The 57,671-nt window shown below is 60.7% G+C and carries 51 protein-coding genes, 2 pseudogenes and 2 riboswitches (1 of these 55 running past the window's edge); of the genes and pseudogenes, 33 read left to right on the forward strand and 20 right to left on the reverse strand.

Translation table 11 applies throughout. The annotated features are described in order from the left end of the window. Positions 1–305: 305 nt before the first annotated feature. From SSPSH_RS13955 to SSPSH_RS13970, 4 genes are all read right to left on the reverse strand, one after another. Positions 306–3,410, reverse strand: coding sequence for an error-prone DNA polymerase (locus tag SSPSH_RS13955; protein WP_006912740.1), 3,105 nt, complete (start codon positions 3,408–3,410; stop codon positions 306–308). Further along, positions 3,407–4,855: a Y-family DNA polymerase gene (locus tag SSPSH_RS13960; protein WP_006912741.1), complete on the reverse strand. Its 1,449-nt coding sequence runs from the start codon at positions 4,853–4,855 to the stop codon at positions 3,407–3,409. The genes SSPSH_RS13955 and SSPSH_RS13960 overlap by 4 nt, the downstream gene beginning before the upstream one ends. After that, the gene (imuA, locus tag SSPSH_RS13965) at positions 4,815–5,609 is read right to left on the reverse strand and encodes a translesion DNA synthesis-associated protein ImuA (RefSeq protein WP_006912742.1); all 795 of its coding nucleotides are present in this window, start codon (positions 5,607–5,609) and stop codon (positions 4,815–4,817) included. Before imuA ends, SSPSH_RS13960 begins: the two co-directional genes overlap by 41 nt. Before the next feature lie 133 nt (positions 5,610–5,742). Next, entirely contained in the window at positions 5,743–6,168 is a 426-nt protein-coding gene (locus SSPSH_RS13970; protein ID WP_006912743.1) for an META domain-containing protein, read from the reverse strand. A 151-nt stretch (positions 6,169–6,319) separates the two neighbouring features. Here SSPSH_RS13970 and SSPSH_RS13975 point away from each other — a divergent pair, with 151 nt between their 5' ends. The 10 genes from SSPSH_RS13975 (at position 6,320) to SSPSH_RS14020 (ending at position 14,069) form a co-directional block, all read left to right on the forward strand. Then, on the forward strand, positions 6,320–7,696 hold the full coding sequence (locus SSPSH_RS13975; protein WP_006912744.1) for an MATE family efflux transporter: 1,377 nt from the start codon (positions 6,320–6,322) through the stop codon (positions 7,694–7,696). 185 nt (positions 7,697–7,881) lie between these two features. Beyond that, the gene (locus tag SSPSH_RS13980) at positions 7,882–8,166 is read left to right on the forward strand and encodes a hypothetical protein (protein ID WP_021031812.1); all 285 of its coding nucleotides are present in this window, start codon (positions 7,882–7,884) and stop codon (positions 8,164–8,166) included. 207 nt (positions 8,167–8,373) lie between these two features. Then, positions 8,374–8,724 carry a hypothetical protein gene (locus SSPSH_RS13985; protein WP_006912747.1) on the forward strand — a complete coding sequence of 117 codons (351 nt, stop codon included), beginning with the start codon at positions 8,374–8,376 and terminating at the stop codon, positions 8,722–8,724. Between the two features lie 94 nt (positions 8,725–8,818). After that, a complete protein-coding gene (locus SSPSH_RS13990; RefSeq protein ID WP_021031813.1) occupies positions 8,819–9,547 on the forward strand; it encodes a hypothetical protein in 729 nt (242 codons plus the stop codon). A gap of 60 nt (positions 9,548–9,607) precedes the next feature. Then, complete coding sequence (locus SSPSH_RS13995) at positions 9,608–10,192, forward strand: YqaA family protein (protein ID WP_021031814.1); 585 nt, start codon at positions 9,608–9,610, stop codon at positions 10,190–10,192. Between the two features lie 194 nt (positions 10,193–10,386). After that, on the forward strand, positions 10,387–10,953 hold the full coding sequence (locus SSPSH_RS14000) for a LemA family protein (protein WP_202962184.1): 567 nt from the start codon (positions 10,387–10,389) through the stop codon (positions 10,951–10,953). After that, positions 10,953–11,723 (forward strand): TPM domain-containing protein, encoded by a 771-nt coding sequence (locus SSPSH_RS14005; RefSeq protein WP_006912751.1) that lies wholly within the window; start codon positions 10,953–10,955, stop codon positions 11,721–11,723. The genes SSPSH_RS14000 and SSPSH_RS14005 overlap by 1 nt, the downstream gene beginning before the upstream one ends. 6 nt (positions 11,724–11,729) lie before the next feature. Further along, entirely contained in the window at positions 11,730–12,347 is a 618-nt protein-coding gene (locus SSPSH_RS14010) for a TPM domain-containing protein (protein WP_006912752.1), read from the forward strand. 82 nt (positions 12,348–12,429) lie between these two features. Then, positions 12,430–12,924, forward strand: a complete 495-nt coding sequence (purE, locus tag SSPSH_RS14015; protein WP_006912753.1) for a 5-(carboxyamino)imidazole ribonucleotide mutase — start codon at positions 12,430–12,432, stop codon at positions 12,922–12,924. Next, positions 12,921–14,069 (forward strand): 5-(carboxyamino)imidazole ribonucleotide synthase, encoded by a 1,149-nt coding sequence (locus tag SSPSH_RS14020; protein ID WP_006912754.1) that lies wholly within the window; start codon positions 12,921–12,923, stop codon positions 14,067–14,069. Before purE ends, SSPSH_RS14020 begins: the two co-directional genes overlap by 4 nt. A 91-nt stretch (positions 14,070–14,160) precedes the next feature. Here SSPSH_RS14020 and SSPSH_RS14025 read toward each other — a convergent pair whose 3' ends face one another. The 4 genes from SSPSH_RS14025 to SSPSH_RS14045 form a co-directional block, all read right to left on the reverse strand. Next, the gene (locus SSPSH_RS14025; RefSeq protein ID WP_021031815.1) at positions 14,161–17,088 is read right to left on the reverse strand and encodes a parallel beta-helix domain-containing protein; all 2,928 of its coding nucleotides are present in this window, start codon (positions 17,086–17,088) and stop codon (positions 14,161–14,163) included. Positions 17,089–17,255: 167 nt separating this feature from the next. Then, positions 17,256–17,978: a helix-turn-helix transcriptional regulator gene (locus tag SSPSH_RS14030; protein ID WP_006912756.1), complete on the reverse strand. Its 723-nt coding sequence runs from the start codon at positions 17,976–17,978 to the stop codon at positions 17,256–17,258. Positions 17,979–18,409: 431 nt separating this feature from the next. After that, entirely contained in the window at positions 18,410–19,273 is an 864-nt protein-coding gene (locus SSPSH_RS14040) for an N-acetylmuramoyl-L-alanine amidase (protein ID WP_006912758.1), read from the reverse strand. Continuing rightward, a complete protein-coding gene (locus tag SSPSH_RS14045) occupies positions 19,270–19,677 on the reverse strand; it encodes an acyl-CoA thioesterase (RefSeq protein ID WP_006912759.1) in 408 nt (135 codons plus the stop codon). Before SSPSH_RS14045 ends, SSPSH_RS14040 begins: the two co-directional genes overlap by 4 nt. A gap of 98 nt (positions 19,678–19,775) precedes the next feature. Between SSPSH_RS14045 and hrpA the strand changes: the two genes are divergently transcribed. Then, a complete protein-coding gene (gene hrpA / locus SSPSH_RS14050) occupies positions 19,776–23,696 on the forward strand; it encodes an ATP-dependent RNA helicase HrpA (RefSeq protein WP_006912761.1) in 3,921 nt (1,306 codons plus the stop codon). 26 nt (positions 23,697–23,722) lie between these two features. On the opposite strand, the gene SSPSH_RS18075 is transcribed toward hrpA, so the two are convergent. Beyond that, entirely contained in the window at positions 23,723–24,292 is a 570-nt protein-coding gene (locus SSPSH_RS18075) for a YdcF family protein (RefSeq protein ID WP_006912762.1), read from the reverse strand. 179 nt (positions 24,293–24,471) lie between these two features. Between SSPSH_RS18075 and SSPSH_RS14060 the strand changes: the two genes are divergently transcribed. Further along, the gene (locus tag SSPSH_RS14060) at positions 24,472–24,918 is read left to right on the forward strand and encodes an invasion associated locus B family protein (RefSeq protein WP_202962182.1); all 447 of its coding nucleotides are present in this window, start codon (positions 24,472–24,474) and stop codon (positions 24,916–24,918) included. Positions 24,919–24,987: 69 nt separating this feature from the next. After that, positions 24,988–25,590 (forward strand): hypothetical protein, encoded by a 603-nt coding sequence (locus SSPSH_RS14065; RefSeq protein WP_006912764.1) that lies wholly within the window; start codon positions 24,988–24,990, stop codon positions 25,588–25,590. A 20-nt stretch (positions 25,591–25,610) separates the two neighbouring features. Here SSPSH_RS14065 and SSPSH_RS14070 read toward each other — a convergent pair whose 3' ends face one another. Together SSPSH_RS14070 and SSPSH_RS14075 are read right to left on the reverse strand one after the other, a co-directional pair. Next, on the reverse strand, positions 25,611–26,561 hold the full coding sequence (locus SSPSH_RS14070) for an IS481 family transposase (protein ID WP_006912765.1): 951 nt from the start codon (positions 26,559–26,561) through the stop codon (positions 25,611–25,613). 88 nt (positions 26,562–26,649) lie between these two features. Further along, complete coding sequence (locus SSPSH_RS14075) at positions 26,650–27,240, reverse strand: acyl carrier protein phosphodiesterase (RefSeq protein WP_006912766.1); 591 nt, start codon at positions 27,238–27,240, stop codon at positions 26,650–26,652. Positions 27,241–27,380: 140 nt separating this feature from the next. Between SSPSH_RS14075 and SSPSH_RS14080 the strand changes: the two genes are divergently transcribed. Continuing rightward, on the forward strand, positions 27,381–28,508 hold the full coding sequence (locus SSPSH_RS14080; protein ID WP_006912767.1) for an aminotransferase class V-fold PLP-dependent enzyme: 1,128 nt from the start codon (positions 27,381–27,383) through the stop codon (positions 28,506–28,508). A 102-nt stretch (positions 28,509–28,610) separates the two neighbouring features. Here SSPSH_RS14080 and SSPSH_RS14085 read toward each other — a convergent pair whose 3' ends face one another. After that, the gene (locus tag SSPSH_RS14085; protein WP_006912768.1) at positions 28,611–29,237 is read right to left on the reverse strand and encodes a carbonic anhydrase; all 627 of its coding nucleotides are present in this window, start codon (positions 29,235–29,237) and stop codon (positions 28,611–28,613) included. 553 nt (positions 29,238–29,790) lie between these two features. On the opposite strand from SSPSH_RS14085, the gene SSPSH_RS14090 reads away from it, so the two are divergent. Further along, complete coding sequence (locus SSPSH_RS14090; RefSeq protein WP_006912769.1) at positions 29,791–30,822, forward strand: GGDEF domain-containing protein; 1,032 nt, start codon at positions 29,791–29,793, stop codon at positions 30,820–30,822. Positions 30,823–30,874: 52 nt separating this feature from the next. Here SSPSH_RS14090 and SSPSH_RS14095 read toward each other — a convergent pair whose 3' ends face one another. Continuing rightward, a complete protein-coding gene (locus tag SSPSH_RS14095; protein WP_006912770.1) occupies positions 30,875–31,252 on the reverse strand; it encodes a cupin domain-containing protein in 378 nt (125 codons plus the stop codon). A 99-nt stretch (positions 31,253–31,351) separates the two neighbouring features. After that, a riboswitch (glycine riboswitch) is annotated at positions 31,352–31,442 on the forward strand. Continuing rightward, positions 31,443–31,546: riboswitch (glycine riboswitch) on the forward strand. A 56-nt stretch (positions 31,547–31,602) separates the two neighbouring features. Between SSPSH_RS14095 and SSPSH_RS14100 the strand changes: the two genes are divergently transcribed. From SSPSH_RS14100 to eat, 6 genes and pseudogenes are all read left to right on the forward strand, one after another. Beyond that, complete coding sequence (locus SSPSH_RS14100; RefSeq protein WP_006912771.1) at positions 31,603–32,865, forward strand: D-amino acid dehydrogenase; 1,263 nt, start codon at positions 31,603–31,605, stop codon at positions 32,863–32,865. Between the two features lie 72 nt (positions 32,866–32,937). Beyond that, positions 32,938–34,767, forward strand: coding sequence for a DEAD/DEAH box helicase (locus tag SSPSH_RS14105; RefSeq protein ID WP_006912772.1), 1,830 nt, complete (start codon positions 32,938–32,940; stop codon positions 34,765–34,767). A 92-nt stretch (positions 34,768–34,859) separates the two neighbouring features. Then, positions 34,860–35,147 carry a hypothetical protein gene (locus SSPSH_RS14110; protein WP_006912773.1) on the forward strand — a complete coding sequence of 96 codons (288 nt, stop codon included), beginning with the start codon at positions 34,860–34,862 and terminating at the stop codon, positions 35,145–35,147. A gap of 207 nt (positions 35,148–35,354) precedes the next feature. Further along, positions 35,355–36,702: pseudogene (locus SSPSH_RS14115) on the forward strand (ethanolamine ammonia-lyase subunit EutB). A gap of 53 nt (positions 36,703–36,755) precedes the next feature. Further along, positions 36,756–37,622: an ethanolamine ammonia-lyase subunit EutC gene (eutC, locus tag SSPSH_RS14120; protein WP_006912774.1), complete on the forward strand. Its 867-nt coding sequence runs from the start codon at positions 36,756–36,758 to the stop codon at positions 37,620–37,622. 25 nt (positions 37,623–37,647) lie between these two features. Then, positions 37,648–39,065 (forward strand): annotated as a pseudogene (eat, locus tag SSPSH_RS19935) (ethanolamine permease). A 43-nt stretch (positions 39,066–39,108) separates the two neighbouring features. On the opposite strand, the gene SSPSH_RS14130 reads toward eat, so the two are convergent. After that, on the reverse strand, positions 39,109–39,564 hold the full coding sequence (locus SSPSH_RS14130; RefSeq protein ID WP_040608287.1) for a YaiI/YqxD family protein: 456 nt from the start codon (positions 39,562–39,564) through the stop codon (positions 39,109–39,111). Between the two features lie 279 nt (positions 39,565–39,843). Beyond that, the gene (locus SSPSH_RS14135) at positions 39,844–40,050 is read right to left on the reverse strand and encodes a cold-shock protein (protein ID WP_006912776.1); all 207 of its coding nucleotides are present in this window, start codon (positions 40,048–40,050) and stop codon (positions 39,844–39,846) included. Between the two features lie 402 nt (positions 40,051–40,452). Between SSPSH_RS14135 and SSPSH_RS14140 the strand changes: the two genes are divergently transcribed. Next, positions 40,453–41,235, forward strand: a complete 783-nt coding sequence (locus SSPSH_RS14140; RefSeq protein WP_006912777.1) for a flagellar brake protein — start codon at positions 40,453–40,455, stop codon at positions 41,233–41,235. A 254-nt stretch (positions 41,236–41,489) separates the two neighbouring features. Here SSPSH_RS14140 and acnA read toward each other — a convergent pair whose 3' ends face one another. From acnA to SSPSH_RS14160, 4 genes are all read right to left on the reverse strand, one after another. After that, positions 41,490–44,237, reverse strand: a complete 2,748-nt coding sequence (acnA, locus tag SSPSH_RS14145) for an aconitate hydratase AcnA (RefSeq protein WP_006912778.1) — start codon at positions 44,235–44,237, stop codon at positions 41,490–41,492. Between the two features lie 162 nt (positions 44,238–44,399). Next, positions 44,400–45,029 carry a DUF489 family protein gene (locus SSPSH_RS14150; protein WP_006912779.1) on the reverse strand — a complete coding sequence of 210 codons (630 nt, stop codon included), beginning with the start codon at positions 45,027–45,029 and terminating at the stop codon, positions 44,400–44,402. Then, positions 45,026–46,186 (reverse strand): tRNA 2-thiouridine(34) synthase MnmA, encoded by a 1,161-nt coding sequence (mnmA, locus tag SSPSH_RS14155; protein ID WP_006912780.1) that lies wholly within the window; start codon positions 46,184–46,186, stop codon positions 45,026–45,028. The genes SSPSH_RS14150 and mnmA overlap by 4 nt, the downstream gene beginning before the upstream one ends. Further along, entirely contained in the window at positions 46,176–46,619 is a 444-nt protein-coding gene (locus tag SSPSH_RS14160) for an NUDIX hydrolase (protein ID WP_006912781.1), read from the reverse strand. The genes mnmA and SSPSH_RS14160 overlap by 11 nt, the downstream gene beginning before the upstream one ends. A 119-nt stretch (positions 46,620–46,738) precedes the next feature. Here SSPSH_RS14160 and fabD point away from each other — a divergent pair, with 119 nt between their 5' ends. From fabD to SSPSH_RS14210, 10 genes are all read left to right on the forward strand, one after another. Then, positions 46,739–47,698 (forward strand): ACP S-malonyltransferase, encoded by a 960-nt coding sequence (fabD, locus tag SSPSH_RS14165; protein WP_006912782.1) that lies wholly within the window; start codon positions 46,739–46,741, stop codon positions 47,696–47,698. A 41-nt stretch (positions 47,699–47,739) separates the two neighbouring features. Beyond that, the gene (gene fabG, locus SSPSH_RS14170) at positions 47,740–48,495 is read left to right on the forward strand and encodes a 3-oxoacyl-ACP reductase FabG (RefSeq protein ID WP_006912783.1); all 756 of its coding nucleotides are present in this window, start codon (positions 47,740–47,742) and stop codon (positions 48,493–48,495) included. A gap of 126 nt (positions 48,496–48,621) precedes the next feature. Next, positions 48,622–48,861 carry an acyl carrier protein gene (gene acpP / locus SSPSH_RS14175; RefSeq protein WP_006912784.1) on the forward strand — a complete coding sequence of 80 codons (240 nt, stop codon included), beginning with the start codon at positions 48,622–48,624 and terminating at the stop codon, positions 48,859–48,861. A gap of 98 nt (positions 48,862–48,959) precedes the next feature. Then, the gene (gene fabF, locus SSPSH_RS14180; protein ID WP_021031824.1) at positions 48,960–50,201 is read left to right on the forward strand and encodes a beta-ketoacyl-ACP synthase II; all 1,242 of its coding nucleotides are present in this window, start codon (positions 48,960–48,962) and stop codon (positions 50,199–50,201) included. Between the two features lie 29 nt (positions 50,202–50,230). After that, the gene (locus SSPSH_RS14185) at positions 50,231–51,595 is read left to right on the forward strand and encodes an aminodeoxychorismate synthase component I (protein ID WP_006912786.1); all 1,365 of its coding nucleotides are present in this window, start codon (positions 50,231–50,233) and stop codon (positions 51,593–51,595) included. After that, a complete protein-coding gene (pabC, locus tag SSPSH_RS14190; protein WP_021031825.1) occupies positions 51,588–52,448 on the forward strand; it encodes an aminodeoxychorismate lyase in 861 nt (286 codons plus the stop codon). Before SSPSH_RS14185 ends, pabC begins: the two co-directional genes overlap by 8 nt. 2 nt (positions 52,449–52,450) lie before the next feature. Further along, positions 52,451–53,452: an endolytic transglycosylase MltG gene (gene mltG / locus SSPSH_RS14195; RefSeq protein ID WP_006912788.1), complete on the forward strand. Its 1,002-nt coding sequence runs from the start codon at positions 52,451–52,453 to the stop codon at positions 53,450–53,452. Continuing rightward, on the forward strand, positions 53,449–54,087 hold the full coding sequence (tmk, locus tag SSPSH_RS14200) for a dTMP kinase (RefSeq protein ID WP_006912789.1): 639 nt from the start codon (positions 53,449–53,451) through the stop codon (positions 54,085–54,087). Before mltG ends, tmk begins: the two co-directional genes overlap by 4 nt. Next, positions 54,084–55,091, forward strand: coding sequence for a DNA polymerase III subunit delta' (holB, locus tag SSPSH_RS18080; RefSeq protein WP_006912790.1), 1,008 nt, complete (start codon positions 54,084–54,086; stop codon positions 55,089–55,091). The genes tmk and holB overlap by 4 nt, the downstream gene beginning before the upstream one ends. Further along, the gene (locus SSPSH_RS14210; RefSeq protein WP_006912791.1) at positions 55,092–55,460 is read left to right on the forward strand and encodes a PilZ domain-containing protein; all 369 of its coding nucleotides are present in this window, start codon (positions 55,092–55,094) and stop codon (positions 55,458–55,460) included. Between the two features lie 48 nt (positions 55,461–55,508). Here the strand turns inward: SSPSH_RS14210 and SSPSH_RS14215 are convergent, their stop codons facing one another. Continuing rightward, on the reverse strand, positions 55,509–56,198 hold the full coding sequence (locus tag SSPSH_RS14215) for a TetR/AcrR family transcriptional regulator (protein WP_006912792.1): 690 nt from the start codon (positions 56,196–56,198) through the stop codon (positions 55,509–55,511). A gap of 277 nt (positions 56,199–56,475) precedes the next feature. Here SSPSH_RS14215 and SSPSH_RS14220 point away from each other — a divergent pair, with 277 nt between their 5' ends. Then, a protein-coding gene (locus SSPSH_RS14220; RefSeq protein WP_006912793.1) for an acyl-CoA dehydrogenase crosses the window boundary here: on the forward strand, positions 56,476–57,671 show its 5' portion. 1,057 nt of this gene lie beyond the right edge of the window; 1,196 of the gene's 2,253 nt are visible here — the first part of the coding sequence; it begins with the start codon at positions 56,476–56,478; its stop codon lies off the right edge, out of view.

Raw genomic sequence — 57,671 nt, forward strand, 5'->3', positions numbered from 1 at the left:
CGCTTAAGTGAACGGCATTACGGTTTTACCGGGCCTTTTTTATGCCTCGCGTCTGCGTTTGCTTTCGAGTCGCGGGCATGCAGAACCTTATGTGTCGGCCGTCCATAAGGATGAGTGCGCCCTCTGGCGATTGGCAGCAATGGTTTTTATCGAGTTTTGTTATCGGTAATATATTCGATAAATATCAGTCGCTTAAGATCGATATCTTATAGCCCGTCTATCATTATGGGCGCGATGCGTTGGCATGTTCATGCCTAAACGCCGCATTCAAAACGCATGAATAATACAGAGTAAGTGTAGACTTTCTAATGAAAATCTCGTGATCGCACTGTGAGTTCGCCGAGCCGGGCGCTGTCGTCGACGATATGATGCGCGACACAGTGGGTGACCGGCCCTTGACGTTGCATGACCCCGTTCACACGAAGAAGCCGAGCGCTGGTTACCGCCACGCGATAGCGCGCCAGCAGATCGCGATGCACGACCACATTCACACAGCCGGTTTCGTCTTCGAGCGTGACAAAGGTCGTGCCCTTGGCACTGCCCGGGCGTTGCCGAATCGTAACCAGTCCAGCCACCTGGGCTGGTCGGCTATCGGCCAGCGTGTCGAAATCGCGGGCACAGAGCACGCCCTGACGAGCGAGCTGCGGGCGTAGCAGAGCCAGCGGGTGGCGACGCAGGGTTAGAGCCGTGCTGGCGTAGTCGGCAACGATATCGTGGCCTTCCTCTGGCTCGGGCAGTTCGACTTCGGGCTCGGGGGCGTCGACTTCCGCGAACAGGTCGGTGTGAGCACGGGCGCCAGCGATCTGCCATTGCGCCTGGTGGCGATGGCCTGCCAGCGCGCGTAGCGCGTCGGCCCGAGCCAGCGCGTCACGCGCGCGTCGATCAAGACGAGCGCGATTGACCAGGTCCGGCACCTGAGCGAAAACGCGGGACTCACGCGCGGCCACGATGCGCTCGCCGGCGTCTTGCGATAGTCCTTTTACCAGCCGTAGACCGAGTCGCAGCGCGATACGCCCCGATGCCTCGTTTTCGCTTTCAAGCGTGCAATCCCATTGGGAGTGACAGACATCGACAGGGCGCACGGTGACCCCGTGACGCTTGATATCGGTAACGATCTGGGACGGCGCATAGAAACCCATGGGCTGGCTGTTGATCAGCGCGGCAGCGAAAGCGGCCGGATAATGGCATTTCATATACGACGACACATACACCAACAGCGCGAAACTCACCGCATGGGATTCGGGAAAGCCATAGCTGCCGAAGCCCTTGATCTGTTCGAAGATCCGATCGGCGAATTCTTCGGCATAGCCGTTGGCCCGCATGCCACTCTTGAGGCGTTCGCGCCAGGGCTCGAGCCCGCCTTTTTTCTTCCAGGCGGCCATCGATCGACGCAGGCCATCGGCTTCGCCGGCAGTGAAATCAGCCGCGACCATGGCGATCTTCATCACCTGTTCCTGAAAAATCGGCACCCCGTGGGTGCGTTCGAGCACGCCGCGCAGCGCTTCGCTCGGATAGTCGATCTCTTCGCGTTTTTTTTCGCGGTTGAGCAGATAAGGATGGACCATGCCGCCCTGGATAGGGCCGGGGCGCACGATCGCCACCTCGACCACCAGATCGAAAAAACGCTGGGGGCGAAGGCGTGGCAGCATGGTCATCTGCGCACGTGATTCGATCTGGAAGACGCCGACGGTGTCGGCAGCGGAAATCATGTTGTAGGTGGCTTTGTCCTTGCCGGGGATGGTGGCCATGGTCAGCGTGCGGCCGTGATGGCGCACGACGAGATCGAAACAACGGCGCAGGCAGCTGAGCATGCCGAGTGCGAGCACGTCGATCTTCATCAGCCCGACGGCTTCCAGGTCGTCCTTGTCCCACTGAATGATGGTGCGATCGGGCATGGCCGCCTTTTCGACCGGTACCAGTTGTTCCAACGGCACTTGGGAAAGTACGAACCCGCCGACATGCTGGGATAGATGCCTGGGGAAACCGATGAGCGTATCCACCAGTAGCAGGATGCGCTCGAGATCGTCGGTATCGATATCGATACCGCGCTCATCCAGCTGATCGGCCAGACTGCCGTCGTCGCTGCGCCGCGACAGTGCGCGGGCGAGGGTGTCGATCTGATCGACGCTCAGCCCCATCGCTCGGCCGACATCGCGCATTGCGCTGCGCGGGCGATAGTGAATGACCGTGGCGGCGAGCGCGGCTCGCTGGCGACCATACTTGCCATAGATATACTGAATGATTTCTTCGCGCCGTTCGTGCTCGAAGTCGACGTCGATATCGGGTGGCTCGTTACGCTCGCGCGAGATAAAGCGCTCGAAGAGCATGTCGTGACGCAGCGGGTCGACTTCGGTAATGCCGAGACAGAAACACACCACCGAATTGGCCGCCGAGCCGCGCCCCTGGCAAAGAATCCCACGCCGGTTGGCTTCTTCGACGATGTCGTGAACGGTTAGAAAATAATGCGGGTATCTTTTTTCTTCGATCAGCTCGAGTTCGGCTTCGATCTGGCGATGCATGGATTCACTGGTGCCCTTGGGCCAGCGCTTGCGACTGCCTTTGTAGACGAGTTCACGCAGATGTTGGAGCGCGCTTTGGCCAGCAGGCACGACCTCGGCCGGGTAGTCGTATTCGATATCGCGCAGGCTGAATTGGCAGTCGGCGGCGATCCGTCGCGTCGCTGCCAGGCTATCGGCCGGATACAGTGCAGCCAGCGTCGAGCGCGGGCGCAGATAACGTTCACCGTTGGCAAACAGCGCCTGGCCCGCGTGGTGTACCGTCGTGCCCAGACGCAGGGCGGTAAAGACATCCTGAAGCGCGCGCCGCGACCGGCGATGCATATGCACATCGCCCACGGCCACCAGGGGCAGACCATAGGTCGCGCGTAACCTGTCGAGCCGGCGGCGATGCGCGATATCGCCGGCCCGTCGATGTAGGGCCAGTGCGATATGGCTCTGGCGTGGATAAGTGGTGGCCAGCCAGCCGAGCAGGCTGTGCAGGGCGGGCGTAGGCTCGCGATCGGCCTCGGGTAATACCAGTATTCGACAATCGGCGAGGGTATCGGCCTGCAGATCGGCCCGACCGATATGATAATCGCCCTTGGCCACACGCTGACGAGCATCGGTGATCAAACGGCACAGGCGGGTATAGCCGTCTCGGTTGCGTACCAGCAGGATCACGGTCGTATCGTCATCGAGCGTGAATCGACTGCCCAGAATCAGTTTGATGCCAGCGGTTTCGGCGCTTTGTAGCGCCCGTACCGCGCCGGCGAGACTGCATTCGTCGGTGAGCGCGATTGCCTGGTAGCCGAGTTCAGCGGCACGTGCGACCAGCTCTTCCGGCGTGGAGGCACCACGCTGAAAAGAAAATCCGCTTACACAGCACAGCTCGGCATAGCCGAGCGCGCTCATCCGAACAAACCGTGCATGTAATAGACCGGCGTATCGCCGCTCTGGGCGTGGGCCAGGTCGCGATAAACCCAGAGCAGACGGCCCTGACGATCACGGGCACGAAAATAATCGCGCCGGATGCTGTGCTGCCACCAGCCGGTTTCGATACGTTCCGGGCCGGTAATCAGGGTCAGATCGGCCGGCGCGCGTTCGGGTACGTCGAGCAGCCACATCGGGCGTGGCGCGTTGGTGTGCGCGTTTGTCGTTGCTGCAGGTCGGTCGCATCGGGTGCTGGATTGTTCGGGGCGATGGTCGTCCACGTTGTGCAGCCAGCCGACCGCATCATGGCCCAGTCGTGCGCGCAGGCGATCGAGCACCGCCGGCCATTGCTCGATGCCGGCGTTGTCTGCATCGCGCCACAACGGGGTCTGATCGTGTTCGAAGCGACGTAAACGATCGCTGGCTACGGCGATTTCGAGCACGGGCGCGGCCAGTGTGACCCGCGCAAGACGTTCGTTGGCAACGCGTTCCAGATGGGTGGCATCGCGCGAGGGCGCGGCCAGACGCAGCATCAAACGCGTGGGCGGCAGATCGTCATGGAACAGTTTGAGTTGCAGCGTCTGGATGGTGGCATCGGCGCCTTGTAGAAACGCGGCGAGCTCAGCGAACACACGGCGCAGTACGAACACCAGTCCCTGCGTCGTTTCGACCGCGCCGGTGAGTTCGTGACGGGTACCGTAACGCTGGGGCAGCATGTAGAAATCCAACCCGTGCGGGCGTCGTCCGCGTAGGCGCTCCAGGTCATCCAGCGTATGTTTGCCATAACGGCGTGCCAGCGTGGCGGGCGGCAAGGCCAGCAGTTCGCCGGTAAGGCGCAGGCCACTCGCCTTGAGCGATAGCGTGGTCTGCGCATCGAGATTCAGGCAGGCGAGCGGGAGCCCGGCGAGACCTTGTTTGCGATGTTCCGGCGACGGTGCGCGCGCGAACGCCAGTGCTGCATGCGGGCTGTCTCCTACGCCCAGCGTATAGCGACACCCCATACGGTCGAGGTCGGCGCGAATACGCGCCAGCAGGCGTTGGCGTCCGCCGAACAGGCGCAGACTGGCACCGATTTCGAACACTACGCGTGCACATTCGACCGTTTCGCCGGCGATCGTCTCGCCGGACCGGGCGATATGCACCTGGCTGCTGTAATGCCAGGCCCAGCCGCCGAGCCGTTCGAGCGCTGCACGTTCGCCGGCGATATGCCGGGCAAGTACCTGCGCATCGGGTGCGCGCATACGGGCATCGGCCAGCAGCATGCCGCGGCGCACGCCTTGTTCGAGTGTCGGCGTACCGGCGGCCACAACATGACGCTTGCCGCGCTGTTCGGCGACAACCAGCGCCGGGCTTGTGCTCGGCTGCCGGTCGGCGCCGGCGGCGCGACTATCGAGCGCCCAATGGGGGAAACGAAGAGCGAGCCACATGGGATACACGGTCGGGTTCGGGAATGTCGTTGCAGGCGGTTGCACGCAACGCGTCAAGATCAGGCTCTATGGCGTCGAATTGCCAGACGCACTCGGCGCCGGGTTGTAGGCCGTTGATACGCGCGCCGGCCGGGCCGCGGCATTTGAGTATTTCGAGGCGCTGACCCGTATTCTGGGCCGTGATCGCCAGACGCAGTGCCGCCGGTGAGCGCTCAGCGGCGGCCCGGATATCGCGATAGACAAAAATCGGGCAAACAGCCTTTTCGGCAGCAAGCTGCAGGCGGCGCAGGGCCGTGGTATCGAGTCGATCGCCCCAGACGACGAAACCGGCGAATGCATTCGCTCGTGCCATTTGTTCGACACACCAGACTTTTTCGCTCTCGTCGCGACAGGTCACGATCGGCACTCGGGCGCAATCGATGCCGGCCTGGGCAAGCGCGGGGGCATGCAGCGTAGCCGGCGGTGCGATAAAGGCGAGCTGGCGCCTGGGCTGTTCTGCCATGCGCTGGGCAAGCGCATGCAGCAACAGGCTGAGTTCACCCAGGCCCGCGCTTTTACACAGCAGTTCGGTAACCGCACCGATTGGATAACCGCCACCGGGTAGTTGCCGGTCCAATCCAAGCCAGCCCGTGGCCATGGCTGGCAGCTGTGCCTGGCGCGTGGCGCGATGCACACCAAAACGCTGCCAGTAGGCTTCATGTTCGGCCAGGCGATGGCCACGCGAATCGACAGTTGTAGGGTGTTGTTTGTTCATAACTGTATTTATATACAGTTGCCGCGACAGTGGCTACCCCCAATATCGATCCACTGGGATCAAGGCCCGTCAGCAGGCGGTTCGCCGCACGGAATTTATGCGGCGAATCGCGTAATCCACATCGCTGTCGCGCCTAACGCGTGCTGTGACGATGCAGCTGGGCCAGGGTGTGCCCCTGGGAATCGAGCAGCGACAGAGTGTCGCCGTCGATTTCGGCGTGTTGGGTGCGTTCGAGCGCGTGCGTGAAGGCCTGTTCCATATCCATGCCTTCGGCACAGTAGCGGCGGGTGCTGGCCAGCGAATCGAAACGCAGGGTGTCATCGTTACCGCTATAGCGGCCGTTGACCCGATTGCAGCCGGTAAAGCCTTCGAGACGCTGGTCGGCGTGCAGTAACAGATAAGGCATGCGCCGCATGGAGTCGGCATCGATGGCTTGGCCATCGAGTTGCTGGAGTTGCCATTGCGTATCGGCCAGCTGCACGAACGTCGGCGTGCCAGCACAGCCGCTGAGCACGGCAACCATAAGCAGCCCCAGAACATGAAAACGAATAGCGTGCATAAGACCTCGTGATGCGGTGTAGAACCTTCCCGGTTGCAATAGCCTAGCTCTCACGTAGCAGGTATTGCACGCGACTGCGCGAAGACTGCATCGCGCGCGCACGGCATGGCGTAGAATCGCGCGGCATTCTCGCACCCGCGGATTCTTTGACTTGAGCGATTTTTCTTCCCCTCGCGCGAGCAGCGGCGCGCTGCGTCGGCAGTTGTTCGCCCAGACCTGGCCGATGGCGATCGGTGTGATGTCGCTGCTGGGCTTTCAGCTGGTCGACTCGGCTTTCGTCGCGCGTCTTGGCACGGTGCCCCTGGCGGCGCAATCGTTCACCTTTCCGATCACCTTTCTGATGATCGGCGTTCAGGTCGGCCTGGGCATCGCCATTGCTGCGCTCATCTCGCGTGCGGTCGGCGCTGGTGAGCTCGAACGCGCACGACGTCTGGGTAGCCTGGTGCTGTTCGGCGGGGCCGTGGTGATCGGTTGTCTTGCGATCGTGCTCTGGGTGTTTCATGTGCCGCTGTTTCGCCAGCTCGGCGCCGAAGGCGAAGCGCTCGAACTCATAGGCCACTACTGGCCGGTTCAGCTGTTGGCGAACTGGTTCTCTGCGTTGCTGTATTTCGGTTATACCCTGTTCCGGGCGCATAACAATACGCGGCTGCCGGGGCTGCTCATGGTGACCACCAGCGCCCTGAATCTCGTGTTCGACCCCTTGCTGATCTTTGGTGTCGGTGGCTGGTCGGGCCTGGGCTTGCCCGGCGCGGCCTGGGCGACGACGTTGTCGTTCTTGCTGGGCCTGATGTTGTTGGGGTGGCGCCTGAGCGAGCGAGACTGGCTCAGTAGTGCCGATCTGATAGGCGAAGCGCGCCGCTCGACTGCGCCATTTGCGGTGATCGCGGGTCCGGCCATGCTCAGTCAGCTCATGCCAGCGCTATCGGCGATGGCGGCTACCGCACTGATCGCATCACTGGGCGAACAGGCCGTGGCGGCCTGGGGGCTGGTCAGCCGGCTGGAAACGGTCTCCCTGATGCTGGTGCTGGGGCTGACCATGTCATTGCCGCCGTGGCTCGGGCATTGCTACGGCGCCGGCAACTGGCCACGTATTCGCGCGTTGATGTCGATTGCATTCCAGACCGTGATCGTCTGGCAATTGGTATTGGGTACGGTTCTGGCCCTGGCTGCACCCTGGGTGGCCGGAGCGTTGTCCAGTGACGAGGCCGTACGCGATGGTTTGACCTGGCTGATCCGTGCCATGTTGCCCAGCTATGCGTTGCTGGGCTTGTGCATGCTCGTGGTTTCGGCCTCCAACGCGCTGGGCTGGCCGCTGCGCGCAATGATGATCTCGTTCGCGCGCCTGTTCGTATGCTATTTGCCCTGTATCGCTCTCGGTGTATGGCTGGGTGGAGAGATGCCTTATGTGGGCCTGGGGGCCGCGCTCGGCAATGCGTTGGCCGGCAGCATGGCCTGGCTTGTCTTCAGGCGAAGCATGCGTGAAATGCCCGAACAGGCGCGTCCTGGTACAGCAGATACGCCATCATAGAAAGCCTCGATACAGGTATAGGCATTTGTAATCAAAATGGCGTTAAAAACGACTAAAAAGTCACTAACAAGACTGATTTGCCGCGATCTGAAAAATGTTGCACTGCAGCGATTGAAAACGCGGCAAGCGCGTCAATTGTCTTCCTCAACAGATTTTGTTTTGTCATTTATCTTTGAGGAAAATCCATGTCCACGACCCGTCGTAGCCAACGCCGTAACACTTTCGTTGCCGGTATTCTGACGCTGGCCGGCTTTGCCGTGCCGGCGGGCGCCGCCGAGAAGCCGAGCAATTATCAAGACAACATCACGCCGATGTCGGCTTCGCAGAGCGCGATGCTGCGCCACGGCGCAGCCGACAATACGACTGCGGCTTCGCCGTCGCATCAGAGCGTGCCGGCCAGCCGCAGCCAGATTGAAGTGCTCGATCTCAACGGTGTTCATCATGCCCCCATGGCGCTGGCCAGCCACTAGGTATCGTTCGACAAAGCGCTTGAGCCCGGCCAAGGCCGGGCTTTTTTATGAGCGTCGTTTAAAGAGTCATATAAAACCGAAAACGCTTGAAGCCGTCGATCGATTGCGCGACATTGAATATTCCCCAAGCGGTCTTGGCGAACAGGCGCCGCCATAGATGATTCGCCGCCACAACAAAGCCGCGTCATACGAAGGCAAGGAGGAGAGATGTTCGACCCTATTCACACGCTAGTACGTGCCGGCCTAGGACTGACCCTGATGGGCTGTGCGTTTGCATTACCGGCGTTTGCAGCCGAGCAGAGCACAGCAGACGATACCGCCATGCCCGCCACCGAGCATCAAGCTGAAAGCATGCGCAACGTGCCGGATCAGGCCGATGGCACACGCACCGGCGAGCAGGTGCCCCAGACCAGCGACATGCCGGCCACCAAGGCTCAGAAAGAAGAGCTCAAGGAAAGCGGCCAGATGTCGCACGATAAATCCATGGAGGACACCCCAGCCGATACGGAAGAGGACGCTACCGATAGCGACACGTCCGAAGGCGCGACCGATCAATAGCGGGTGTCTATAATCGGCGTTTCGATGCCCGGCTTCGGCCGGGCATTTTATTGAACACCCGCAAGGCCTTTACCCATCGCTAGGCCATGAAGCCATGAGCGTACTTGCCCATCGAAAATCTCAGAATAACGATCAGCCTTCCGTGTTGCCGCGTCGGCACGGTACGCGGCTGCGTCATTACTGGCGCAGCCATGGCTGGGCCTGTCACGACAATATCGATATTGATCTATTGCGCTGGGGGCTAGTCGAAGAAGCCACGGACAGCGCTCAGGCAAGTTGTTTTCTGCTTACAGATGCCGGGCGGGCGGCATTGGGCGATACCGTGGTACACAATCGCAAGACGCGCAGCCGCCATGCTCAGGTGGTGGAAGGCGTAGCACGTCATCTTGTCGGTCTCGGGCGGCTGGTATTCACCGAATTGTCGGTGCATACCGTCGATACGAATACCGAGAATGCGCGTTGGGCGCCTTGCAAGCCAGACGTGTTTTCGCTCACGCGCAGCCTTCGACCCGATCATCTCGCACCACAGGTACATGAGGTCAAGGTGCGCCGCAGCGATCTGTTGGGCGAGCTGCGATCGGGTAAGATAGAGCGCTATCGCGAACTGGCTGCCGAAGTGTTTTTCGTCATCGTCGAAGGCATCGCCACAGTAGACGAGATACCCGCCGAGTACGGCGTGATCGTCTGGCGTGATGACGGCGGCTATACCTTTGCACGTGCGGCCCAGAAGCGGGACTACAATCTGGAAACCCGCCACTGGATGGCTATGGCCCGGGCACGCCCGTTCATGGCTGACGACGATTCAGTCCAGCTGTCGTTCTGACTACTGCATGACCCAACAATCAATGACGGCTGCTGTACGACCCATGCCTATTTCGGCTGCATGAGTAGGGCGACCGTATGGACCGAGCGCTTGCTCGACTCGCCTTATGGATTGCTTTGGCTGGGTGTGCTTTCGGCGGCCGAAACTACGGTGCTGCCGATCCCCATCGAGCTGATCATGGTGCCGTACATGCTCGCGCGGCCGCAGCGGCTATGGCTGATCGCGGCGGTGACGCTGGCCGGCTGTATCGCCGGCTCTCTGATCGGCTACGCCGTAGGCTTTTTTCTGTTCGATACGGTCGGTCAGACGCTGCTCGGGTGGTTGAACGCCCAAGATGCCTACGAAGGATTCGAACAGACGTTCTCGGACAATGGCTTTGTCGCGATTCTGACCATCGGCGTCACGCCGGTACCGTTCCAGGTCGCATTGCTGGCCGCCGGTATTGCCGGCTATTCGTTACCGTTATTTCTCGCGGCCGTGGGGCTGGCCCGAGGCCTGCGTTATTTTGGCCTGGCATTGTTGGTGTGGTTATTCGGCGAACGCGCACTCAAATTATGGCGACGGCATGCGCTCGCTACCGGTATGGCGGCCTTTATCGTGATCGCCGCGATCTTTATTGCGATACGTTTGCTCGGGGGCCAGTAGCGCGTGTGCGCTGAGCGATACAGGGATGCATCGCACACAATCAGCTTATTTCGTAGCTTTGTCCGAGCCCGTCCATCATGTCGCAATGTTCTTGTTTGCCGTAAAGTGCACCTCTTAGCTGTAAAGCGTTCACGGAGTTCGTATTCATGCTGGCCCTGCCTGTGACTTCTTATAAACGTCTGACTGGTCTGTTGATGCTGATCGCACTGCTGGTTTCACTGACCGGCTGCGGCGTGAACAACATTCCGACATACGACGAACAGGTCAAAGCGGCCTGGGCGCAGGTCGAAAATCAGTACCAGCGGCGTGCGGATCTGGTGCCGAACCTGGTCGAGACAGTGAAAGGCTTTGCCCAGCAAGAGCGCGAAACACTCACCGCCGTGATCGAAGCGCGCTCGAAGGCGACATCGATTCAGGTGGATGAAGATATTCTCAACAACCCGCAGAAACTTCAGCAGTTCCAGCAGGCGCAGGGCGAATTGAGCAGTGCGCTGAGCCGGCTGATGGCGGTCTCCGAGCGCTATCCCGATCTGAAATCGAACCAGAACTTCCTGGCCCTGCAATCGCAGCTGGAAGGTACGGAAAACCGTATCGCCGTGGCCCGGCGTGATTTCATTCAGGCCGTACAGCGCTACAACACCGAGCTACGTACATTTCCGGGCCGGATCTGGCATTCGCTGCTGTATGGCGATATGGAGCCGCACGCCAACTTCGAGGCCACGGCTGAAAACGCAGACCAGGCGCCCCAGGTTCAGTTCTGATGCGTATCGGGCTTGTCGATCCGCGCCGCCAGCTCACGCTGGCGCTTGTTCTCTGGCTTTGGGCCGCATTGGCCTGGGCAGCGCCTTCGTTTCCCGAACTTACGGGACGGGTCGTCGACAACGCCGACATGATTGATGCGGCCGACGAGCAAAAGCTCACCGACATGTTGGCCGCGCATGAACAAGCCAGCGGCGAGCAGCTGGTGGTCGTGACTCTGCCCGATCTGGCCGGCGAGACAATCGATGACTACGGCTATCAGCTCGGCCGCCACTGGGGTATCGGTCAGGCCGGTGAAGATAATGGCGCATTGCTGACTATTGCCCAGGCCGAGCGCAAGATTCGTATCGATGCGGGCTATGGCCTCGAAGGCCGGCTGACCGATGCGCAGTCGTCGGTAATCATCAACAACATCATTACGCCGGCCTTTCGGCAGGGCAATTTCAGTCAGGGTATCGTCGCCGGTACCGAAGCCATCATCCGGGTGCTCGGCGGTGATCCGTTTGCCGAGCCCGAGCAGCGTTCGCGTGGCGAAACGGGGCGGCCATCCTTGCTGCGCAGCATCGGCTTCTTCGTGCTGCTGGTTGTGATCATTGCACTGTTCGGCAGCGGCGGTGGCGGCGGCCGGGGCGGCAAGCGTCGGCGCGGCATGGGCGTGCCAATCCTCATGGGCGGCGGCTTTGGTGGCGGAAGCAGTGGCGGTTTCGGCGGCGGTGGTTTTTCTGGCGGTGGCGGCAGCTTCGGCGGCGGCGGTGCATCGGGTGGTTGGTAGCGATCAATGACTTTACTCAGTGACAACGAGCGCAAGCAGGTGGCCGAGGCCATTACCGCAGTAGAGCGCAATACCGATGCCGAGCTGGTGACCGTGCTGGCCGAGCGCGCCGACGACTATGCCTATATCCCATTGCTGTGGGCCGGTCTCGTGGCGCTTATTCTGCCGGGCGCCTTGTTGTTCTTCACAACCGCTATCGACGCCCGTCTGCTTTTACTGTTGCAGTGGGGCGTATTCGTGGCGCTGGCCTTGGCGTTTCGCCTGCCGAGCGTAACCACGCGCCTGATCCCGCGGCCGATCCGGCATTGGCGTGCGGGCAATCTGGCACGGCGGCAGTTTTTGGAACAGAATCTGCACCATACGGCCGATGCCACCGGCATGCTGATCTTCGTATCGGAAGCCGAGCGCTATGTCGAAATTATCGTCGATCGCGGTATTTCCGAGCATGTGCCCGACGAAGAGTGGCAGGCCATTGTCGCAGCCTTTACCGCCCGTGTTCGTATCGGCGAAACGCTGACCGGGTTCACTGAATGCATTGCCGCCTGCGGCGAAAAGCTGGCGCATGCGGTGCCGGCGACCCACGAACGCAACGAGCTGCCCAATCATCTGATCGTGCTCGACTGAGTACTTACACGCGGTATACATACCGTCATGCGACTTAGTTGATAGACTAGAGCGCTTTTCTGCGAGCTGGGCAGGGGGCGAAATGGATAACGACAAGCCGTGTGTCGGCGTCATCATGGGCAGTACGTCGGATTGGGACACCATGAAGGCCGCGCATGAGGTACTCGACGAGTTCGGCGTGGCCCATGAATGCAAGGTGGTCTCGGCACACCGCACGCCGGACGTGATGCGCGACTATGCGCATACGGCCGACCAGCGCGGGCTGGAAATCATCATCGCCGGCGCCGGCGGCGCTGCGCATCTGCCTGGCATGGTCGCTGCCCAGACCCTCGTTCCGGTGCTTGGGGTGCCGGTGAAAAGCCGTGCCCTCAACGGCCTGGATTCGTTGCTATCGATCGTTCAGATGCCTGGCGGCGTGCCGACTGCGACATTTGCCATCGGCAACGCCGGCGCGCGTAATGCGGCCTTGTTTGCCGTGGCCATGCTCGCCAATACCCGCCCCGAGCTGCGCAACGCCCTCGCCGAGTTCCGCCAGAAGCAGGCCGAAAAGGTCGAAAACGACGAGTTGCCGCTATGAGCCGACCGATTCTTCCGGGCGCGACCGTGGGTGTGCTGGGCAGTGGCCAGCTCGGGCGCATGTTTGCGCTGGCTGCACGCCGTATGGGCTATCGCGTACATACCTTTTCGCCCGGCGACGATACGCCGATGGGTCAGGTCGCCGATCGTGAAGCCGTGGGTGATTACAACGATCTCGATGCGGTGGCTGAATTCGCCAGCCGGGTCGATGTGGTGACCTTCGAATTCGAAAATGTACCGTTCGATGCCGCACGTATCGCGAACGAGCATGTGCCGGTACGACCACGCGGCGAAGTGCTGCATACCGCCCAGCACCGCCAGCGAGAAAAGGATTTTCTACACGGCGCGGGATTTCCCACGGCACCGTTCGAACATGTGCCCGATCGTGCCGCGCTCGATGCCGCGCTCGAGCGCCTGGGCACACCGGCCGTGCTCAAGACGGCCGGCTTCGGCTACGACGGCAAGGGCCAGGCGGTGATTCGTGCGCTGGATGAGGCCGATGAAGCCTGGCAAAGCATTGGTGCCGGCGAGGCGGTACTCGAAGGCTTCGTTGATTTCGAGCGCGAGATTTCGGTGGTTGCGGCCCGCGGCTGCGACGGCGAGTTCGCGCATTATGGCGTCACCGAGAATCGACACCGCGATCATATCCTCGACGTGTCGATTCCGGACCCGGATATCGCCCCCAAAATCACAGCCAACGCGATCGAGATTGCCCGCGGCGTGCTCGAAGCACTCGATGTGGTGGGCGTGCTTTGTGTGGAGTTTTTCTTGAAGCACGACGGCGAACTGGTAGTTAACGAGCTTGCACCGCGGCCGCACAACTCCGGCCATTTCAGTTTTGACGCCTGTGTGACCAGCCAGTTCGAGCAGCAGCTGCGTGCTGTCTGTGCATTGCCGCTGGGCGATACGCGCCGACTGCGCCCATCGGCTATGGTCAATTTGCTGGGCGACTTGTGGGATAACGGCATGCCGGACTGGCGCGCTGCACTCGCCGACCCGGCGCTCAAGCTGCATCTTTACGGCAAAGCCGAGGCGCGCCCGGGCCGCAAGATGGGCCACATGACGGCGTTCGGCGACGACGGCGAGGATGCCGCGCGTCGTGTGATCGCGGCTCGCGACAAGCTTGTGGCCGCTCGCTCGCGCTGAAGAGGCCGAATAGCGCCAGCCGGGTGGGCGAGCGCCCGGCTGGCGCTGTCGTATAGAGCGCTTTTCCCCGGTGACGCGCTGGGGCGATACGTTACCGGATCGCACCCAATGACGGGCCGTTGGCGCACGCGCCGTCTTCATACTCGCTGTCGACCACATTCTCGATCCATTCGTTGAGCAGTTCGAGTGCTTCGTCGTGAACGACGCTATGAGCGATCGGTGGCATCTTCGCTTCGACATCGTTGGAGCCCATCCGGAATGGCATGATCGACTCGCTCACGCTGCCCGGCTGGATATCGTGCGGACGGCCATCGGAACCAGCGCCGGCCGCGGTGGGCGTCTTGCAGATCCCATAGGACGAGTTCACGGCGCGGAAGTAATCCAGATACAGACCGGTATTCGAAGCCGCGCCGCCTTCGTTGTGGCAATGCGCACAGTTGACTTCGAGATAGCCGCGAATTCGTTGTTCGATATCGGCATCGGAATTCGCTGCGTTGCCGCCATCGCCCGGCACGTTGAAATAGGGAATGCGCTCGATCTTGGTGGCAATCATCGTATTGGTATCCACGCCCAAATCAGCCGGCGCGCCGGTGAGCAGGTTGTGATCGACCCAGTAGGCGATCTGGTTGGCCATGCCGGCATCATCGTAGGCATAGGGCTTGTTCAGATTGCGTGGTTTCGGGCCGATCGGGGCCGCGCCGGCCACATTGTGCGTGTTGGCATGGCAGGTCACGCATTGCGCTGCGTTGGGGATACGATAACTGTCGGTACTGCCCTGGTGCAGGTTGCCGCTATGATCGTCGGTGTAGTTCCAGGACACGGCTGCCGTGCCGCCGCCCTTGGATAGCCGGGCAACGCGCTTGCCGTTGCCATCGGTTTGCCAGATATAGGGCAGGCCTTCCCAGACTAGGGTGCCGTCGCTGTCTTCACGCTTGATCAACAGCCGTGTTTCCACGTGATTGACTGTGCCCGCCCCTTCGTCTTCGAAGGAGAATGTCTTGGCGATGACGGTGCCAACAGGAAAGTCGTAGGCGGCATTCACGTTTTCGCTTCCGTCGCGGTAGGTTGCGGCCGTGCCTTCGGGCATGAATACAAAGCGATACTTGGTGGCGTAATCTGAAAACAGTTGTGTGTTCAGGTCGTAGGGCGTGCCGCCGTTGCTGTCGGTACTGGGATCCTGTGGATCGTTGAACAGGTGATAGCTGGCCAGATCAGGGCAGTCGACTTCCGCGAGGGCGTCCCAGTTGATCTGACCCTCGGTGTCACGAGCGCACATTTGTGCAATCTGTTCTTCGGTGGGCCGGCCATTGCCGCCTTCGGGCAGCGTATAGGTCGCCAGTTCCACCGCCGGCATGCTCGGTAGGGTTTCGCCGTATTCAAGCTGACATTGATGTGGCGATGAATCGTTATCCGCTGCGAAATCGGGGATACCCGCGAGTACGCCGGGGAGATAATTCGGATCGCCGAGCTGGCTCGGATCAAGAACCGCATTGAGCGCTTCGAGACCGGCCAAGCCATGGATGTTGGCGAATTCGGGCGCACCCGGGCTGCCGGTGTAGGTGTTGTTTTCGATACAGATCCACATCGACGGTTTCTTGCGCGTGTCGCTGTCGTCGAATTTGTAGGCGTTGTAGCGATCAGCCACGCCGTTGCCGTCTGCGTCGCCGCAATTGGCCGGTTTGACGTCGGTGCCTTCGAACTGCGGTTTACCACGATCGTTTTTGGGCACATCGGGTTTGGCGCAATCGTTGGGGCCGTCGTAGACGCCGTCCCAGATGATGTCTGCGCCCTGACCGCCGTTCTTGAGCGCGATGATGGTCGGTAACGCACTTGAGACATCGCCCTCGGCCAGTGCCTGCAGGTCGGGTGGCGGCATCGAATAGCCCGAATTGTCGAAGCTGTTGTCGTGAATTGACAGCGCTTCGGTATAGACGTCCTGACGCAGATCGCCATCGTCGCCGATCAATTCATAGCTGGTGATCAGAATCGCGCCGGTCTGATGATCGCTGAATTCATTGTGGTCGACTTCGACCTGATCGTAGGCCAGCGTGATCAGGCCGCTACCCTTGGGCACCTGCGAAACGATACCGCCGGCCGCGAAGTTGTCGAAGTTGTTGTTGCGCGCCACGTTGTGATGCATGCGCGCCTGGTAGCCGTACTGGGTGAGATACGGCAGGTCGTAGATGATGTAGCCGACGGTATTGCACTCGGCGATGTTGTCGAACATCTCCGCGCGCTGCGTATTCTCGAATTCATAGCCGGCAACGTTGTAGAGCGCACGGCTGTTCTTGATGATGATGTCGTCGCTCTGGCCGACGTAGATACCGGCATCCGACGCGCCCAGGGATTCGACGTTGTCGAGCAGGACGTTGCTCGCCTGCACGGGATAGATGCCGTAGCGTCCGTTGCCCGAGTCGGGCTGATAAGGGGCCGGGTTGAGTTCACTGATCGGCTCGGCCGGGCATTCGTAATGGATGGCGGTCTGATAGTTGTCGGCGCCGACCGGCGTATCCGCGCTGGACCACATGGTGCGCACGTTGCGATAGGTAACGATATCGGAACTCTTGACCTTGATACCGTCACCGGGCGTATCGGTGACGGTCAGGTCGGTCACGACCACGCCGCGTACGTTGCTGATCAGAAAGCCTTCGGCCGTGTCGCTGTCTTCAAAGGAAAGCACGGTGTTGTTCATGCCGGCGCCCTTGACGGTCACGCCTTCGGTGTTTTGCATCACCAGGCCGGTGGTGAAGTCGAAAAAACCGGCCTCGAACTCGATGGTGTCGCCCGGCGCGGCTTCGAAGAAGGCCGCTACGGCATCGGTCGTTGCACTCTCGCCGGGCGAGATGGTGAAAACGCGTGGCTCGGCTGTTTCGTTGCCCGTGTCCGGCGATTCGTTCGAGCTGCCGTTCGAGGCGACCGTCACGTTGTCGTTATCGTCGCTACAGCCACTCAGTAGAGTAGAGGCGAAAAAGAGCGCGACCACCGCGCCCCGGACAAAACCTGCTCGACTGTTGATCATCGCTGTTCCCCCAAAGAACGGCTGCTGCGTTCAGTGCACCGTCCGTTGGCGTCGGAAGGGCGTAAAAACACGAACCTGTATTCATTGATAGCCGAGCGCAGGCGGCAGGTACAGCGATAAGGCAGGTAAATTTATACCGGGCTTCGTGGCCCTGGTAGCGCCGAATGCTAAAGCGACGAGCGGTGAATCAGCCGTACAAGGGAGCTGCGGCTGGTTACCCCCAGCTTTCGATACACGCGGTACAGGCGATTGGAGACCGTGGAAGGCGCCAGATGCAGTTCGCGGCCAATATCCTTGAATGTCATACCGCGACAGATGCCGGCGACGATTTCACGATCGCGGCGTTGGAGGGCGTCCAGCGGGCCCGCGTAACGAATCGCGATACAGAACAGATCGCCCAGCGGTTCGTTTTCGATATGAAGGCCGTTGCATATCACGGATTCGCCGGGCGCAGGCAACGCAAAAGGCAAGTGGGGCTGATGCCAGTTCTCGAACGTGGCTTCTACAAGGTCGATGAAGCTCGGCTGGGCTTGATAAAGCAGACCATGATCGTCGCAGACGGCCGCATGAATACTGGTATGTGCCAGACGATCCCGCCGGGCGACATGAAAGAAGAAGGCATGGCTTTCTGCGGCGATCAGGTGATAGGCGACTCGTTCGAACATTGCCCGCTCGTAGTCCGTGAACGCCCGTTCCGCGTCGAAACGATACAAGCTCAGCAACGTATAAATATGTCTGCGTCCATCGTAGGCGAGATAGCTGATTACCCGCTCGACGCCGTAACGGGAAAAACATTGGCGATAGATCGCGCTTTGCCGAAACGCCGTGTCGTCGATGATCGAACGCATATCCACGGCATCACCGACGTTGGCCATCAATGCCGGCAACATGGGATTGATGGTTTGGGTCTGTTCGAGCGCGCGTGAGTAGCCCGGCTCGAGCCGAGGGTCGCCACGCTGTGAAATACGCAGGATGTGTAGTTTCCGCAGCCCCAGAGGGCGCCATCGAAATCGATGACCGAACTCAGCAGCTGCAGCGCGGTTTCACGAAAGCTGTCGGTACGACAGTGTTCGATCGATTGATAGAGATTGGTGATGAAGACGTCGACTCGATCCATTCGGGCCCCTTGTTACTCGACGCAGGTGCGTCAAATCGGGTTTTTGTTATTGATCGAATGGATCGAGTATTAGCGGCACGACGCCGCGCTGTAAAATCGTATGCGCAACGAGGACACGACCTGTTTGCGACGAAAAATAGAAATTTTCGCAATCAGTCAGCGGTTTAGCCGGTCGTGCAAACCTGAATGCGCCGCTTGAAAAAACTAGCGGTATTTGTCGTTAAGCGCCCAGAGCCGCGCAACGGTTTCCAGGTCGGGGATGCCGTCGTAGCGCCCGGGGCGAAAATGCATCTGAAAGGAGACGACGACCGAGTGGGTTGGTTGATCGAGCACGCCGGTGGTGTCGATATCGTAGCCATAGCGTGACAGCGCGGACTGGATGGCAGCGATGCCGGGCATGGCGTAGCGGAAGCGCTCTCGATAAGCATTGACGGTGGGTTCGTCGGGCCAGGCACCGATGCCTTGCCGATAGAGCTGCTCCCAGGGAAACGCCGGCCCAGGGTCGATTTTGCGACCGGGTGAAATGTCGGCATGCGCGACGACATTTTCGGGGGCGATGTCATAACGCGCGATAATATCGCGCGCCAGCGTGGTAACCGCTTCGATCTGTCCACCGTCAAAACCGCGCCAGACGGTGCCACTGGGCGTATCAACCGGGCCGGGATTGACGATTTCGATACCGATCGAACTGTCGTTGAGATGGGTTCGGCCGCCCCAGGCACTGCGCCCGGCATGCCAGGCACGCGCGTGCTCGTCGACGAGTTGGTATACCACCGGGTTGCCGCCACGCCGGGGTGGCTGGTCGGCAACCACGTAATGCGAACTCACGGACGGGCCGGTCAATACCTTGATCGCCCGCGCTTCATCGCCGCCGGTATAGTGCAGCACCAGAAAACGCACACGATGATTGAAGGCCTGCGCGGTTTGAGCCTGATCGGCCCAGTAGCCGTTACGTTGCTTGAGCGTGGCGGGCGTACAGCCGGCGATCGCCACGACCAGGCCGAGCAGCAGTAACAGCCGGCCCGCACCGGGCTGGCGCGGGCACGGATCGAGTTCGCTCGCGATCATTCGGCGTCTTCTGCGCCGTCGGCGAAACGGTCCTTGATATAGGTGACTTCGGTCTTGCCGTGCGGACGCGGGCGGCCATCTTCGCCCATGCTCACGAACACGATTTTGTCGATTCGCAGGATGCTGCGGCGCGTGATCTTGTTGCGCACTTCACAACGCATGGTTAGCGAAGTGGTACCAAAACGGGTCGCGGCAATGCCCAACTCGATGATGTCGCCCTGGCGCGCACTGGACACGAAATTGATTTCGGACATGTACTTGGTGACGATATGGCGATGATCGAGCTGAACGATCGCGTAGATCGCGGCTTCTTCATCGATCCAGCGCAGCAGGCTGCCGCCGAACAGAGTGCCGTTCGGATTGAGATCTTCGGGTTTGATCCACTTGCGCGTATGAAAATTCATGGTCTGCTTGCCAGTCCTCTGAGAGGCGCAGGCTAACCGATGCGTGCGTTCGCGGCCATCAACGGTTCGCACAGTTACCGTCGATTCGAGGAAAAAAATTGACCGCAACCGCTCAAACCGATCACGTGCTGGGCCACGTGCAAACACGCGATCGACATCGGCTCACACGCCGCTGGCAGCGAGCACGTGACGCCGAGGCGAGGGCGCGCGTCGCTGCCGAAATCGAAAAGAGCGCGACGATCACCGAAAGGCGAGCGAGCGCGCGCGGCGAGGTCGAGCTGGTCGAAGGTCTGCCGGTCACTGCACGCGCCGACGAAATCCGCGCTGCGCTCGAGCGCCATCAGGTGGTAGTCGTCTGCGGCGAAACCGGCTCCGGTAAGACCACGCAATTGCCTAAGATTCTCATGCAGGCGGGCTTTGGCGCGCGTGGGCTGATCGGCCATACCCAGCCGCGCCGATTGGCCGCGCGCAGTGTCGGCCAGCGTATTGCCGAAGAGCTGGATACATCCTTCGGCGATCTGGTGGGTTTCCAGACCCGGTTCGAGAAAAAACTCTCGGATGCCACCCAGATCAAACTGATGACCGACGGCATTCTGCTGGCGGAGACCGCACGCGATCGCTTTCTGAACGCCTATGAAGCGATCGTGATTGACGAGGCCCACGAGCGCACGCTCAACGTCGATTTTCTGCTCGGCTATCTGAAGCAGCTATTGCCCAAGCGCCCGGATCTGAAAGTCGTCGTTACCTCGGCAACCATCGACCCGGATCGCTTTGCCCGTTTTTTCGACGAGGCACCGGTGATCAACGTAGAAGGGCGCGGTTATCCGGTGACGGTTCGCTATCGCCCGCCGGAAGAAAACGACGACGATCTGCCGCAATCCGTGGAGTCGGCCGTGCGCGAGCTCTGGCGGCCAGGTGAGGGCACCGGCTCGGGCGATATTTTGGTGTTTCTACCCGGCGAGCGCGATATACGCGACTGCGAGCGACATCTGTCGAAAGCACTGGCGGGCGACAAGTTCACCGCTGAAATCGTACCGCTTTATGCGCGCCTGACGCGTAGTGCCCAGAACCGGATTTTTTCGGCCAGCAACGGTCGCCGGGTGGTGTTGTCGACCAATGTGGCCGAAACCTCGCTTACGGTGCCCGGTATTCGTTACGTGATCGATAGCGGGCTGGCGCGAATCAGCCGTTATTCGACCGCGGCCAAGGTGCAGCGTTTGCCCATCGAGCCCGTCTCTCAGGCCAGTTGCAACCAGCGTGCCGGGCGCTGCGGGCGCGTCGCGCCGGGTATCTGTATTCGTCTATTCGACGAAGACGATTACGACAATCGACCGGCGTTCACCGATCCGGAAATCCGGCGCACCAATCTGGCCAGCGTCTTGTTGACCATGGCCGACCTGAAGCTTGGTGAGATCGAGAATTTCCCGTTCATCGATCCACCCGAACGGCGCTATATCAACGATGGCCGTAATCTGCTTACCCAGCTACAGGCCATGGAGAACAAGCGCATCACGGCACTTGGCCGTCAGCTCGCGCGCCTGCCGCTGGATCCGCGTATCGGGCGCATGCTCATCGCGGGTCAGGCGATGGGCGTCGCTACCGCCATGCGGGTACTCGCGGCGGGGCTGACCATTCAGGACCCGCGCGAGCGCCCGCCGGCCATGCGCGAAGCGGCCGACCAGGCCCAACGTGAGTTCGCCGACGTGCGCTCGGATTTCGTCAGCCTGTTGAAGCTCTGGGACGCCTTCGCCCAGGCACGGCGCGAGCACAGCGGCAATCAGCTGCGTAAATGGTGTCGCGAGCGCTTCATCAACTTCATGCGTATGCGCGAGTGGGAAGATCTGGCGCGTCAGCTGCGCCGTATCGGCGCCGATCTAGGTATCAGTAACGATCCGGCTCAGGGGCGGCTTGCCGAAGTCGACTTCGTTGCCCTGCATCAGGGGCTTCTGCCGGGTCTGCTCGATCATGTGGGGCAGCTCGAAGAGAAAGGCGAGTATCAGGGCACACGGGGCCGCAAGTTCCGAATCTTCCCCGGCTCGGGGCTGGCCAAGAAGAATCCGAAATGGATGGTCGCCGGCGAACTGATCGAAACCAGCCGCCTGTTTGCCCATACCGTCGCCGGTGTCGACCCTAAATGGATTGAAAAAGCGGCCGATCATCTGGTCACCCGTGAACACTACGAACCGCACTGGGAGAAACGTCGCGGGCAGGTGGCCGCACGCGAACGGGTGAAGCTGTTCGGGCTTACCCTCGCCGACGGGCGCAAGGTGGATTTCGGCCGGATGGAACCGCTCGTCGCCCGCGAAATCTTTATCCGCGACGGTCTGGTGGCGTTCGCGGTAGCCGACTCACGAGGGCGCGTACCGGAGTTTCTGCAATACAACCAGCTTATCGTCGAGGATATCGCGGCGCAGGAAGCGCGTTTTCGACGGCGCGATCTGCTGGTCGACGAAACCACGCAGGCGCGCTTCTACGACGAACGCCTGCCGGCCGACGTACGTGATCAGAAAACGCTGCAGAAGTGGCTCAAGAACAACGACGACAGTGTGCTGCGCTTCGACGAGGACCAGCTGCTACGCCATGCCGGCGTCGATTTACCGGCCGATGCCTATCCGCAAAGCATGCGCCTGGGCGATCTGCCGGTCGCGCTCGATTATGCGTTCGAGCCCGGCACCGAAAAAGACGGTGTTACCGCGCGTGTGCCGCTGGCCGCGCTCAAGCAAATGCCACCGGAACGCGCGGAATGGCTGGTGCCGGGTCTGCTAGAAGAAAAATATCGTGAATATCTCAAGGCGCTGCCCAAGCGCCTGCGACGCGCGGTGGTGCCGGTGCCGGATTTTGCCCGTGCGGCCGCCGAGCGCGCTGAATTCGGCCAGGGCGATCCGCTGGATGCGCTACGCGAGGCCATTCATGCCATGACTGGGCTTCATATTCCGGCCGACGCCTGGGACGGTTTCACCCCGAGCCCGCATCTCAAACTGCGTTTCGAAATCGTCGACGATGACGGCGACGTCGTCGCCACCGGTCGTGATCTGGAAAAACTCAGTCGTGACCTGGGCGATCGCGCGCGCGCCGCGGTGGCCCAGGCCAGCGACGATGCCCTGCGCGAAACCGGTCTGACCGCCTGGCCCGAGCAGGATCTGGCGGACAGCGTCGAACTCAAGCATGCCGGGGTGCGCGTGCAGGCCACGCCGACACTCGTCGATCGGGGTGAGTCGGTCGACCTAGAATTACTGGACGATCCGCAGGCGGCTGCTGTGCAGCATCGCTATGGCGTAATTCGGCTCGCGCGTCTGGCCGCGGCCAAACAATGCCGGCTCATTAAGCGCGATCTGCCCCAGTTCAAGAGTTTTGCGGTGATGCGTTTGCCCACGGCGCCGGTGACGGCGCTGCCAGACCGCGAACGTCAGCGCACGATCGAGCACGATAACGAACCGGCCTTGCTCGCCGATCTGCTGACTGCGCTCATCGATACGCATATCGCAACGCCGGTTCGAGACGGGGGCGCGTTCGAAGCACTTGTGGTCACGCTGCGATCACAGCTGATGGCGGATGCGGTCGCGCTCTGGGAAGACCTCAAACCGGCACTATCGCGGTTAGCCAGCGTGAACAAACGCTTGTCCAAGAATATCGGCCTGGACTGGATGGCCGCGATCGAGGATATCCGCGATCAACTGGCGCATCTGGTCTATGCCGGTTTTATCGGTGAGCATGCGTACTCGCGCAGCTTGGCGCGTAACCTGGATCGTTACCTTGCGGCCATTGAACAACGCCTCGACAAGGTGGCCCGCGACGGCGCGAGCGCCGATAAACAGCGCATGCGCGAGATTCTGCCGTACTGGCAGGCTTACAAGCAGCGCGCAGAACGGGCGGCCGGCAAGCTGCAACGCCCGGCCGGCCTGCACGAACTGCGTTGGATGATCGAGGAATATCGAGTGCAGGTGTATGCCCAGCCGCTGGGCACGGCCATGAAAGTGTCGGCCAAACGTCTCGATGCGGCGCTTGCCGAACTGCGCTAGAGCCGGTTAACGCGGGCGTCGCGTTGCTACCACCATGCGGCGCGGCCGAGCAGCTGGTAGGCGAAGAGTTTCATCGCTTCGCTACGTCGGCGCTTGGCCGTCAGCGGCACCGGTGCGGGCGCTGAACAGATTTCGGTTTGCCCGCATTGTGCGCGAGCAGTCAGATAGGCGCGATAGCTGTGGTGCTGATCGGTGACGATTACCAGCCGCTGGGCGTCGCGTACGCCGGGCAGGGCACAGCTGTTGGCCAGATTTTCGTAGGTCGAGCGCGCAGCACGTTCGACGATCACGTTTGTGTCCGGCACCCCAAGACGAACCGCTTCGCGCGCGAGTCTGACCGCCGAGTCGCCGCCGTGACCCGCGCCGGAAAACACGATCCGGTCGACTTGCCCGGCTTCGAAAAGACCGACCGCACGCCGGGTGCGCCGGTAGTCCGGACCGCCGCTGAGTACGATCGCCGTGGTATTGACCGTTTTCACGGGGTCGCAGGGCGCAGGCGTGCTGCCGATCCAGACATAATCCAGCGTCGCCCGGGCCAAGAGGGCGATGGCGAACGCCGCGGCCGTCGCCAAGCCCAGATGTCTAAGTCGCGGCATGGCGATTGCACTGTCCCTTGCATGAGTACGAGCGTCAGCAGCAGAACCAAGATGGCATGCCACGGTCGATGTATTGTCTAGTAAAGTACCGACAAACACATGCCCCGGGGCCAGAATCTATGTCACCACGTTTCGTCTTGCCGATGCGCGCCGTTTTGTTTGCGCTCGCTATGCTTTTTATGTCGACAGCCGCTTCTGCCCAGGATTCCGGCAAGGTCGAGACCTTCCAGGATTGGGAAGTACGCTGTCCAGAACAGGGCGCAGGCGCGTGCGAAATGACCCAACTGGTCGATAGCCCTGAAAATGGCAAGCCGATTTTACGCGTGGTGATGGGTTATCCGCCGGAAGTCGACACCGCCGCGATGGTATTCATTCTGCCACTGGGTACACGGCTGGCGCCGGGCGTGCAGTTCCAGGTCGACGGCGACCAGCCGCGCCGGTTTCCGTTCCAGATCTGCCTGGAGCAAGGCTGCCGTGCCGATTTCCCCGTGGATGATGCACTACGTAACAAGTTGCGTAGTGGCACCCAAGCAACGGTCAGCCTGATCGGCCCGCGCGGCGATCGGATCGACCTGAAAGTGTCTCTTCAGGGCTTTACCAACGCCGATAATCGTATTCGTAACTAACCGGTCGCATTGAAAAGCTGACAGGGTCGACTGTGTTCGTGCTCGATCGATAATAAAAAAGGTAACGATATGGCCGAGGATCCGAAACCGAGCCCGGAGTCGCGCGAAGATTATTCCTATGAAGCGTTCGGGCGCGATTTCTTCGAACATGCGGTGACCGTTGAACGTGTCGAACAGGCGCTGGCGAATCTGACCGGCAACGAGGTGAATTTCGGCCCACGCTATGTCGGGCCGGGTGGATTGGCGAGCATCAAGGCCGAAGGCAGCATTCGCGAGCCCTCCGTCACGCGGCGTGAGGGCGATCTGATCGAGTTCGCGTTGATGATTCCGATCGATCTGGAACTTTCGGTACGCCTGGCGGCACACGATCATCGCTTCAAAACCGAGCTGCGTGCGCATTTGCGGCTGACCGCACGCGCCAAGGCGCCGTTGCATATTTTTATCGATGTGCCCGCGCCGAGCGAAAACGATATCGATGTCAAGGTGAACGCCCAGGGACTACGCGCTTCGGTGCTCGATTTGGTGGCCGACGTCGAGGGCGAACTCAAGCGCTATGTCGCACGCTATGTCGGCAAGCAGATCGACAAGCCCGAGATACGGCGCATGCGCGATATCGACGTGCGTCGGCGACTGGAAAGCAATGCGCCGGAACAGCAAGCCAAGAACGCTTGAAAGCGCCGTCGTATGCGGCTCTAGGTGTGTAAACCCACCACATTGTTCACGGATAAGCCCAGGCGGCTGATCGGTGGTTTGTGCTTCAGGCTGGCATGGGGTCGGTGCCAGTTGTAGTCATGCAGCCAGTACGGCAGATAGGCCGCGCGCTCGTCGGCGTTCTGATAGACATGGGCATACGCCCATTCGTTTAGCGCGGTCTGGATCCAGCGTTCGGCCTTTCCGTTGGTACGCGGCCGGTAGGGCTGCGTGCGCCTGTGCTTGAGTCCGAGTCGGCGGCAGGCCTTGGCAAAACAGCGGGACCGATAACAGGCCCCGTTGTCGGTCAGCACGGCTTTGAAGCGCACGCCCAGACGGCGGTAGTAACGCAAGGCCGCCATTAGCGCTCGGACCGCGCTGGCCGCGGTTTCGTCCGGCCAGATCGTGGCGTGCGCGACCCGGCTGTGGTCATCGATGGCCATATGGACATAGTCCCAGCCGGCACCGCGGGACTTGCCGCGTCGATCGCCTGTGACGCGATGGCCGGGGCGCGTAAAACGATTCACTTTCTTGATATCCAGGTGCAATAGATCGCCCGGCGCGGCGTGTTCGTAGCGCTGCGCAGGCTGTGAGGGTTCAAGCGCCGATAATCGATTCAAGCCGGCGCGTTGAAGCACGCGCGCAACCGTCGCGCGGGGCACGCCAGTCTGACGCACGATCGCGCGATAAATAAGCCGTTGTCGGCGCAACCGGATAATACGGGTGCGCTGCGCTTGGCTCAGCCGGTGCGGACACCGTCGCGGTCGACAGCTCCGGTTGGCCAACCCGGCCCAGCCTTCGCGTCGATAGCGATCCAACCATTTGTAGACGGTGCGTGGACTCACGGCCATGGCCTGGGCGACATCAACGGGTCTGAGTCCTTGTTCGATCACGCGCCGCACCAGCACCTGTCGACTGTGCGTCGTGAGTCGCGCATTCTTGTGCGTGTTCATCCGGGTCGCTCCTTAGGTCTGACGGATTTCAGCACCCATCAGCTTCAAGGCTTGCGGCTCGGATGAACAATCTACTGAGAGGTCACATCTAGGGCTTGACTCGCGTATCGTTATCGATACGCGCAACCACTGCCTCGAGGTCGTTCATGATCGGCACGATTTCCTGCGCGAACGCCGCTGCGTGCATTTGCAGCGCAGGTAACGCGTTGGCGACCGGGTTGTCGCGGCGTAAACGTGCGGCAACGGAATCGAGCGCGCGCTGAATACCGGGCGGCTCGCGATAGCCGATCAAAATCGTTTCCATCCAGCGCAATCGTGTTTTGCCGAACGGCGCCATGGCGGGCCACTCCGCGATTACGCGGTGTTGTGCACGGTGGGCAAACTGTTCCAGCGTTTGCTCGTGAAAACACGCCCACGCCCGGGCCAGCGCGTGGTCGAAACCGATATCCACCAAGATGCCGGCATAACGGCGCAGCGGCGCATCGAACAGATTACGCAGGCGCCGATGACTGCTATGCGCATCGCTATGCCCATCGATTGCGCGATGTAGGCGAATACCGTGGCGTATCGTGGGAGAAAAACGGTCGTCCAGTCGCCCCTTGATTTCGTCGCCCAGAATCTGGCCGGCAAAAGAAGTGCCCGTACGCTCGGCGAGTAGCAGATGAGCGAGCAGGTTCATGAAGGATATACAGGTCGCACGTCGTACAGCATACACTCAGCATATGACTGCGGCCTAGAATACCTTCCGCCCGGCTGCTTGTTCATATTCGTTTTATGCGACAGTAGCCGCCTGAAGGCAGAAAACACAGGATATTTACCATGACGCAGGCGCGCTCATCCGTAGACCCCGATGGCTTGCTGGAATATTCGGTTGTCTATACCGATCGTTCCCTCAATCATATGTCGTCGCGTTTCAAACACGTGCTTACCAGTGTGTCGGGCGTGCTCAAGCAGGTCTATAACGCACATTCAGCCGTGATCGTGCCGGGTAGCGGTACGTTCGGCATGGAAGCGGTGGCGCGCCAGTTTGCCCAGCAAAAGCATTGCCTTGTCATTCGAAACGGCTGGTTCAGCTATCGCTGGACCCAGATTCTGGAAATGGGGGCGATTCCAGACGCCACGACCGTGCTAAGCGCGCGGCGCGAAGGGGATTCCGCACAGGCGCCGTTTGCACCGGCACCGATTGCGAAAGTCGTGGAAACGATCAACACCGAGCGTCCGGCGGTGGTGTTCGCGCCGCATGTCGAAACCTCGGCCGGCATGCTTTTGCCGGAGGATTATCTGCGGGCGGTGGCCGATGCCGTACACGCCTATGGGGGCTTGTTCGTGCTCGATTGTATTGCCTCGGGCACGCACTGGATCGATATGCAGGCCTGCGGTATCGATATCCTCATCAGTGCGCCACAGAAGGGGTGGAGTGCATCGCCGTGCTGCGCCATGGTCATGCTCAGCGAACGGGCTCGTGAGCGTATCGAATCCACCACTAGCAGCAGCTACGCCTGTGATCTGCGCAAATGGCTGCAGATCATGGAGACTTACGAGGCCGGGGGGCACGCGTATCATGCCACCATGCCGACCGATGGGCTTACGCGGCTGCTGGCAATGATGGAAGAGACCCGGGCGTTGGGTTTCGATACCGCGCGCGAACGTCAGTTCGCGCTCGGCCACACGGTACGTGATGCACTCCAGGCACGCGGATTCGAGAGCGTCGCGGCACCTGGCTTTCAAGCCTCGGGCGTCGTCGTAAGCTATACCCGCGATCCGAAGATTCAGTCAGGCGCGCGATTCGTCGACGCGGGGGTACAGATCGCGGCCGGCGTGCCCTTGATGTGCGGAGAAGGCGACGACTTTCAGTCGTTCCGAGTTGGATTGTTCGGCCTCGATAAGCTCTATGATGTCGAACGCTGCGTGTCGCGTTTTGTCGAGGCGCTCGACGAAGTTCGTTAAGCCGCTTTCGACGCTCTGGCGAACTGACCGGTCGGCGACTTATTCATCGGCTTTGAATCACGTGCGCGGCAAATGCCGCGCGCATGGTCAGCGTGTGTCGGTTTATTCGGGCACGATTTCGTCCAGAAATGTCACTTTGCCGGTCTCGATCGCATATTCGGCGCCCACGATTTTGAGTTGGTCTTCGCCAATGAGCTGCTCGAGAATATCCGAGCCGTGCCAGAGCCGTTGCACCGAGCGGGCGACATTCGCTCTTACCGCGGCGTGAATGAGCGCGTGCCGGTCTCCGGCGAGATCGCTTTTGAGCAGTTTTTCCACCGACGGGCGCACCCGGTCGACAATCGAACGCAGGTTGCGGGACTGGTTCTCTGTCGGCTGCTGCAATTCATCCAGGGTCGTCGTGACTGCGCCGCATTGGGTATGGCCGAGTACAACGACCAGCGGCGTTCCGAACTGGGCCGCGGCGAACTCGATACTGCCGATTTGTGAAGGCGCGACCACATTCCCGGCAACGCGAATCACGAACAGATCGCCGAGCCCCTGATTGAACACGATCTCGGCCGGTACACGTGCATCGGAGCAGCCTAGGATGATTGCAAACGGCATCTGTTCGGCGACCAGTTCGGCCGGTCGGGCATGTTTGCTGAGCGTTTCTTCGTTCTGAATATTATCTACGAACTGCCGGTTACCCAGTTTGAGGCGTTCGAGGGCTTCGTCGGCGGTAATCATTGGTTCCGGTAATCCTTTTGATCGGTAAGCGCGTGTCGATGCTGCCAAACTTACACCATGCGCGTGGCTATGGCATGGGTAACTCGGTTGGCGGCGTGTTCGGCAGGTCCAGCGCTCGGTTCCAGTAACGCACACGTACGCCCCGGCGAACGACTATGGGCCGTTGTTATGTGTATACGGCAGGCGATCGGGCAGTGTGTTTAGCGCGTAATGGGCGATGTCGTGTAGGCGTCGTGCGATGGTTGGGGTCATCGGTTATAGATATATGCGGTTGGGCCGATAGCCAGCACCAGAAGTGTTTTTCGATATGCGCTGGATCATCGACACGGGGCGCGTTTCAATTTATAACGAGGGCGGGTTTCCTGTGGCCGAACACGCACGATTACGGGAAGATTTTTAATGCTAGGGGGGCGTGTGGCATACGCTGTCGCTGCACGTCGAGTGCGCGGCATAGCGACTGTGTGCACGGTAAGGGCATGAATAACTGGTCTGAAGAGAGGGCAATTCCTCACCCCGGCGCGTGCGTAAAAGCTCCAGTGTCGCGGCACGCCCGATGAAAAATTTTTTTCCGAAGCGCGATCGTTTCACCGAAGTCAGACCGTACCAACAGACCGTATTGACTGCGCTGCTCTGGTTTACGTGCTCGGCCGTGCTCTGCTATGCCTCGCTGCATTTCTATTTGGGCGCGCGTTGGCTGGCCGTGGCCGAGCTGTGCTTGGTGGCCTATGCTGCCTTGTTGCTGTACGTACTCCACGAGACAGGACGTGCACCGGCCAGCAACCTGATGTTCGTGTTGCCGTTTTTCTGCGTCATGATGCTTTCTCTATGGACGGAAAAGACCGGTGTCATGGTTTTCGTCTGGGTGTTTCTGGTGCCGTTGCTTTCGCATCTGCTGCTCGGGCGCTGGCAGGGCCTATGGGTCGCGCTTGTATTCATCGGCTGTGCCGGCGCGATTTTTGTCTATAAGTACGGGATTTGGGGCGGGTGGATCGGCTATGTCAGTGTGGCCAACGTGCTGCTCTGTACGGCGTCGATTCTCGGTTTTTCCTATATTTACGAGACCAGCCGCGAAAAGACCGAGAGCGAGCTGCGGGCGCTGGCACTTGCCGATCCGCTGACGGGGCTGGCCAATCGTTCGCGTTTTCGCGACGTGTTCGCTCGAGAGCGACAGCGCTACCTGCGCAATGAAACACCGTTGGCGATGCTGGTCGTCGATCTCGACCATTTCAAGCGCGTGAACGACGACTACGGTCACGACGCCGGGGACATGGCGCTATGCTTCGTCGCCGAACTGCTCGCTTCGCGGATTCGTCAGACTGATGTTGCAGGCCGCCTGGGCGGCGAGGAGTTCGGGATCCTGCTGTCAGACGTAGATCTCGTCCACGCTCGTCAGATTGCCGAGGACCTGCGCGATCTTATCCAGGATCGCGCGTTTCGCTATCGCGGCAAGGATATCCCGCTATCGGCGAGCATCGGCATTGCGGAATTGGGGCGTGATGGTATGGATTTCAGAACGTTGTTCTCGAAAGCTGATCGTCGCCTCTACCAGGCCAAGGCGGAAGGACGAAATCGCGTCGTCGGCTAGACTGTGCTGGACGGGGCTCGCGGGGTCGGCCCCAACAAGCGAGCTTGTCGTTTCAATCGAGGGCTTCGTAGCAGGCCGGCTCGAAGCGCGGCGTGCAGATGGCGTAGAAAAGCAGCTCGTCGTCGCCTGTATTGATAATGCGTTGCGCCGCGTCCGGCGGAATCCATACGACATCGCCTGCGGTGACAGTGTCACGCAGATCGTTGCCGACTTCGACGATCCCCTCGCCCGAGATGATCAGATAACGCTCGGCTGTGCCGTGGAGCCGATGCCAGGCTGTCGTGACACCAGCCGCGACGCGGGCGCGTGCGATCGAAACGGCCGAGTCGTCGACGCTGTTCGAGACTTCGAGTATCGCGCAGCGCTCGGCGGTATCGAACTCCGTGGCATCGGTTGCGCGGCGCACGGTGGGTGGTATTGGCATGACCATTGCTCGTGGTATCTTGGACATAAACACGGCTCGATCATGAACACCGCGATACGCGTTGTCATATCGATGCACGGGATTGATTCAATAGTTCGCCATATCTACGCGATAGCGGGAGAGACCGGCCCACGGGCCGGCGCCGAAGGAGCAACCGCCCCGGAAACTCTCAGGCACCAGGGACCGTTATCGTGGCCATATCCGAAGAGTCGCGCGGGCGCCAGGCTCGTGTGCACCGAAGGAGCAAACGCACGGTGGTTCCGCCGTGGGTGAATCTCTCAGGTTCAGTGACGGAAGGGGCGGCGCGCCTGCATGACAGCAGGTTGTTCACGCACGACACGATCGGATAGACGCTCATGAACCATATTGCAATCATCGGCGGCGGCATCACTGGGGTGACCACCGCTTATGCGCTCGTTCGCCGCGGTTACACCGTCACCCTGTTTGACCGCAATCGCTATGCTGCGATGGAGACCTCATTTGCCAACGGTGGCCAGCTATCGGCTTCGAACGCCGAGGTCTGGAATCATTGGCCTATGGTCTTCAAGGGCATGAAATGGATGTTTCACAGCGATGCCCCGTTGTTGGTCAACCCAAAGCCCTCCTGGCACAAGCTGTCGTGGTTTTTGGAGTTCGTGGCGGCCATTCCACAGTATGGTCGCAACACCACCGAAACCGCACGTATGGCCATTGAGGCCCGTGAGTACCTGTTTTCCTGGGCCGAACGCGAGAATATCGATTTCGACGTCAAGCGTAAGGGCATCCTGCATATCTATCGCAACCGTGCCGGCTATCGCCATGCCGAAAAAGTCTCGCGGCTGCTGGCCGACGGGGGACTTGAGCGCCGTCCGGTTACGCCCGAGGAAATGCGGGCTATCGAACCGACGCTTGCCGGCGAATACTACGGCGGCTTCTTTACCGAAAGCGATTCCAGTGGCGATATTCACAAATTCACGCAAGGCCTTGCTCGGGCAGCGCATGAACAGGGCGTGCAGTTTCGCTACAACCATACCGTCGAGAGCGTCAAAACAGATGGGCGCCAGGTGACGATCGCGGCTTGCGATAACGACACGCCCGAAGACCGGGTGACGCTGGATTTCGATGGCGTGGTGGTCTGTGCCGGAACCGGCAGCCGCGACGTCGCGTCACAGCTGGGGGACCGGGTCAACGTTTATCCTGTAAAGGGTTATTCCATAACCGTCGATCTGGAAGACGAAGTCTCGAAACAGGCAGCGCCCGAAGTCAGTCTATTGGACGATGAGACCAAGCTTGTGTGCGCGCGGCTGGGTGAAGATCGCCTGCGTGTTGCCGGAACGGCCGAGTTCAACGGCTTTAACCGGGACATACGCGCTGATCGTATTACGCCGCTGGTCGAATGGGTGAAGCAGTGTTTTCCGGATGTAAAGACGCGCCAAGTCGTGCCTTGGGCCGGGCTGCGTCCGATGATGCCGAACATGATGCCGCGGGTCGGCGCCGGGCGCGCGCCCAATGTTTTCTATAACACCGGTCACGGCCATCTGGGCTGGACGCTATCGGCGCTGACCGCAGATTCGATTGCGGCGATCATCGACGATGCGGCAACCGAAAAACAGGGACCGACAACAGTGAATAACGGGTAGAATAGGTGCCCGCGCTGTTCTGGCGCAGTGTTTCTTCGGGCGCGCGTTCGCGCCCGTGCCTTCAGGCTTTGCATGTCCGCCCCTACTGAAAACGAATCCCCGCAGGTCGCGTTTAGCGATCTGGCTTTATCCGATGCCGTAATGGCAGCCTTGGCCGATGTCGGCTACGAAACGCCGTCGCCGATTCAGGCGGCCACGATTCCGCCGCTGCTCGACGGCAAGGACGTGTTGGGCCAAGCTCAGACGGGTACCGGCAAAACGGCAGCCTTTGCGCTGCCGATTCTTTCCGGCCTGCCCGACCGTGGCAAAGGCGGCAAGGGGCCGCAGGCGCTCGTACTCACGCCCACCCGTGAGTTGACGATCCAGGTCGCCGAGGCCTTCCAGCGCTACGCGTCGCATATACCCGGATTTCACGTGCTGCCGATTTATGGTGGCCAGGGCTACGGCCCGCAGCTGGCCGCACTCAAGCGCGGCGTGAACGTGGTCGTAGGCACGCCCGGGCGAGTGATGGATCATCTCAAGCGTGGCACGCTCAAGCTCGACGCGCTCGATTGGATGGTGCTCGACGAAGCGGATGAAATGCTGCGCATGGGCTTCATCGAAGACGTGGAATGGATCTTCGAGCACACACCCCCGCAGCGCCAGGTCGCGTTGTTTTCGGCGACCATGCCCAGCGCGATTCGGCGGATCGCCAAGACCCACCTGCGCGAGCCGCAGGAAATCACCATTCAGACGAAGACGACCACGGCGATCAATATCCGCCAGCGTTACTGGATCGTCGGCGGCGGCACGAGCAAGCTCGATGCGCTCACGCGTCTGCTCGAAGCCGAGCCTTTCGACGCGATGATCGTGTTCGCACGTACCAAGAAGTCGACCGACGAACTCGCCGAACGTCTATCGGCGCGTGGCTATGCCTGTGCCGCACTCAATGGCGACATTGTGCAGGCCCAGCGTGAGCGTACGGTGGCCAAGCTCAAGAACGGCCAGCTCGATATCATCGTGGCGACCGATGTGGCCGCGCGTGGGCTTGATGTGGAACGCATCAGCCACGTGATCAATTTCGATATTCCGCACGATACCGAGGCCTATGTGCACCGGATTGGACGCACGGGGCGTGCCGGGCGCGAGGGCGACGCAATCCTGTTCGTCACCATGCGCGAAAAACGCCTGTTCAAGGCAATTGAGCGCGCCACACGGCAGGCGATCGAGCCGATGGACTTGCCGAGCATCGCCGAGGTCAACGAGCAGCGTGTCGCACGCTTCAAACAGCGTATTTCGGTGGCGCTGGCCGAGGGCAAGCTCAAGCCGTTTCGCGAACTGCTCGACGAATACCGCGCCGAGCACAATGTCGATCCCGAAGAACTCGCAGCTGCGCTGGCGTATCTGGCGCAGGGCGACGAACCGTTGATGCTTTCGCCGGGCAAGGCCGATCGCGGCGATCGCAGTGCAGGCCCGCGCGATATGGGGGCACAAACACCTAAGAGTGCGAACAAGAGCAAGGCGCGTCAGCAGTCGTTCGGCGACGGCGATCTCGAAACGTTCCGTATCGAGGTGGGGCGCACGCATGGTGTGGAGCCGCGTAACATCGTTGGCGCGATCGCCAATGAGGCCGGCGTCGACAGTGCGCATATCGGTCGGATCGATATCCGTGACGATTTCAGCCTCGTCGATCTGCCCAAGGGCATGCCCGAAGATATCTTTGCCCATCTCAAGACAGTCTGGGTGGCCGGTCGTCAGCTGGAGATCCAGCGCGAGGACGGCGCACCGCCTGCGCCAGCGGCCGGGCGACGCGGTAAACCCGGCCCCAAGCCCAAGTCGAAAAGCAAGAAACCGGGCAAGGCCAAGGCCAAGCCCGGGAAGGCGAAGCCTGGCAAGAAGCGGGCGAAACCGAAGAGCGAATAAGCGGCGAGGCGCCCGATAAGGGCGCTTGCCCGCGCGCGTATCATGACTGCATCATTCGAAAGCGCCCGTGGCGCCTCCGAGCCAATACGCCCATGACTTCGAATACACCAACGCATATCGATATCGGCGGCATAGCACTGCCGCGCGAGGAACTGGCGCAAGTGTTGCCGGACATCGAACGCTTTGAACGGCATCTGCCGGATGCGCTGGCTGTGGATCGCGACATGCAAGCCAGCGAAGGTGCGGTGCCGGATTACGTGCGCGAATGGCCGCAGGCGCGGATCGACGCTGTGGTGCGCACGCTCAAGGAAGTGGGCAGCCTGCGGGAGCAAACCAGCGAGCAGATGAAAACATCGGGTGCCGGCCACAGCCGGCACTGAGCGTTACCGGATCAAGCGCGCCGCACCGTCTCGCGACTTGGGACGGCGTCCAATTCGCCTTTCAAGTTGGAACACATCTTGCTATGCATAGGCCATGACCTATGTCATATTCAAATCGGGCATCGAAGCTCAACTTGGGCCGAGACACGCTGATCGTAAAAGTACTCGACATCATGGCGTCTGCGCCGGAAAAGAGGTACGAGCGAGATGAGTGGCAGCTACCACTATACGCTAGGCGAGCGAACCTATCGCTTTGACAGCCTGGCCGAGGTCATGGCCAAGGCGACCCCGGCCCGTTCCGGCGATCGCCTGGCCGGCGTCATCGCCGACTCGGCCGAAGAGCGCGTCGTGGCCCAGATGGTGCTCGCGGAATTACCGCTGAAGCTATTCCTCGAAGACCTCCTCGTCCCCTACGAGGACGACGAGATCACCCGCCTGATCGTCGACAGTCACGATCGCGAGGCGTTTGAAACCATTTCCCATTTCACCGTCGGCGATCTTCGCAACTGGCTGCTATCCGACGAAGCCAGCGACGAGGTGCTTGAACGACTGCGGCCGGGTATTACGCCTGAAATGGCCGCGGCCGTATGCAAGGTTATGCAACCAGGATCTGATTCTCGTTGCACGCAAATGCCGCGTGACCAGCGCTTTTCGCAATACGATCGGTCTGCCCGGCCATCTGTCGACACGGTTGCAGCCCAATCATCCAACCGTTGATCTTACCGGCATCGCCGCCAGCATCTTCGACGGACTGCTCTACGGCAACGGTGATGCTGTCATCGGCATCAATCCCGCGACCGATAACGTGGCTCAATCGGTCAAGCTCATGCGCATGCTCGACGAGGTGATTCGCAAATACAAGATCCCCACCCAGTCCTGTGTCCTCACGCATGTCACCAATACACTGGAAGCGATCGAGCAGGGCGCGCCGGTAGATCTGGTGTTCCAGTCGATAGGGGGCACGGAGGCGACCAATCGCGGTTTCGGGTTTGGTCTTGCAGAACTGGCAGAAGCACGCGATGCCGCGCTATCGCTCAAGCGTGGCAGTGTGGGCAATAACGTGATGTATTTCGAAACCGGCCAAGGCAGTTCGCTGTCGGCGGATGCCCATCACGGGCTCGATCAACAGACCTGCGAAGCCCGCGCTTATGCGGTCGCGCGCCAGTTCAAACCGTTGCTGGTGAATACGGTGGTAGGTTTTATTGGTCCCGAGTATCTGTTCGACGGCAAGGAAATCATCCGCGCCGGCCTGGAGGATCACTTCTGCGGCAAGCTGCTGGGCGTGCCGATGGGCTGCGACGTGTGCTACACAAACCACGCGGAAGCCGATCAGAACGATATGGACAATCTGCTCACACTGTTGGGCGTGGCGGGCTGCAATTTCGTGATGGGCATTCCGGGTTCCGACGATATCATGCTCAATTACCAGACCACGTCGTTCCATGACGCGCTCTATGCACGGCGCGCGCTCGGCCTCAAGCCAGCGCCCGAATTCGACGAGTGGCTGACCCGGATGGAGATCGTCCGCGACGGTGATTCACATCGTCTGGCTTAGCAGTTGCCGCAGTCTTTTGCCAGGTCTCTGGAACGTCTGCCGGCAGACGCGACATGAGCGAGCACAAGCCCGCGTCGTCATCGCCGACCGAAGCGCCGTCGCAAGATGAACAGATCGGCGTCGTCCATAATCCGTGGCGCGACCTGCGCGCCTTCACTGCAGCCCGTATCGGCCTGGGCCGCGCCGGTATCAGCCTGCCGACCGCCCGTTTGTTGGAGTTCCAGCTAGCCCACGCCCAAGCCAAGGACGCGGTGCACTGGCCGCTCGACGTCGAAGCACTCAGTGGGCGCCTTACCGAGGCGTTGGCCACGGATGCACCGATACAGCTGCACAGTCAGGCCAGCGATCGGACCATCTACCTCCAGCGTCCAGATCTCGGCAGGCTACTGGACGATACATCCCAAGAGCGACTCGAAGCGCAAGGCCGAAGTGAGGGCTCACAGGTCGATCTCGCGCTCGTGATGGTGGATGGCTTGTCCGCGCGTGCGATCGAGTCTCATGCCGTTGAGTTCATCGAAGCGTTGCATGCCGAGCTCGACGCCGACGAGCACGATTGGCAATGCGCACCGCTTACGATCGTGGAACAAGGGCGTGTGGCGATCGGCGACGAAGTGGGCGAAGCGCTCAATGCCCGTGCCGTTCTGGTCTTGATCGGTGAACGTCCCGGATTGAGCTCCCCCGACAGTCTGGGACTGTATCTGACTTGGGCGCCGCGCCGCGGTGTGTCGGATGCCGAGCGCAACTGTATCTCCAACGTGTGTCCAGAAGGGTTGAAGATCAATGCGGCGGCCGGGCGGGCGCTCTATTTATTGCGAGAAGCGCGTCGCCTCGAACTTTCGGGTGTGAAGCTCAAGGACCGTAGCGAAGACGACGTCATCGAACACGACGATAACGGACCGGGCAACTTTCTGACTTCCTGATTTTTAATGCAACGGGGGTGACATCATGGCGGGCCAGACACCGAACGATGATTATCTGGCGAAACGCCAGCTCAAACGCGGGACTGCGGGGTGGCTGCTACTGGCCGGGCTCGGAGTGTCGTATGTCATCTCCGGCGATTTCGCCGGTTGGAATTTTGGTATCGCGGAAGCCGGCTGGGGCGGTTTTGCGATTGCGGCCGCGCTTATGGCGGTGATGTACTTCACGCTGGTACTCGCACTCGCTGAAATGTCGGCAGCCATTCCGGCCGCGGGCGGTGGCTACAGTTTCGCGCGCCAGGCCATGGGCCCCGCCGGGGGATATCTGACTGGCCTGGCGGTGCTCATCGAATACGCATTGGCGCGGGCCGCCATCGTTATCTTCATCGGGGCGGCCGTGGAAGAACTGCTCGGCTTCAACGGCCCCGTCGTCTATGCAGTGTTTTATGCGGTATTTATCGGCATCCATCTGGCCGGTGTGGGCGAAGCGCTGAAGGTCATGATGGTCATCAGCGGGTTAGCGGTTTTTGCCATCCTCGCGACGGCGGCTGCACTGATCGGCGATTTCGCGCCGGCCAATCTATTCGATATCGAGCCGACCGATGCGGTCGGCGCGTCATCGTTTCTACCGCTCGGTTTCTACGGAATCTGGGCCGCGCTGCCGTTCGGCATGTGGCTGTTTTGGCTGTCGAAGGCGTGCCCCTGGCTGCCGAGGAGGCCAAGAATCCAGCCCGCGATGTACCGAAAGGCATTATCGCGGCGATGATCTTTTTGTTGGGTACCGCGGTGCTCGTCGTGTTTCTGTTGGCCGGTGCAGTCGGCGCCGAAGCAATCGGCGACAGCGGCGTGCCGCTGGTGACCGCGCTCAAGAACAGCGGCAGCGAAACGCTGGGCACCATTGTCAATGTGCTGGGCCTCGCTGGTCTGATTGCGTCATTCTTCTCGATTATCTTTGGCTACAGCCGGCTCGTTTTCGCGCTATCGCGGGCCGGCTATCTTCCGAAGTTCATGTCATTGACCAGTAGCCGCAAGGCGCCGACCTGGGCATTGGTGGTGCCGGGCGTGCTGGGCTTCATCGTATCGCTAAGCGGTGCGGGTGATCTGATCCTCGGCATGGCGGTTGTGGGCGCCACGCTCTCGTACGCGCTCATGGCACTCAGCCATATTTTATTGCGCGTCAAACAGCCGAACCTCGAAAGGCCTTATCGCACGCCGGGTGGGATGGTTACCTCCGGTATCGGACTCGTGCTGTCGCTGATCGCATTGACCGGCGTCTATGCGTTCGATCCCCGGGCCTTCGCTTACACGATCGTGCTGTTCGTGCTGGGCGCGGCATATTTCTTCGTATTCAGGCGGCATCAGCTGGTGGCAAAAAATGCCGACGAGGAATTCGCGTTATTGGCTCAGGCAGAGTCCGACCTGGACGCGGGCGAGGCGCGCGGATGATCATACGAGTTTAATCGGTGGTCGAACGACGTGCGCTTTCGAGTTAGTGCTGTGGACGTTGTTCGGAGAGCAGCCGATCGAGTTGTTTGGCGAAGGCGTGCCGGTCGTTCTGATTGAATGGGGGCGGGGCGCCGGTATCCACGCCGGCCCCGCGTAAGCCGTCCATGAAGTCACGTACGCTCAGACGCGCACGAATATTGTCACGCGTATAGAGTTCGCCGCGTGGATTGAGAGCGATCGCCTTCTTCGCTATGGCCTCGCCGGCCAGCGGTATGTCGGCGGTAATCACAAGATCGCCCGGCTCCGCGCGTTTGACGATTTCATTATCGGCAACATCGAAACCGGCACCGACCTGCAGCGTCGATATCGTCGGCGAGCGCGGAACCCGAATGGGCTGGTTTGCGACCAGCGTAAGCGTGACCCCCGTACGCCGGCTAGCGCGAAAAAGGATCTCCTTGATCACGACCGGGCAGGCGTCGGCATCGACCCATATAGTCATCGACATAGGCAATCGATTGTTATCCGGGCGGGCGCCACCAGGCAGTGGCATTTCGCTAAAAGCGAACTCAAAGGGCTTATAGGTAGCCCTAAACGACAAATCGGACAGCCTCCACGCAAAACCGATTACTCGGTATCGACGTAGTGGCTATCCGATATGACGGTTTCGGTCCGAGAGGACCGATCCGGCGTTGTATCGGTTCAGTTTATCTTCAACCTCAATCACGCCCTCAGGCAGATTGGATGCAGATTGCCCGAACCGATACAGGGTGCCGTATCTTTAGACCGCGACGACCTTGTTGGCGCACGGTCCTTTTTTGCCTTCACCGACTTCGAATTCGACCGCCTGGCCGTCTTCGAGGGTGGCAAAGCCGCCGCCGTTCTTGATCTCGGAGTGGTGCACGAAAAGGTCCTTGCTGCCATCTTCAGGGGCGATGAAGCCGTAACCCTTTTCGGAACTGAACCACTTAACGGTGCCTTTGGCCATAATTTTCTCTTACTTAATCGGAACTGATTGTATGCAGGCTTGCTGCAGCGCCAGTGTAACGGTTCAGCACTCAAATACTACGGGGTTGAGCAAATATTTTTATTCCGCGGTCGTTCTATCGCATTGAAAGAACGTATATTGCGAATATATTTCTCGCTTTAAAACGTTATAAGTTCGTATTTTTTATAAGATAGTCCGCTATCGCGAAATTTCTGTTGTGCTCAATTGGTGTCGCGTAGTCGATTCTCGCGAGATCGGCTGACGACAGTCATAATAGACGCGCTACGATAGATATTTGCGCGATAATGGCGTTTTAAGACCTCGATTGTTCAACTCAAGCGAGCTGATTTACGGCCGATAGATGGGCAACGGTATGGCCCGCATTTCCAGGAACCATGATTCATGACGACTAGCCCCCGCTATGCCGAGATCGATACTCCCCAGGCGGTGGCCGATACATTCGTCGAACTGACATGGAATACGCACGAAGTCACGATTCGGTTCGACGGAACGATGATTCAGTATCCGGCGACCGTCGTATCCGTAGATCGCACCCTCGGACGCTGCGTGCTGGATATGACCGGTACGGCAGATATCGAACAGCTCCTCAAGGCGAAGCAGAGTTTCGTGCTGTACGCGCGTCAGCACTCCGCCGCGCTGCAGAGTGGTGCGATGCACTGTATCGGGGTGGCCCAGAGCAGTGCGCGCCTGAGTGTGTGTGCGTCGCTTCCGGATAGCGTTGCGCTGCTCAAAAGACGAGGCCAGTTCAGGGCGGCTCTGAACGACAGTATGGCGGTGATAGTGTTGCTCGCCTCGCCGACAGGGCGTGAATGGCAGACAACGCTACGAGATCTCTCGGCTGGCGGCTGCCTTTTGAGCCTTCCGCAAGACGAGCAGGACGGACTTGAGGTCGGGGTCGACGGCTATAGTGTTCAGGCACTTTTCCCGAACGGCGAGACGTTCGAAGTCCTTGGCCACGTCAGCCATCGATACGTAAATACCGAAACGCAACAGTGTTATCTCGGTATGGCGTTCGATATTCGAGTAGATAAGGCGGCCCGAGAGGTCTGGCGCTATGTGCGTGAGGTCGAACGCGAGGTCGCGCGCCAGACGTCACCCCGCTCGGAAATGCGCCCACTTGCGCCATCCCCGTTGTTCACCACACCCACGAAGACCGCCAAGTAGGCGCCAATACGCTGGCTGGCGCTGTGCAGGGCGCGGTTCGTGATGCTTACGTACTTCAACGTGCGGCTCCGAGCAAACAAGCCCCGCTGATATTCAGAGGCCTGTACTGTTTTGCATCAGCGAGCTTTTGGCGGCGCGCTGTGTCTACGGGCATGGATTAGTAAGACGCCGTCAATTAAAAAGCAGCGCGCATAAAAAAGCCCCGCCGAAGCGGGGCTTTTTTACGACCGCAAAGGTCGATGCGAGAGCGGGCTCTAGGCCGCTTTGGCGAGCTGGCGCAGCACGTAGTGCAGAATGCCGCCGTTCTGGTAGTAGTCCCATTCCTTGGGCGTATCGATACGCACCTTGGCGGTGAACTCGCTGGTGTCGCCGCTTTCCTTGGTCGCCTTGACGGTGACTTCGGTCGCGCCGGACTCGAGACCTTCGATATCGAAGGTCTCGGTGCCGTCCAGGCCCAGGGACTCAGCGTTTTCGCCTTCCTTGAACTGCAGCGGCAGTACGCCCATGCCAACCAGGTTCGAACGATGAATACGCTCGAAGGACTGGGCGATGACGGTCTTGACGCCGAGCAGCAGGGTGCCCTTGGCTGCCCAGTCACGCGACGAGCCGGTGCCATATTCCTTGCCGGCAAGCACGACCAACGGGGTCTTGTCGTCGGCGTACTTCATGGCGGCGTCGTAGATGAACATCTCGTCGCCGGAGGGCTGATGACGCGTCCAGCCACCTTCGGTGCCCGGTGCCAGCAGATTGCGCAGGCGCACGTTGGCGAAGGTGCCGCGCATCATCACTTCGTGGTTGCCGCGACGCGAGCCGTAGCTGTTGAAGTCCGACGGCGAGACGCCTTTTTCCTGCAGGTACTGACCCGCGGGCGAATCCTTGGTGATCGCACCGGCCGGCGAAATGTGATCGGTGGTGATCGAATCACCCAGCAGGGCCAGGCAACGCGCCCCCTGGATCGTTGGGATATCGGCCACGTCGACCGACATGCCTTCGAAGTAGGGCGGGTTCTGTACGTAGGTGCTGGTTTCGTCCCAGTCGAAAATCTCGCCTTCCGGCACGTCCAGCCCTTTCCAGCGGGAGTCGCCGGCAAACACGTCGCCGTAGCTGTCCTTGAACATCTCGGAGTTCAGCGAGGTGCCGATGGTGTCGTAGATTTCCTTCTGCGACGGCCAGATATCGCGCAGATAGACATCGTTGCCGTCGGCGTCCTGGCCGAGCGGATCGTTGTTCATGTCGATATCGATCGAGCCCGACAGCGCATAGGCCACGACCAGCGGCGGGCTGGCCAGGAAGTTCATGCGCACATCGCCGTGCACACGGCCTTCGAAGTTGCGGTTGCCCGACAATACCGAAGCGACGTTGAGGTTGTGCTCGCGCACGGCTTCGCCGATCGGCTCCGGCAGCGGACCGGAGTTGCCGATACAGGTGGTGCAGCCGTAGCCGACCAGTTGAAAGCCGAGCTTGTCGAGATCGACGTTCAGGCCGGCCTTTTCCAGATATTCGGTGACGACCTTGGAGCCCGGCGCCAGCGAGGTCTTGACCCAGGGCTTGACCTGTAGGCCTCTCTGGATCGCGTTACGCGCCAGCAGGCCGGCACCGATCATCACGGCCGGGTTCGAGGTGTTGGTGCAGGAGGTGATCGCAGCGATCACGACCGAACCGTCGTGCAGGTCGAACTCGGTTTCCTTGTAGGAGACCGGTGCATGCACCGGGCCGCCGATGTCGTCGGACGTCAGGCCGGCTTCGCTTTGCTGCTTGGCCTCAGCCATGCTCTTGTCTTCGGGGTCGGCTTTTTCCGCGCGCGCCTTGATGAACGGCTCGACTTCGCGGCGATAGGTCTTTTGCATGTCGGCCAGCAGCACGCGGTCCTGCGGGCGTTTCGGCCCGGCCAGCGACGGCTGCACGGTGGACATGTCGAGTTCGAGCACGTCGGTGTAGTCGGCGTCGGGCTCACCTTCCTCACGCCACAGGCCCTGGGCCTTGGCATAGGCTTCGACCAGTTCCAGCTGCTCGGCGGGACGACCGGTGAGTTCCATGTAGCGAATGGTTTCGCCGTCGACCGGGAAGATGCCGCAGGTGGCGCCGTATTCGGGCGCCATGTTGGCGATCGTCGCGCGATCGGCCAGCGGCAGGTCGGCGAGGCCGTCGCCGAAGAATTCCACAAACTTGCCGACCACGCCCTTGGCGCGCAGCATTTCGGTGACCGTGAGCACCAAATCGGTGGCGGTGCAGCCTTCGGCGAGCTTGCCAGTGAGCTTGAAGCCCACGACTTGCGGAATGAGCATGGTGATCGGCTGGCCGAGCATCGCCGCTTCGGCTTCGATACCGCCGACGCCCCAGCCGAGCACGCCCACGCCGTTGATCATGGTGGTGTGGCTGTCGGTGCCGACCAGCGTATCCGGATAGGCCAGATTGGTGTCTTCGTTACCGAAGACCACACGGGCCAGATATTCCAGGTTGACCTGATGCACGATGCCGGTATCGGGCGGCACGACCTTGAAGTTGTCGAACGCGCCCTGACCCCAGCGCAGAAACGCATAGCGTTCCTTGTTGCGGTTGAATTCAAGCTTGGCGTTCAGATCGAACGCCTTGTCGGTGCCGTATTCGTCGACCATGACCGAATGGTCGATCACGAGTTCGGCCGGCGACAGCGGGTTGATCTTGTCGGGGCTGCCGCCGAGGTTGGCCATGGCATCGCGCATGGCGGCCAGGTCGACCACAGCCGGCACGCCGGTGAAGTCCTGCAGGACCACACGGGCCGGGGTGAACGCGATTTCGGTATCCGGCTCGGCCTTGGCATCCCAGTTGGCCAGGGCCTTGATATCGTCGGCATCGACGTTGGAACCGTCCTCATGGCGGAGCAGGTTCTCGAGCAGGATCTTCTGCGCGTAAGGCAGCTTCGCGATGCCCGGAAACTGCTCTTGCAGCTTGGGCAAACTGAAATAGTCGAAGCTGCGATCACCGGCAGTGAACTGCGCACGTGTATTGAAACTGTCCGTCATAGGTTTTGTTCTCCAAAGACACTCGGTGGATCTTCGGTCCGGTAATTATCCGGACACTTAAAAGCGCCGCGTAGTATAGCTTTTTCGCGGCATTGGCTGCAGGCAAAAGCACTTGGCGATCATGTCGCACGGCGCCTGCAGCGTGATTCGTGGCTGTTTCAACTAGCGCACCGGCGCGCGCGGGCCAATGTTTTCGAGCGATTTCAGCAGCGCCTTGCGGCGGAAAAACAGCGAAATAAAACCGCCACCGCACTGTCGCCACATGATCGCGCAGCGCACAGCGGCCATCAGCTGGGTGCGTGCGCGTGCCTGGATCGCTTCGTTCTGAAGATAGGTTGGATGGCCATGCAGCATGATGCGCGGCTTCGCCGGGCTGATGCTGTCCCGATAGGCATCGTCGAGAATGGTGGGAACTTCGGCCGGCTCAGCCAGGCGAGCACGGTCGATGGCGCCGCGCAGACGTTTGAGTGCCGCGTCATCCTTGATCAATGCGCCCGACAGGCGCAGAAGCTGGCCGATATAGCGGGCGATGAGTGCTGATTTCTGATCGGGCTTTTCACCGGCGAGCTGGCGCTTCAGGTAGGCGATGCCATCACCCACACTGGATAGGTCGCCGTAGACTTCGATCACGCTGTTCGGGTCGGTACAGAAGATCGCGTGCTTGGCAATTCCCAGCCGCTGGGGCGTGTCGCGCCCGTCGGCTGCGAGTTCGTGCGCATAGAGCGCAAACTGGGCAACGCCGGCCAGGGATAGCGCCTGGTCGCGCAGTGTGTGCGTGGATTGTTCGCTCATGCGCTGGCAGGAATCTCGAGTTCTGAATGGCCGGCTGCGACGATCTCGGCGCTACCGAGGCAATGGTCGCCATCATAGAAAACCGCATATTGGCCGGGCGCGATCGCTCGTGGCGGTCGATCGAAGTGTACTGTCAGGCCGCCATCGGGGCCTGGGTCGATACGGCAGTCGATCGCACGTTGACGATAGCGTACCTGAGCCGTGCAGCGGCGCGGCAATTGCGGCGGCTCGATCAGCCAGTGTGGGGTTGAGGTGGTCAACGACATACGCGCAAGCTCTGGATGATCGTGATCTTGTGTTACCCAGAGCGTATCCGTGTTCAGATCCTTGGCGGCAACGAACCAAGGCGCCTGGGATGCCCCCTTGACGCCGCCGAGCCCAAGCCCGCGTCGCTGACCGATCGTGTAATAGATCAACCCCGCGTGCTCGGCGATGGTTTTGCCGTCCAGCGGTCCGCCGGATACGCGTACCGGACCGGCTTTTCCGGACAGGTACTGGCGCAGAAATCCCTCGAAATCACGCTCGCCGATGAAACATACGCCGGTGCTGTCCGGTTTGTCGTGGATCGGCAGGCCGGCGTCGCGAGCGATGGCACGCACATCGGCTTTATAGGTGTCGCCCAGCGGAAATAAGGTGCGTTCGAGTGCGGCCATGGGGACGGCTGACAGGAAATACGACTGATCCTTGCCGGGGTCGGCACCGCGCAAAAGCCGCGTGCCGGACTCATCGTGTACCAGCCGGGCATAGTGGCCGGTCGCGATCGCATCGGCACCCAGGCGTTCGGCGTGATGCAGGAACGCATCGAACTTGATCTCGCGGTTGCAGAGTACATCCGGGTTGGGTGTGCGGCCGGCGGCATAGCTGTCGAGAAAATAACGGAACACGCGCGCCTTGTACTCACGCGAAAAATCGGCGCGATGCAGTGGTATGTCGAGCACCTCGCATACCGCGGCCGCGTCGTCGAAATCGTCGGCGGCCTGGCAGCGTCCGGCTTCGTCCTCGCTCCAGTTGAACATGAACAGGCCTTCAACCTGGTAACCGGCTTCGACAAGGCGCAGGGCGGTCACCGATGAGTCCACGCCGCCGGATAAGCCGACGATGATGCGCGTGTCCTGTGGCGCTCGCTGCCAGAACGCGGACGTCGTTTTAGCGGCCATGAATATGCTTGACCCGATCCAGCGACAAGGCTTCGAGATCGTTGTAATCGGCGATCGACTGAAGGACCAGCGGGCTGCGCAGATCGTCACGCGCGCTCAATTGTTCGGCACTGAGCCAATGCGCGGCGATAATACCGTCGTCCAGTGGCTGATCCGGCGCGTGCTGGCCTACCTCGCCACAGAAGGCGAACCGCAACGTGGTTCGGCCGTCCTCGTGCGGCCAGTGATACATGCCCACGAGTCCGGTCGGCGTAAAACGCCACGCGGTTTCCTCAAAGGTTTCGCGAACGACCGCGTCAAGCAGCGTCTCGCCGGTCTCGACATGACCGGCGGGTTGATTAATGACGCGCTTGCCGTGGGCGAATTCTTCGACCACCAAAAACCGGTTGTCGATACACACAACCGCGGCCACGGTGAGTTCGGCGTGGACCAAAACAGCCTCCGCGTGATGCTCTCAATTCAAAGTATGGATTCTAGCAAACCGGCTTTTCACGTGGCCAAGCGGTTTTCGGGTGGGTATGATGCCGCCATCGTTTGATCACGACCTTTTCTATGTCGCGTTTGGGGATGATTTTTCCCGGGCAGGGGGCTCAGTCGGTGGGCATGCTTGCAGCGCTCGCCGAACGGTATCCGGTAGTCGCCGAGACCTATGCCGAAGCCAGCGATGCGTTGGGCTACGACATGGCGGCTCTCATCAAGGAAGGTCCGGCCGACAGGCTGGATCAAACCGAATTCACGCAACCAGCGCTGGTGGCAGCCGGCGTGGCCGTATGGCGCGTTTGGCAAAGTCGCAACGGAAGAACGCCGGAATTTCTGGCCGGCCATAGCCTGGGCGAATACACCGCGCTCGTGGCTGCCGAAGCGCTCGACTTCGGTGACGCACTGCGTTTGACGCAAATGCGTGGCAAAGCGATGCAGAATGCCGTGGCGCCCGGAGAAGGGGCCATGGCAGCCGTGATCGGTCTCGAAGACGACGCCGTACGCGAAGTGTGCAAGGCAGCCGAGCAGAGTCACGCAGGCGATGCGTTGGTCGTATCAGCGGCTAACTTCAACGCGCCGTTGCAGGTGGTGATCGCCGGTCACGCAGAAGCGGTGGCCACGGCCAGCCGGCTCGCCAAGGAAAAGGGCGCGAAGCTGGTCAAGCCGTTGGCGGTCAGTGTGCCGTCGCACTGCGCGCTCATGCAGCCGGCCGCCGAGCGCTTGCAATCGCATCTGCTCGAGATCCCGTTACGCCAGCCCAAACTGACGGTGCTGCATAACGTCGATGCGCAGCCGCGCGAAGATGTCGATGGCATCCGCAAGGCGCTGGTGCGCCAGCTCGCGCAGTCGGTACTGTGGGCGGATACGATTCGTACCATGCGCGCTGCCAATTGCGCGCTGTTTCTCGAATGCGGGCCGGGCAAGGTCCTGACCGGGTTGAACAAGCGCATCGACAAGAGCGCGACATCGCTGGCGTTGTCAGATGCCGAGAGCCTGCGCCAGGCGCTCAGCGCAACCGAAGAACAACAATAGAACGCGCCGCATCCAGTATGCGAGCGTAAGTTAGGAGAGTCATGAAAGACGCCAATCTCAGCGGCCAGGTCGCAGTGGTCACGGGTGCTTCACGTGGCATCGGCGCGGCAATCGCCGATCGGCTGGCGGCCGATGGCGCGGTCGTGATCGGTACTGCGACCACCGACGAAGGTGCGCAACGTATTGATGAGCGTTTGAGCGTCACATCGCCCTCGGGCGCTGGTCGTCGTCTCGACGTAACCGACGATGAAGACGTCACTGGCCTGCTCAAGGAAATCACCAAGACGTTCGGTGCGCCGACCATCGTTGTGAACAACGCCGCGATCACCCGCGATACGTTGTTGATGCGCATGAAAGAGTCGGATTGGCAAAGCGTGCTCGATGCCAATCTGTCGGGCGTATTTCGTGTTACGAAGGCCGCGCTGCGCGGCATGATGAAAGCCCGGGGTGGGCGTATCGTCAACGTGGCGTCCGTGGTCGGGCTGATGGGCAATGCCGGTCAGACGAACTACAGCGCCGCCAAGGCAGGACTGCTCGGTTTCACCCGCTCGCTTGCACGCGAGGTCGGTTCGCGTCAGATTACGGTCAATGCCATCGCACCTGGCTTCATCGAAACTGACATGACCCGCGACCTGGACGACAAAACCCGTGAAACGATGCTCGCGCAGATTCCGCTGCAGCGGCTGGGTAATGTCGACGACATCGCAGCGAGTGTCGCGTTCCTCGTGTCAGATGCTGCGGCGTACATCACCGGCGAGACGCTCAGCGTCAACGGCGGTTTATACATGGGAGCGTGAGCAACCTCCGATGGGTCTTGCGAAAATCTGGCGAGGCCCACCCTTTTTCCATAGAATGGCGCGCGGTTCGCGAAGGCGAATGCGTGCGCTAGACGCGTAAACCATAGTCAATCAGGAGAGAGTCCGATGAGTAGCGTTGAAGAACGAGTACAGAAGATCATTGCCGAACAGCTTTCGGTCAGCGAAGACCAGGTGACCTCGGAAGCGTCGTTCGTCGACGATCTGGGTGCGGACTCGCTGGATACGGTCGAGCTGGTCATGGCGCTCGAAGAGGAATTCGAGATCGATATCCCCGACGAGGAAGCCGAGAAGATCGTCAACGTCAAGGACGCCGTGGACTACATCAAGTCCCACGCCGAGGGCTGATCGCTTTCTATCTGCTCGACCGGAGGCGATACACGACGCCGGTCGAGGCGACTGAATCCGCCGCTATACGCGGCTTCACGAGCAACTAGGGGGCTGCGTTGAGACAGCGTCGCGTAGTAGTCACCGGCATGGGGTTGATTTCTCCGGTCGGTCTGAATGTCGCATCGAGTTGGTCCGCGATTCTCGACGGGCGCAGCGGTATCTCGACCATCGACAGTTTCGATGTGTCGGACTACCCGACGCGTTTCGGCGGCCCCATCCGTGATTTCGATGTCGGTCAGTACATGTCGAAGAAGGAGGCCAAGCGCTACGATCCGTTCGTGCACTACGGCGTCGCTGCTTCGGTACAGGCTTTCAACGATAGCGGTCTGGAACTCGATGACGAATACAACGACCGGGTCGGTGTAGCCGTTGGTTCCGGTATCGGCGGAATCGGCACCATTCTTAAGACCTGTGTCGGATTCCATGAATCCGGTTATAGCGCGAAGAAGGTTTCGCCGTTTTTCATTCCCAGCAGTATTGCGAATATGGCAGCCGGGCAGGTTTCCATTCAGTTGAATCTGCATGGGCCCAATATTGCTGCCGTATCGGCGTGTACCACAGGTGTGCATAACATCGGCCTGGCGGCCCGTCTGATCGCTGCTGGCGATGCGGATGCCATGTTGGCCGGTGGCTGCGAAATGGCGGTCAATCCGATCGGTCTGGCCGGCTTTTGTGCCGCCAGAGCACTGTCGAGCCGTAACGATGACCCGCAGGCGGCCAGCCGTCCGTGGGATGTCGATCGCGACGGCTTCGTACTATCCGACGGCGCGGGCGTGCTCATGCTCGAAGAGTACGAGCAGGCTAAAAAGCGCGGCGCCAATATCTATGGCGAAGTGGTCGGTTTCGGTATGAGTGGCGATGCCCACCATATTACCCAGCCCAGCGGGCGCGGCGCGCGCCAATGTATGGCGAACGCGCTCCACGATGCCCAGCTCAATGCCGACGAGCTGCAATACGTGAATGCGCATGGCACATCCACAAGCGTGGGTGACGTCTCTGAAAGCCAATCGATCGAGGCGGTCCTGGGCGATGCTGCAAAAAACGTGGCGGTGAGTTCGACCAAGTCGATGACCGGGCATATGCTCGGCGCGGCCGGTTCGGCCGAGGCGATCTTCACCTTGCTTGCAATTCGCGATCAGGTCGCCCCACCGACGATCAATCTCGATAACCCGGCCGAAGGCTGCAATCTCGATTATGTCCCACACGAGGCGCGCTCCATGCGTATCGATGCGGCATTGTCGAACTCCTTCGGCTTCGGCGGTACCAACGGTTCGCTGATCTTCAAGCGTCTCGACTGAGGCGCGTAACGCGCGATAGCCGGCTGGTCGTGCGCGAGTCCGAACACGGCGATCTTCGGATCGTCGAAATAGACGCCACTAACCCCCCGGACCTCGCTCGGCTGGCGGCGATGGCGCCGAGCCGCTATCCGTTTCTTCTGGAAAGCAGCGCGGGTGCAGCGGCACAAAGCCGCTACGATCTGTTGCTTGCGTACCCGGCAGAGACGATTTCTGTCACTGCTGACGATCACCAGACCGATTTTTTTGCGGCACTCGACCGGGCGGCGGCAAATCAAGGCCGGGCGCGCGTTCCGGGCCTGCCATTCGTGGGTGGCTGGTTCATTTATCTTGGCTACGAAATGGCCGGCCGGGTTGAGCCAAGTCTGCGGCTACAGCCGCCGACCGGCAGCTCTTTACCCGACGCGCTCGCGGTGCGTTGCCCGGCGGCTTTCGTACACGATCGCCGCGCCCAAAAGTTGTTCCTGATCGCCGAACAAGGCCACGCATCGGCGATTGACGACATGCGCGCCGACTTGCTCAAAAGTGCGGACGTGCCGCTGGCAACGCGAGCGCTTGCTGCGCGCTGGCAAGCGCAACCAGCCGCGGACTATATCGATCAGGTCATGCGCGCCCGCGAACTGATTCACGCCGGCGATGTATTTCAGACGAATCTATCGCGCGCCTGGCATGGCCGGCTGGAACATCAAGCGACGCCGGCACGGGTCTATGCGGCGCTCAGGCAAGCGAATCCGGCCCCTTTTTCCGGGCTTATGCAATGGGGCGATGCAGCGCTGGTATGTTCGTCGCCGGAGCGGCTCGTATCCATCGACAACGGTATTGCCCAGACGCGTCCGATCGCGGGAACGCGTATGCGTAGCGCCGGGACCGACGCCGATATGGCCGACGAGCTGATCAGCCACCCCAAGGAACGCGCCGAGCACGTGATGCTCATAGACCTCGAACGCAACGATCTCGGGCGTGTGTGCAGGGCGGGCACCATCAGCGTGGATGAACTCATGTGTGTTGAGTCCTATGCACACGTGCACCATATCGTTTCCAATATCCGCGGCACGCTGGCGCCGGGTGTCGGCCCGGGCGGTACGCTGCGGGCCGTATTTCCCGGCGGCACGATTACCGGCTGTCCGAAGGTGCGGTGTATGGAAATCATCGCCGAGCTGGAGCGAGAAGGCCGTGGCGCCTATACCGGCAGCTTCGGGTACCTGAGCCGCTGCGGCCGCCTGGATACCAATATCGTCATTCGCTCGCTCACGCAGTCCGGGCGCGATCTGACCCTAAGAACCGGCGCCGGGATAGTGGCCGACTCGATCGCTGGCAATGAACTCGAGGAAACCCGGGTCAAAGCACGTGGGGTGTTGCGCAGTTTCGTTGATGCCGGCGGTCGCCCGCATGGATGAGTGTGTGCGCGTCGATGGCCGGCCCGTTGCCGAAATTCCCGTCGGCGATCGTGGTCTGGCCTACGGGGACGGTATTTTTCGGACCATAAGAATCGAATCGGGGCGGCCCCTGGCGTGGTCCGAACAGTGGCGGCGGCTGGTACACGACTGTACGGCGCTTGGTTTGGGGACACCGCTCGAAGCCGAGATCAGGGCCGATATCGAAGCGCTGTTCGATAACGCGACGCACGGCGTGTGCAAGATCATGATTACGCGCGGTAGTGGCGGGCGTGGGTATATGCCGCCGCGAACGCCGACGCCGCGACGTATCGTGAGCGCACACGAGCTTCCGGTGCATGCATACGGCACGCCGGAGCCGATCGCACTCGCGCGTTCATCGGTGGCGCTGGCCATTCAGCCGCGCTTGGCCGGCATCAAGCATCTGAACCGTCTGGAGCAGGTGCTGGCGCGCACGGAATGCGATAATCGAGGTCTTGCCGATGCCTGGATGGCGGATAGCCACGGCTTTGTAATTGCCACGACCATGCGCAATCTGTTCTTCGTCGATAGCCGCGGGCGTTGGCTTACCCCGAGCCTTACGCGGGCAGGTATCATCGGTGCTACACGTCAATGCTTGTGGCGCGCGCTCGACGGTGCCGGCGAGGCCGTGGCGGAAAGCGACATTCGACCGCATGCGCTGACCGACTGTCGTGGCGCGATCGCCTGCAACAGCGTGGGCGGTGTAGTCGCGGTTTCGCATTTCGATGGCGTGGCGCTCGCGGATAGTGAAACGCTGGCGCGCTACGCGTGCAAATTATTGATGGACATGGAATCGCGCGAACCAACGCAGCGATATCAACGACAAGGCAGGTAGCGGTGATTAAACGCGTTCTCTGGGTTCTGATCGGCATCGGGCTGCTGGCTTGCGCAGCACTCGCTATCGATACAGCCCGGTTTTTCAATTCGCCGCTCGAAAATACGTCCGGCAAGCTGCTCACGGTCGATAACGGGATGAGCTTCAATGCGATCACCGAGCGGCTCGTGGCCGAAGACATCATCAGTCACCCGCGCGATGCCAAGTATCTGTCGCTCTATGCGCGTTACGAGGGTGTTGCGGGTGATATCAAGGCCGGCGAGTACGTCGTACCTGCGCGTCAGACGCCGGCGCACTTGCTCGAACTGCTGGTGTCGGGCAAGACACGTCAATATCGGCTCACGCTGGTCGAGGGCTGGCGCTTTTCCGAATTTCGCAAGCTCATGGCCGACAACGAGGCTCTTGACCACAAGCTCACCGGCAAAAGCGACGAAGAAGTCATGGCGGCGATCGGCCATCCGGATGAAAATCCGGAAGGGCGGTTCATGCCGGACACTTATCTGTTCCCGCGTGGCATGACCGATATCGCCTTTCTCAAACGCGCCTACGATGCGATGCAGCGCTACCTCGATGCGCAATGGGCGGAACGGGCCGACGACACGGCGGTCGACACACCCTATGAGGCGTTGATTCTTGCCTCGATCGTTGAAAAAGAAACCGCGGTGCCAGAAGAGCGCGGGCGTATCGCAGGCGTGTTCACGCGTCGCCTGGAAAAAGGTATGCGCCTGCAGACCGACCCCACCGTGATCTACGGGATCGAGGACTATGACGGCAATATCCGACGGTCCGACCTGCGCCGCGATACCCCCTACAACACCTACACGCGTGCCGGTCTGCCGCCGACACCTATTGCCATGCCCTCGCGGGCGGCGATCAAAGCAGCGTTGAACCCCACACCGGGCACCGCGATTTATTTTGTCTCCCGTGGCGATGGCAGCCACGTGTTCTCGGATACGCTCGCCGAGCACAACCGTGCCGTTAACGAGTACCAGCGCGGGTCGTGAGCGTGGCCCAGTCGAACAGTGCCGCCCGGTTCATTGCTTTTGAAGGCGGTGAAGGGGCAGGCAAGAGTACCCAGATTGAAGCGGTCGCCGATCTGTTGCGCGCAGCCGGGCATGAAGTCGTATGCACGCGCGAGCCGGGCGGCACGGCGCTCGGCGAGGCGATACGCGGCGTGTTGATGAATGACTACGACCGTCCCATGCCCGCCATGAGCGAACTTCTGCTCGTGTTCGCGGCCCGCGCGGCGCATTTGGCCGAGGTGATTGAGCCGGCCCTGGCTCGCGGCGCGTGGGTGCTGACAGATCGCTTCACAGACGCTAGCTACGCTTATCAAGGTGCCGCTCGAGGTCTGGGCGACGACGCGATCGCAACACTTGAAACCCTGGTACAGGGCGAACGCCGGCCGGATCGTGTATTGCTGTTCGATCTGCCGGTCGCCCAAGGCCTGGCGCGTGCCGGCAAACGCGGCGAAGGCAATCGATTCGACCGAGAGACGCTCGCTTTTCACGAACAGGTGCGTGCGGCGTATCTGGCCCGTGCCGGCTCAATGCCTGAGCGCTATCGCGTGGTCGATGCGAGCGACGATATGGACGGGGTGCGCGTGCAAATCGAGCGCGCGCTGGCCGATCTGGTATGACAGACGCAAGCGCTAGCGACATAACCACGCCACCGTGGCATGCCGCGCTCTGGGCGCGTATGGCGCACGCCATCGCATCAGATCGTGTGGCCCACGGTTTGCTCGTATGCGGGCCGCCCGGGGTCGGCAAACGCGTATTCGCCGACCGTATCGTCGCGGCGCTTCTATGCCGTAACCGCAACGCCGAGGGCGATGCCTGTGGCGAGTGCGCCGCCTGCCGCCAGCGTATCGCGGCGACCCATCCCGATATTTCCCGCCTCGTGCCGGAAGAAGCCGGGAAGTTGATCAAGGTTGACCAGGTGCGCGCTTTTTCCCAGCGTCTGCACCTTACCCCGCAATACGATAGCGGCCGGATCGGCTGGATCGATCCAGCCGAGGATTTGTCGCCGAGCGCCGCCAATAGCCTACTCAAGACGCTCGAGGAACCGCCGCCGGCCTGTCATATCGTTCTGGTTACCGACAGGGTCTCGGCGTTGATGCCTACAGTGCGCAGTCGTTGCCAGCTTTGGCGGCTTGCGCCGCCCGCGCCAGATGCGGCGCGCGAGTGGTTGCAGACGAATGGTGTGGATGCGCAAGGCCTCGATGCCGACAGTCTGCGTACGCCGTTCGCCGCACTCGATCGCGATGCCCAGGACTATGCGGCATTGGTGAATGGGTGGGACGCAACGCTATCCGACGTTATCCGCAATCGCGAAGATGCCGCCAGCGCCGCCGACCGGCTGGCGAAACAGCCGGCCGATCTGCTCACCGATTGGCTTTATCGGCGTGCGAGCGCCTTGCTGGCTGTCGCGCTCATGGAAGGCGGCGAAACCCACGAGCCCCGCGCCTTGCCGGATAATCTGGCGCGCGTGGCCACGCGTATGGATCCGCACGCGTTTCAGCCGTGGTGCGCGCAGGTCGCCCAGGCGGCACGGCTGGCGCGAAGCAACGCTGACTGGCAACTGGTGATAGAGTCACTGCTGCTAGACCTTAAAAGCCGTCTCAAGCGCAGGCAGAGTAAATAAATGTCCGAACAAAACCTTGCGATCCAATCCGGAATCGTGCGGTTGGATATCGCCGACCGTGCGGAATTATGTGCCGCGTATATGCCGTTCATTACCAATGGCGGCCTGTTCGTGAAACAGCAGTACCTGACCAATGCGTATTACGACATGGGCGCCGATGTATTCCTGCTCATGCACCTGGTCGAACAAAACGAACGCATGCCCGTGGCGGGGAAGGTCGTCTGGGTGACGCCACGCAATACGGGTAGCCCGCGTCCCCCGGGTATCGGCGTACAGTTTGCAGCGCAGGACAACGGCGCCACCCAGCAGCGTCTGGAAACGCTGCTTGCGGGCATGCTCGAGAACCGGCGTACCAGCTATACCATGTAGATCGACGGCCGCCGCGGGGTTAGCGCGTCAGGCGTAATGCGTGATCGGCTAGCCAGCCGTCGCTGCCTGTTCGCGCAGCCCATGGCGCTCAATCAGTTGCTCGGCAAGAACGGCTTCGCTGGCGATCGCACGCCATACCATGTTGAACATGGCGGGCGCTTTCTCGGCAAGCGGCTTCTTGCGTCCACGCAACAGCCACATGGCGACCATACGGTTCGATACACCCCAGATAAAATCCGAAATCTCGATTTCGTCGACTTCGCTGGTGAGCACGCCACGTTCGCGGCCGTCGTTGATTACCCCCAGAAAGACCGACATCAGCGCAGGCTGGCGGAAGGTTTCGTCATCGCGCCAAGTGCTGAGATACACAGAACTCAAGATGATCTGGGCGACTTTGGGGTTGCGTTCGAAATAGTCGAGCAACACCCAGAAGACCTTACGTAGCCGATCCTCGAAATTTTCGATGCCTTGCAGGTGATCGATCATGCGGTTGGCAAGATCGCCCAGCCAGGTGTCCAGACTTGCGAAAAGCACGGCTTCCTTGCTGCCGTAATACTTGTAAAGCGTTTGCAGGCTGATCCTCGCCTCGCGTGCAATATTGATCAGCTTCACCCGGTGAAACTCGCGTTCGGAAAACAGATCCAACGCTGCCGCCTCGATACGGGCGCGCGTCGCGGGGTCCAGTCGCGAGAGCGTGCGTTCGCGTTCGCTGGTCGTTCTGGGATATCGATCGATCACGGGTAACAGCCATTACACGCCAAGTGATAAGCGACTTTAACAAGCCCGTGCGACGCGCCCAAGTTTGAACAACCGGTTGAAATAATTGCGGGCAACTTGAAATGACACAGGGTAATGCGGATATTGAAATCGCAATAAGGCGTGCAAGATAATCGAAATTATCTTTGTGCGCCGCAGTGCCGGCGGGTATAGTCGATTTGATACAACACGCGGCAAATACTTGCTATCGAGTTCTGATTTCGGCCGCGGTCCCAACGCTTCGAGCCACGGAGATGCCATGTTTGCCACCCTTTTGAAAAAGATCAACGACGCCAAGCTGTTGCCGAAAATCTCGGACACCGAGCGCCACGCGCTTGAAGCCGGCTCGGTCTGGATCGATGGTGAGTTCTTCAGCGGTAATCCAGATTTTCGTGCAATCATGGCGGAAGCCTACCCGGGGTTGTCAGAAGAGGAGCAAGCGTTTCTCGATGGCCCGGTGGAAGAACTGTTGCATCGTGTCGATGGTTGGAAGCTGCGCGAGACGCGCCGGATTCCCGACGATATCTGGCAGTTTTTGCGTGATAAGGGCTTTTTCGGAATGATCATTCCGAAAGAGTATGGCGGCTCCGGGTTTTCGGTACTCGCGCGCAGTGCGGTGATGACCAAGACCTCGGGCCTGGGACCGGTCGGTACGCTGATCGTGATACCGAATACGTTAGGCGCGGCCGAACTGTTGCTCGAATACGGCACCCAGGCACAGAAAGACAAATATCTGCCGGGCCTGGCCAGTGGTGAATATGTTCCGTGTTTCGGGTTGACCGAACCCACCGCCGGTTCCGATGCGGCCTCGATCAAGGCCGAAGGTATCGTCTTCAAGGACGAGGACGGCGAAGCCAAGATTCGGCTGAATTTCTCCAAGCGCTATATCACGCTTGCGCCGATCGCCAATATCGTCAGTCTCGCCTGTTCCTTGCACGATCCGGACAACATCCTCGGCAAGGGCGAGTTTCCCGGCATCACCGTGGTCATGCTTGAAAAAGGCATGCCCGGCCTGGAACTCGGCGATCATCATTTGCCGATCGGCGCTTTCGATAATGGCCCGATCTACGGCACCGATGTTGTCGCACCCGTAGAAAACATCATTGGTGGCGTTGGCGGTGCCGGCCAGGGGTGGCGCATGCTCATGGAACAACTCGGTGGCGGACGTGCGGTTTCGCTGCCGGCCAGCGGCGTGGCGCTGGCGAAGACGAGCGCAGCAGCGGTGGGCCCCTACAGCATCGTACGTGAGCAGTTCGGTATACCGATCGGCCTCATGGAAGGTGTGGAAGCGAAAATCGCGCGCATCGCCGCGCTTACCTACACGCTGGAATCGGCGCGTGTTTATGTGTGTGCCGGCGTGGACAGCGGCAATCATCCGCCGGTGATCTCGGCGATTCTCAAGCAGCAGACCACCGAGATCGGTCAGCAGCTGATCACCGACGGTATGGATGTGAT

Origin of the sequence: Salinisphaera shabanensis E1L3A, from assembly GCF_000215955.2 — a bacterium.
GTDB lineage: Bacteria > Pseudomonadota > Gammaproteobacteria > Nevskiales > Salinisphaeraceae > Salinisphaera > Salinisphaera shabanensis.

What these genes read in the sequence shown, in the direction of transcription:
- SSPSH_RS13955 (WP_006912740.1), bottom strand. Translation starts at nt 3,410, where the DNA reads ATGAGCGCGCTCGGCTATGCCGAGCTGTGCTGTGTAAGCGGATTTTCT.
- SSPSH_RS13960 (WP_006912741.1), bottom strand. Translation starts at nt 4,855, where the DNA reads ATGTGGCTCGCTCTTCGTTTCCCCCATTGGGCGCTCGATAGTCGCGCC.
- imuA (WP_006912742.1), bottom strand. Translation starts at nt 5,609, where the DNA reads ATGAACAAACAACACCCTACAACTGTCGATTCGCGTGGCCATCGCCTG.
- SSPSH_RS13970 (WP_006912743.1), bottom strand. Translation starts at nt 6,168, where the DNA reads ATGCACGCTATTCGTTTTCATGTTCTGGGGCTGCTTATGGTTGCCGTG.
- SSPSH_RS13980 (WP_021031812.1), top strand. Translation starts at nt 7,882, where the DNA reads ATGTCCACGACCCGTCGTAGCCAACGCCGTAACACTTTCGTTGCCGGT.
- SSPSH_RS13985 (WP_006912747.1), top strand. Translation starts at nt 8,374, where the DNA reads ATGTTCGACCCTATTCACACGCTAGTACGTGCCGGCCTAGGACTGACC.
- SSPSH_RS13990 (WP_021031813.1), top strand. Translation starts at nt 8,819, where the DNA reads ATGAGCGTACTTGCCCATCGAAAATCTCAGAATAACGATCAGCCTTCC.
- SSPSH_RS13995 (WP_021031814.1), top strand. Translation starts at nt 9,608, where the DNA reads ATGAGTAGGGCGACCGTATGGACCGAGCGCTTGCTCGACTCGCCTTAT.
- SSPSH_RS14000 (WP_202962184.1), top strand. Translation starts at nt 10,387, where the DNA reads ATGCTGATCGCACTGCTGGTTTCACTGACCGGCTGCGGCGTGAACAAC.
- SSPSH_RS14005 (WP_006912751.1), top strand. Translation starts at nt 10,953, where the DNA reads ATGCGTATCGGGCTTGTCGATCCGCGCCGCCAGCTCACGCTGGCGCTT.
- SSPSH_RS14010 (WP_006912752.1), top strand. Translation starts at nt 11,730, where the DNA reads ATGACTTTACTCAGTGACAACGAGCGCAAGCAGGTGGCCGAGGCCATT.
- purE (WP_006912753.1), top strand. Translation starts at nt 12,430, where the DNA reads ATGGATAACGACAAGCCGTGTGTCGGCGTCATCATGGGCAGTACGTCG.
- SSPSH_RS14020 (WP_006912754.1), top strand. Translation starts at nt 12,921, where the DNA reads ATGAGCCGACCGATTCTTCCGGGCGCGACCGTGGGTGTGCTGGGCAGT.
- SSPSH_RS14025 (WP_021031815.1), bottom strand. Translation starts at nt 17,088, where the DNA reads ATGATCAACAGTCGAGCAGGTTTTGTCCGGGGCGCGGTGGTCGCGCTC.
- SSPSH_RS14030 (WP_006912756.1), bottom strand. Translation starts at nt 17,978, where the DNA reads ATGTTGCCGGCATTGATGGCCAACGTCGGTGATGCCGTGGATATGCGT.
- SSPSH_RS14040 (WP_006912758.1), bottom strand. Translation starts at nt 19,273, where the DNA reads ATGATCGCGAGCGAACTCGATCCGTGCCCGCGCCAGCCCGGTGCGGGC.
- SSPSH_RS14045 (WP_006912759.1), bottom strand. Translation starts at nt 19,677, where the DNA reads ATGAATTTTCATACGCGCAAGTGGATCAAACCCGAAGATCTCAATCCG.
- SSPSH_RS18075 (WP_006912762.1), bottom strand. Translation starts at nt 24,292, where the DNA reads ATGCCGCGACTTAGACATCTGGGCTTGGCGACGGCCGCGGCGTTCGCC.
- SSPSH_RS14060 (WP_202962182.1), top strand. Translation starts at nt 24,472, where the DNA reads ATGTCGACAGCCGCTTCTGCCCAGGATTCCGGCAAGGTCGAGACCTTC.
- SSPSH_RS14065 (WP_006912764.1), top strand. Translation starts at nt 24,988, where the DNA reads ATGGCCGAGGATCCGAAACCGAGCCCGGAGTCGCGCGAAGATTATTCC.
- SSPSH_RS14070 (WP_006912765.1), bottom strand. Translation starts at nt 26,561, where the DNA reads ATGAACACGCACAAGAATGCGCGACTCACGACGCACAGTCGACAGGTG.
- SSPSH_RS14075 (WP_006912766.1), bottom strand. Translation starts at nt 27,240, where the DNA reads ATGAACCTGCTCGCTCATCTGCTACTCGCCGAGCGTACGGGCACTTCT.
- SSPSH_RS14080 (WP_006912767.1), top strand. Translation starts at nt 27,381, where the DNA reads ATGACGCAGGCGCGCTCATCCGTAGACCCCGATGGCTTGCTGGAATAT.
- SSPSH_RS14085 (WP_006912768.1), bottom strand. Translation starts at nt 29,237, where the DNA reads ATGATTACCGCCGACGAAGCCCTCGAACGCCTCAAACTGGGTAACCGG.
- SSPSH_RS14090 (WP_006912769.1), top strand. Translation starts at nt 29,791, where the DNA reads ATGAAAAATTTTTTTCCGAAGCGCGATCGTTTCACCGAAGTCAGACCG.
- SSPSH_RS14095 (WP_006912770.1), bottom strand. Translation starts at nt 31,252, where the DNA reads ATGGTCATGCCAATACCACCCACCGTGCGCCGCGCAACCGATGCCACG.
- SSPSH_RS14100 (WP_006912771.1), top strand. Translation starts at nt 31,603, where the DNA reads ATGAACCATATTGCAATCATCGGCGGCGGCATCACTGGGGTGACCACC.
- SSPSH_RS14105 (WP_006912772.1), top strand. Translation starts at nt 32,938, where the DNA reads ATGTCCGCCCCTACTGAAAACGAATCCCCGCAGGTCGCGTTTAGCGAT.
- SSPSH_RS14110 (WP_006912773.1), top strand. Translation starts at nt 34,860, where the DNA reads ATGACTTCGAATACACCAACGCATATCGATATCGGCGGCATAGCACTG.
- eutC (WP_006912774.1), top strand. Translation starts at nt 36,756, where the DNA reads ATGAGCGAGCACAAGCCCGCGTCGTCATCGCCGACCGAAGCGCCGTCG.
- SSPSH_RS14130 (WP_040608287.1), bottom strand. Translation starts at nt 39,564, where the DNA reads ATGACTATATGGGTCGATGCCGACGCCTGCCCGGTCGTGATCAAGGAG.
- SSPSH_RS14135 (WP_006912776.1), bottom strand. Translation starts at nt 40,050, where the DNA reads ATGGCCAAAGGCACCGTTAAGTGGTTCAGTTCCGAAAAGGGTTACGGC.
- SSPSH_RS14140 (WP_006912777.1), top strand. Translation starts at nt 40,453, where the DNA reads ATGACGACTAGCCCCCGCTATGCCGAGATCGATACTCCCCAGGCGGTG.
- acnA (WP_006912778.1), bottom strand. Translation starts at nt 44,237, where the DNA reads ATGACGGACAGTTTCAATACACGTGCGCAGTTCACTGCCGGTGATCGC.
- SSPSH_RS14150 (WP_006912779.1), bottom strand. Translation starts at nt 45,029, where the DNA reads ATGAGCGAACAATCCACGCACACACTGCGCGACCAGGCGCTATCCCTG.
- mnmA (WP_006912780.1), bottom strand. Translation starts at nt 46,186, where the DNA reads ATGGCCGCTAAAACGACGTCCGCGTTCTGGCAGCGAGCGCCACAGGAC.
- fabD (WP_006912782.1), top strand. Translation starts at nt 46,739, where the DNA reads ATGTCGCGTTTGGGGATGATTTTTCCCGGGCAGGGGGCTCAGTCGGTG.
- fabG (WP_006912783.1), top strand. Translation starts at nt 47,740, where the DNA reads ATGAAAGACGCCAATCTCAGCGGCCAGGTCGCAGTGGTCACGGGTGCT.
- acpP (WP_006912784.1), top strand. Translation starts at nt 48,622, where the DNA reads ATGAGTAGCGTTGAAGAACGAGTACAGAAGATCATTGCCGAACAGCTT.
- pabC (WP_021031825.1), top strand. Translation starts at nt 51,588, where the DNA reads ATGGATGAGTGTGTGCGCGTCGATGGCCGGCCCGTTGCCGAAATTCCC.
- holB (WP_006912790.1), top strand. Translation starts at nt 54,084, where the DNA reads ATGACAGACGCAAGCGCTAGCGACATAACCACGCCACCGTGGCATGCC.
- SSPSH_RS14210 (WP_006912791.1), top strand. Translation starts at nt 55,092, where the DNA reads ATGTCCGAACAAAACCTTGCGATCCAATCCGGAATCGTGCGGTTGGAT.